The organism is Streptomyces sp. SJL17-4, from assembly GCF_036826855.1.
In the GTDB taxonomy this organism is placed as follows: domain Bacteria; phylum Actinomycetota; class Actinomycetes; order Streptomycetales; family Streptomycetaceae; genus Streptomyces.
In genome coordinates this window covers 4,065,113-4,119,985 of the sequence record NZ_CP104578.1, presented here as the reverse complement: position 1 = coordinate 4,119,985, position 54,873 = coordinate 4,065,113, and the positions used below count along the sequence as shown (strand labels likewise).

Annotated in this window: 58 protein-coding genes (2 of these 58 only partly in view); 29 read left to right on the top strand and 29 right to left on the bottom strand. The window is 71.0% G+C overall.

Annotation, left to right across the window (positions count from 1 at the left end; genetic code table 11):
• The 3 genes in view from N5875_RS18380 to N5875_RS18370 are tightly spaced (at most 12 nt apart) and all read right to left on the bottom strand, a layout consistent with a single transcriptional unit that may run on beyond the window.
• A protein-coding gene (locus N5875_RS18380) for a sensor histidine kinase (RefSeq protein ID WP_338494937.1) crosses the window boundary here: on the bottom strand, window positions 1–1,118 show its 5' portion. The gene continues 127 nt to the left of window position 1, outside the view; only the first 1,118 of its 1,245 coding nucleotides appear in the window; its start codon is at window positions 1,116–1,118; the stop codon falls past the left edge of the window.
• A 12-nt stretch (window positions 1,119–1,130) separates the two neighbouring features.
• The gene (locus N5875_RS18375; RefSeq protein WP_318208443.1) at window positions 1,131–1,949 is read right to left on the bottom strand and encodes an ABC transporter permease; all 819 of its coding nucleotides are present in this window, start codon (window positions 1,947–1,949) and stop codon (window positions 1,131–1,133) included.
• On the bottom strand, window positions 1,946–2,848 hold the full coding sequence (locus tag N5875_RS18370) for an ABC transporter ATP-binding protein (protein WP_338494933.1): 903 nt from the start codon (window positions 2,846–2,848) through the stop codon (window positions 1,946–1,948). Before N5875_RS18370 ends, N5875_RS18375 begins: the two co-directional genes overlap by 4 nt.
• 136 nt (window positions 2,849–2,984) lie before the next feature.
• Here N5875_RS18370 and N5875_RS18365 point away from each other — a divergent pair, with 136 nt between their 5' ends.
• Window positions 2,985–3,542, top strand: a complete 558-nt coding sequence (locus tag N5875_RS18365; RefSeq protein ID WP_318208445.1) for a GNAT family N-acetyltransferase — start codon at window positions 2,985–2,987, stop codon at window positions 3,540–3,542.
• A 72-nt stretch (window positions 3,543–3,614) separates the two neighbouring features.
• On the opposite strand, the gene N5875_RS18360 is transcribed toward N5875_RS18365, so the two are convergent.
• A complete protein-coding gene (locus tag N5875_RS18360; RefSeq protein ID WP_318208446.1) occupies window positions 3,615–3,971 on the bottom strand; it encodes an HGxxPAAW family protein in 357 nt (118 codons plus the stop codon).
• A gap of 98 nt (window positions 3,972–4,069) precedes the next feature.
• On the opposite strand from N5875_RS18360, the gene N5875_RS18355 reads away from it, so the two are divergent.
• A complete protein-coding gene (locus tag N5875_RS18355) occupies window positions 4,070–4,549 on the top strand; it encodes a MarR family transcriptional regulator (RefSeq protein WP_318208447.1) in 480 nt (159 codons plus the stop codon).
• A 27-nt stretch (window positions 4,550–4,576) separates the two neighbouring features.
• Here the strand turns inward: N5875_RS18355 and N5875_RS18350 are convergent, their stop codons facing one another.
• The 6 genes from N5875_RS18350 to N5875_RS18325 all read right to left on the bottom strand — a co-directional run bounded on the left by N5875_RS18350 (window position 4,577) and on the right by N5875_RS18325 (window position 11,683).
• Window positions 4,577–6,130: a type IV secretory system conjugative DNA transfer family protein gene (locus N5875_RS18350; protein ID WP_318208448.1), complete on the bottom strand. Its 1,554-nt coding sequence runs from the start codon at window positions 6,128–6,130 to the stop codon at window positions 4,577–4,579.
• Window positions 6,131–7,531, bottom strand: a complete 1,401-nt coding sequence (locus N5875_RS18345; RefSeq protein ID WP_318208449.1) for an ATP-binding protein — start codon at window positions 7,529–7,531, stop codon at window positions 6,131–6,133.
• Window positions 7,532–7,551: 20 nt separating this feature from the next.
• Window positions 7,552–9,105, bottom strand: coding sequence for an SCO6880 family protein (locus N5875_RS18340; RefSeq protein WP_250771588.1), 1,554 nt, complete (start codon window positions 9,103–9,105; stop codon window positions 7,552–7,554).
• Window positions 9,102–10,418: a hypothetical protein gene (locus N5875_RS18335; protein WP_338494923.1), complete on the bottom strand. Its 1,317-nt coding sequence runs from the start codon at window positions 10,416–10,418 to the stop codon at window positions 9,102–9,104. The genes N5875_RS18340 and N5875_RS18335 overlap by 4 nt, the downstream gene beginning before the upstream one ends.
• A complete protein-coding gene (locus N5875_RS18330; protein WP_338494921.1) occupies window positions 10,408–11,247 on the bottom strand; it encodes a hypothetical protein in 840 nt (279 codons plus the stop codon). Before N5875_RS18330 ends, N5875_RS18335 begins: the two co-directional genes overlap by 11 nt.
• Before the next feature lie 127 nt (window positions 11,248–11,374).
• Window positions 11,375–11,683, bottom strand: a complete 309-nt coding sequence (locus N5875_RS18325) for a hypothetical protein (protein ID WP_017242359.1) — start codon at window positions 11,681–11,683, stop codon at window positions 11,375–11,377.
• Window positions 11,684–12,001: 318 nt separating this feature from the next.
• Between N5875_RS18325 and N5875_RS18320 the strand changes: the two genes are divergently transcribed.
• From N5875_RS18320 to N5875_RS18305, 4 genes are all read left to right on the top strand, one after another.
• On the top strand, window positions 12,002–13,036 hold the full coding sequence (locus N5875_RS18320; RefSeq protein ID WP_338494917.1) for a bifunctional lytic transglycosylase/C40 family peptidase: 1,035 nt from the start codon (window positions 12,002–12,004) through the stop codon (window positions 13,034–13,036).
• Between the two features lie 231 nt (window positions 13,037–13,267).
• Window positions 13,268–13,990, top strand: a complete 723-nt coding sequence (locus N5875_RS18315; RefSeq protein WP_318208453.1) for a phosphatase PAP2 family protein — start codon at window positions 13,268–13,270, stop codon at window positions 13,988–13,990.
• Between the two features lie 293 nt (window positions 13,991–14,283).
• On the top strand, window positions 14,284–15,129 hold the full coding sequence (locus tag N5875_RS18310) for a hypothetical protein (protein ID WP_338494914.1): 846 nt from the start codon (window positions 14,284–14,286) through the stop codon (window positions 15,127–15,129).
• Between the two features lie 127 nt (window positions 15,130–15,256).
• Complete coding sequence (locus tag N5875_RS18305; protein ID WP_318208455.1) at window positions 15,257–15,445, top strand: hypothetical protein; 189 nt, start codon at window positions 15,257–15,259, stop codon at window positions 15,443–15,445.
• 60 nt (window positions 15,446–15,505) lie between these two features.
• Here the strand turns inward: N5875_RS18305 and N5875_RS18300 are convergent, their stop codons facing one another.
• Window positions 15,506–15,862, bottom strand: a complete 357-nt coding sequence (locus tag N5875_RS18300; RefSeq protein WP_148003210.1) for a metal-sensitive transcriptional regulator — start codon at window positions 15,860–15,862, stop codon at window positions 15,506–15,508.
• A 193-nt stretch (window positions 15,863–16,055) separates the two neighbouring features.
• On the opposite strand from N5875_RS18300, the gene N5875_RS18295 reads away from it, so the two are divergent.
• Together N5875_RS18295 and N5875_RS18290 are read left to right on the top strand one after the other, a co-directional pair.
• The gene (locus tag N5875_RS18295) at window positions 16,056–16,676 is read left to right on the top strand and encodes a DUF47 family protein (protein ID WP_015035093.1); all 621 of its coding nucleotides are present in this window, start codon (window positions 16,056–16,058) and stop codon (window positions 16,674–16,676) included.
• A 6-nt stretch (window positions 16,677–16,682) separates the two neighbouring features.
• Window positions 16,683–17,681, top strand: coding sequence for an inorganic phosphate transporter (locus N5875_RS18290; protein WP_318208457.1), 999 nt, complete (start codon window positions 16,683–16,685; stop codon window positions 17,679–17,681).
• 206 nt (window positions 17,682–17,887) lie between these two features.
• Here the strand turns inward: N5875_RS18290 and pstB are convergent, their stop codons facing one another.
• The 4 genes from pstB to pstS form a co-directional block, all read right to left on the bottom strand.
• Window positions 17,888–18,664: a phosphate ABC transporter ATP-binding protein PstB gene (gene pstB / locus N5875_RS18285; protein WP_030323320.1), complete on the bottom strand. Its 777-nt coding sequence runs from the start codon at window positions 18,662–18,664 to the stop codon at window positions 17,888–17,890.
• Window positions 18,665–18,692: 28 nt separating this feature from the next.
• Window positions 18,693–19,766: a phosphate ABC transporter permease PstA gene (pstA, locus tag N5875_RS18280; protein ID WP_318208458.1), complete on the bottom strand. Its 1,074-nt coding sequence runs from the start codon at window positions 19,764–19,766 to the stop codon at window positions 18,693–18,695.
• The gene (gene pstC / locus N5875_RS18275; RefSeq protein WP_318208459.1) at window positions 19,763–20,737 is read right to left on the bottom strand and encodes a phosphate ABC transporter permease subunit PstC; all 975 of its coding nucleotides are present in this window, start codon (window positions 20,735–20,737) and stop codon (window positions 19,763–19,765) included. Before pstC ends, pstA begins: the two co-directional genes overlap by 4 nt.
• A 106-nt stretch (window positions 20,738–20,843) precedes the next feature.
• On the bottom strand, window positions 20,844–21,986 hold the full coding sequence (gene pstS / locus N5875_RS18270; protein ID WP_338494904.1) for a phosphate ABC transporter substrate-binding protein PstS: 1,143 nt from the start codon (window positions 21,984–21,986) through the stop codon (window positions 20,844–20,846).
• 534 nt (window positions 21,987–22,520) lie between these two features.
• Between pstS and N5875_RS18265 the strand changes: the two genes are divergently transcribed.
• Window positions 22,521–22,820 carry a hypothetical protein gene (locus tag N5875_RS18265; RefSeq protein ID WP_338494901.1) on the top strand — a complete coding sequence of 100 codons (300 nt, stop codon included), beginning with the start codon at window positions 22,521–22,523 and terminating at the stop codon, window positions 22,818–22,820.
• Here N5875_RS18265 and N5875_RS18260 read toward each other — a convergent pair.
• From N5875_RS18260 to mshD, 7 genes are all read right to left on the bottom strand, one after another.
• On the bottom strand, window positions 22,771–23,223 hold the full coding sequence (locus N5875_RS18260) for an NUDIX hydrolase (RefSeq protein WP_318208462.1): 453 nt from the start codon (window positions 23,221–23,223) through the stop codon (window positions 22,771–22,773). The genes N5875_RS18265 and N5875_RS18260 overlap by 50 nt on opposite strands.
• On the bottom strand, window positions 23,220–24,257 hold the full coding sequence (locus N5875_RS18255; protein WP_338494898.1) for a CHAD domain-containing protein: 1,038 nt from the start codon (window positions 24,255–24,257) through the stop codon (window positions 23,220–23,222). The genes N5875_RS18260 and N5875_RS18255 overlap by 4 nt, the downstream gene beginning before the upstream one ends.
• Window positions 24,244–26,523: an RNA degradosome polyphosphate kinase gene (locus N5875_RS18250; RefSeq protein ID WP_338499194.1), complete on the bottom strand. Its 2,280-nt coding sequence runs from the start codon at window positions 26,521–26,523 to the stop codon at window positions 24,244–24,246. Before N5875_RS18250 ends, N5875_RS18255 begins: the two co-directional genes overlap by 14 nt.
• 261 nt (window positions 26,524–26,784) lie before the next feature.
• On the bottom strand, window positions 26,785–27,732 hold the full coding sequence (locus N5875_RS18245) for an ABC transporter permease (RefSeq protein WP_338494896.1): 948 nt from the start codon (window positions 27,730–27,732) through the stop codon (window positions 26,785–26,787).
• Complete coding sequence (locus tag N5875_RS18240) at window positions 27,729–28,571, bottom strand: ABC transporter ATP-binding protein (RefSeq protein WP_318208465.1); 843 nt, start codon at window positions 28,569–28,571, stop codon at window positions 27,729–27,731. The genes N5875_RS18245 and N5875_RS18240 overlap by 4 nt, the downstream gene beginning before the upstream one ends.
• Window positions 28,568–28,954, bottom strand: coding sequence for a GntR family transcriptional regulator (locus tag N5875_RS18235; protein ID WP_055601792.1), 387 nt, complete (start codon window positions 28,952–28,954; stop codon window positions 28,568–28,570). Before N5875_RS18235 ends, N5875_RS18240 begins: the two co-directional genes overlap by 4 nt.
• Before the next feature lie 89 nt (window positions 28,955–29,043).
• Window positions 29,044–29,970, bottom strand: a complete 927-nt coding sequence (gene mshD, locus N5875_RS18230) for a mycothiol synthase (RefSeq protein ID WP_318208466.1) — start codon at window positions 29,968–29,970, stop codon at window positions 29,044–29,046.
• Window positions 29,971–30,134: 164 nt separating this feature from the next.
• Between mshD and N5875_RS18225 the strand changes: the two genes are divergently transcribed.
• Complete coding sequence (locus tag N5875_RS18225) at window positions 30,135–31,949, top strand: bifunctional metallophosphatase/5'-nucleotidase (protein WP_338494893.1); 1,815 nt, start codon at window positions 30,135–30,137, stop codon at window positions 31,947–31,949.
• Window positions 31,950–32,063: 114 nt separating this feature from the next.
• A complete protein-coding gene (locus N5875_RS18220) occupies window positions 32,064–32,915 on the top strand; it encodes a phosphatidylinositol-specific phospholipase C (RefSeq protein WP_318208468.1) in 852 nt (283 codons plus the stop codon).
• Here N5875_RS18220 and N5875_RS18215 read toward each other — a convergent pair.
• From N5875_RS18215 to N5875_RS18195, 5 genes are all read right to left on the bottom strand, one after another.
• Window positions 32,895–34,307 (bottom strand): HAMP domain-containing sensor histidine kinase, encoded by a 1,413-nt coding sequence (locus tag N5875_RS18215; RefSeq protein WP_318208469.1) that lies wholly within the window; start codon window positions 34,305–34,307, stop codon window positions 32,895–32,897. The two genes, N5875_RS18220 and N5875_RS18215, sit on opposite strands and share 21 nt — an antisense overlap.
• On the bottom strand, window positions 34,304–35,032 hold the full coding sequence (locus tag N5875_RS18210) for a response regulator transcription factor (protein WP_318208470.1): 729 nt from the start codon (window positions 35,030–35,032) through the stop codon (window positions 34,304–34,306). The genes N5875_RS18215 and N5875_RS18210 overlap by 4 nt, the downstream gene beginning before the upstream one ends.
• Before the next feature lie 32 nt (window positions 35,033–35,064).
• Window positions 35,065–36,243 (bottom strand): trypsin-like peptidase domain-containing protein, encoded by a 1,179-nt coding sequence (locus N5875_RS18205; protein ID WP_338494889.1) that lies wholly within the window; start codon window positions 36,241–36,243, stop codon window positions 35,065–35,067.
• 133 nt (window positions 36,244–36,376) lie between these two features.
• The gene (locus tag N5875_RS18200; protein ID WP_319311254.1) at window positions 36,377–37,405 is read right to left on the bottom strand and encodes a LacI family DNA-binding transcriptional regulator; all 1,029 of its coding nucleotides are present in this window, start codon (window positions 37,403–37,405) and stop codon (window positions 36,377–36,379) included.
• Between the two features lie 24 nt (window positions 37,406–37,429).
• Complete coding sequence (locus N5875_RS18195) at window positions 37,430–38,260, bottom strand: response regulator transcription factor (RefSeq protein ID WP_318208473.1); 831 nt, start codon at window positions 38,258–38,260, stop codon at window positions 37,430–37,432.
• A 226-nt stretch (window positions 38,261–38,486) separates the two neighbouring features.
• On the opposite strand from N5875_RS18195, the gene N5875_RS18190 reads away from it, so the two are divergent.
• The 7 genes from N5875_RS18190 (at window position 38,487) to N5875_RS18160 (ending at window position 43,736) form a co-directional block, all read left to right on the top strand.
• Entirely contained in the window at window positions 38,487–39,317 is an 831-nt protein-coding gene (locus tag N5875_RS18190) for an alpha/beta fold hydrolase (RefSeq protein ID WP_318208474.1), read from the top strand.
• A gap of 45 nt (window positions 39,318–39,362) precedes the next feature.
• Window positions 39,363–39,617, top strand: a complete 255-nt coding sequence (locus tag N5875_RS18185; RefSeq protein ID WP_030323286.1) for a MoaD/ThiS family protein — start codon at window positions 39,363–39,365, stop codon at window positions 39,615–39,617.
• Window positions 39,618–39,627: 10 nt separating this feature from the next.
• Window positions 39,628–40,845 carry a hypothetical protein gene (locus tag N5875_RS18180; RefSeq protein ID WP_338494883.1) on the top strand — a complete coding sequence of 406 codons (1,218 nt, stop codon included), beginning with the start codon at window positions 39,628–39,630 and terminating at the stop codon, window positions 40,843–40,845.
• 160 nt (window positions 40,846–41,005) lie between these two features.
• Window positions 41,006–41,692 (top strand): DUF2993 domain-containing protein, encoded by a 687-nt coding sequence (locus tag N5875_RS18175; RefSeq protein WP_318208476.1) that lies wholly within the window; start codon window positions 41,006–41,008, stop codon window positions 41,690–41,692.
• 504 nt (window positions 41,693–42,196) lie between these two features.
• Window positions 42,197–43,042, top strand: a complete 846-nt coding sequence (locus N5875_RS18170; protein ID WP_306330090.1) for a sulfurtransferase — start codon at window positions 42,197–42,199, stop codon at window positions 43,040–43,042.
• A 49-nt stretch (window positions 43,043–43,091) separates the two neighbouring features.
• Window positions 43,092–43,379: a DUF1416 domain-containing protein gene (locus N5875_RS18165; protein ID WP_015035121.1), complete on the top strand. Its 288-nt coding sequence runs from the start codon at window positions 43,092–43,094 to the stop codon at window positions 43,377–43,379.
• Between the two features lie 96 nt (window positions 43,380–43,475).
• Window positions 43,476–43,736: a DUF3099 domain-containing protein gene (locus N5875_RS18160; protein ID WP_318208477.1), complete on the top strand. Its 261-nt coding sequence runs from the start codon at window positions 43,476–43,478 to the stop codon at window positions 43,734–43,736.
• Window positions 43,737–43,750: 14 nt separating this feature from the next.
• Here the strand turns inward: N5875_RS18160 and N5875_RS18155 are convergent, their stop codons facing one another.
• The gene (locus N5875_RS18155; protein ID WP_055600546.1) at window positions 43,751–44,116 is read right to left on the bottom strand and encodes a DsrE family protein; all 366 of its coding nucleotides are present in this window, start codon (window positions 44,114–44,116) and stop codon (window positions 43,751–43,753) included.
• A gap of 199 nt (window positions 44,117–44,315) precedes the next feature.
• On the opposite strand from N5875_RS18155, the gene N5875_RS18150 reads away from it, so the two are divergent.
• The 9 genes from N5875_RS18150 (at window position 44,316) to N5875_RS18110 (ending at window position 52,471) form a co-directional block, all read left to right on the top strand.
• Window positions 44,316–45,086 (top strand): hypothetical protein, encoded by a 771-nt coding sequence (locus N5875_RS18150; RefSeq protein WP_338494877.1) that lies wholly within the window; start codon window positions 44,316–44,318, stop codon window positions 45,084–45,086.
• A 17-nt stretch (window positions 45,087–45,103) separates the two neighbouring features.
• Window positions 45,104–45,895 (top strand): hypothetical protein, encoded by a 792-nt coding sequence (locus N5875_RS18145; RefSeq protein WP_338494875.1) that lies wholly within the window; start codon window positions 45,104–45,106, stop codon window positions 45,893–45,895.
• Window positions 45,892–46,752 (top strand): hypothetical protein, encoded by an 861-nt coding sequence (locus tag N5875_RS18140; protein WP_338494872.1) that lies wholly within the window; start codon window positions 45,892–45,894, stop codon window positions 46,750–46,752. The genes N5875_RS18145 and N5875_RS18140 overlap by 4 nt, the downstream gene beginning before the upstream one ends.
• A gap of 253 nt (window positions 46,753–47,005) precedes the next feature.
• Window positions 47,006–47,578 (top strand): FABP family protein, encoded by a 573-nt coding sequence (locus N5875_RS18135; RefSeq protein WP_318208481.1) that lies wholly within the window; start codon window positions 47,006–47,008, stop codon window positions 47,576–47,578.
• Window positions 47,579–47,962: 384 nt separating this feature from the next.
• Entirely contained in the window at window positions 47,963–48,622 is a 660-nt protein-coding gene (locus N5875_RS18130; protein WP_318208482.1) for a hypothetical protein, read from the top strand.
• A gap of 13 nt (window positions 48,623–48,635) precedes the next feature.
• Entirely contained in the window at window positions 48,636–50,294 is a 1,659-nt protein-coding gene (locus N5875_RS18125; RefSeq protein ID WP_318208483.1) for an N-6 DNA methylase, read from the top strand.
• Window positions 50,291–50,944, top strand: coding sequence for a restriction endonuclease subunit S (locus N5875_RS18120; RefSeq protein ID WP_338494869.1), 654 nt, complete (start codon window positions 50,291–50,293; stop codon window positions 50,942–50,944). Before N5875_RS18125 ends, N5875_RS18120 begins: the two co-directional genes overlap by 4 nt.
• A gap of 47 nt (window positions 50,945–50,991) precedes the next feature.
• Entirely contained in the window at window positions 50,992–51,474 is a 483-nt protein-coding gene (locus N5875_RS18115; RefSeq protein WP_318208485.1) for a transcriptional repressor, read from the top strand.
• 31 nt (window positions 51,475–51,505) lie between these two features.
• Window positions 51,506–52,471 carry a folate-binding protein gene (locus N5875_RS18110; RefSeq protein ID WP_338494866.1) on the top strand — a complete coding sequence of 322 codons (966 nt, stop codon included), beginning with the start codon at window positions 51,506–51,508 and terminating at the stop codon, window positions 52,469–52,471.
• Window positions 52,472–52,488: 17 nt separating this feature from the next.
• Here N5875_RS18110 and dtd read toward each other — a convergent pair whose 3' ends face one another.
• Window positions 52,489–52,914, bottom strand: coding sequence for a D-aminoacyl-tRNA deacylase (gene dtd, locus N5875_RS18105; RefSeq protein ID WP_030323272.1), 426 nt, complete (start codon window positions 52,912–52,914; stop codon window positions 52,489–52,491).
• A gap of 139 nt (window positions 52,915–53,053) precedes the next feature.
• On the opposite strand from dtd, the gene N5875_RS18100 reads away from it, so the two are divergent.
• Entirely contained in the window at window positions 53,054–53,674 is a 621-nt protein-coding gene (locus N5875_RS18100; RefSeq protein WP_318208487.1) for an ABC transporter substrate-binding protein, read from the top strand.
• A gap of 139 nt (window positions 53,675–53,813) precedes the next feature.
• A protein-coding gene (locus N5875_RS18095) for a GNAT family N-acetyltransferase (RefSeq protein WP_318208488.1) crosses the window boundary here: on the top strand, window positions 53,814–54,873 show its 5' portion. It continues 185 nt past the right edge of the window; 1,060 of the gene's 1,245 nt are visible here — the first part of the coding sequence; it begins with the start codon at window positions 53,814–53,816; the stop codon falls past the right edge of the window.

Sequence of the window (54,873 nt, the reverse complement as noted above, 5' to 3'; positions counted from 1 at the left end):
TGGCCAGGGGACGGTGTCGGGGCGGCGCCCGTGTCCGTGATCTCCGCCCTCACCTCTTCGGGGGTGTACGTCAGGGTCACCGTCGCCGTCGCGCCCTGGCCCGCGTGCTTGAGGGTGTTCGTCAGGGCTTCCTGGACGACCCGGTAGACCGTCAGCTGGGCGCCGGGCGTGAGGGGTTGCGCGGTGGGGGAGTCGCGGAGTTCGAGCCGTACGGGCAGGCCTGCCTTCCGTACCCCGGTGATCAGGGTGTCGAGGTCGGCCAGGGTGGGCTGGGGGTCTCGGGCCGCCGCCTGCTCGTCGTCGCGCAGGACGCCGAGCAGGCGGCGGAGTTCGGCGAGGGCCTCGCGGCTCGTCGTACCGATGGCGTCGAGGGCCTGGGTCGCGCGCTCGGGATGTCTGGCCGCCGCGTACCGGCCGCCGTCCGCGAGGCCCGTGATGACCGAGAGGTTGTGGCCGATGATGTCGTGCATCTCGCGGGCGATCCTGGTCCGTTCGGCCGCCGCGGCGAGCCGGACCTCCTGGTCGCGTTCGATCTCCAGACGGCGGGCCCGGTCGACGAGGGCCGCCGTGTGGTCCTTGCGGGAGCGGACGGCGATGCCGAGGAGGGCGACGAGCGCGTACGCCCACAGGGTGGGGACGACGTGCTGGTCCCAACTCCCCCGGGGGAAACGGAGCGCGCCCGTCAGGAGGGGCGGGAGGAGGAGCGCGAAGGACCAGAGGAGTGCGCGGGGCGGGCGGGCGAGGGCGATGTGGAAGAGCGGGATCAGCTGGAGATAACCCGCCTGGAGGAAGGCGCCGGAGGCGGCGCTGACGAGCGCCGCGCAGGCCATCACGGCGAGGGCGGCCGTGGGCTGTCGGCGGCGCCCGTACAGCGGCAGGGCGAGGGCCAGGCTGAGGGTGACCACGAGCCAGGTCGGGACGGTCGGGTCGGGCGCGGTGTTCCGCCAGCCGCCGGACGCGTCCACGAGCGCCGCTCCCGTCCAGAACAGCGTGAGCGTGCTGTCCCACAGCCAGGGCCGGCGCGAGTCGACGGCACGCGCGCGTGCGAGCAGTTTCTGGGCGGAGCGGCTGAGGCCCGTCGTGGTGCCGGCCGCTTCCCGTGCCGTCTCCGTGGTCACTTGATCATCTCCTCATACGTCCCGGCGCTTGAGCAACAGTGCGGGGAGCGTGAGTGTCGCGAGCGCCCAGAGGAGCAGGGCGAGCAGGGCTGCGCCGGGGGAGGCCGCGCCCGGGAGCGGGGTGGCCGAGCCGAGGGCGCCGGCGGCCTGAGTGGGGAAGTACCGGACGGCCGTCTCCATCGCCTCGTACGGGAGCATCCCGAGGACCTCGGGCAGGATCATCACGCCGCCGACGAAGGCGCCGATCGCGCCGGGTACGGAGCGGAGGGTCGCGCCGAGGCCGAGGGCGATCAGGCCGAGGAGCGTGATGCCGGCGGCGTTGCCCGCGAGGGCGGCGAGGACGCCGTCGTCGGTGAGGGAGGCGGCCTGGTCGGTGTCGGAGAGGAAGACCTGTGCGGTGAGGAAGGTCAGCAGGTTGGTGACGAACGTGAGGGTGAGGACCACGCCGGTGTAGACGGCGGCTTTCGCCGCCAGGACGGGGAGTCGGCCGGGGACGGCGGTGAGGGAGGCGCGGATCATGCCCGTCGCGTATTCGCCGGCCGTGACCAGGATGCCGAGGACGGCGAGGGCGATGGCGCCGAGCTGGCTGCCGTAGAGGGTGAGGATGACGGTGTCGACGTCGGAGTCGCCGCCGTCGGAGGTGTAGGTGGCGCCCATGAGGATGCCGACGCCGAGGACGAGCGCGGTGGCGGTGAGGACGGTGGTCCAGGTCGAGCGGACGGTCCACAGTTTGTGCCACTCGGAGTGGAGTACGCGCGCGTGGGTGAGGCGCGGGGTGACGGTGGGGGTGTCGGACGGGGTGCCGGTCCGGGTGAGGGTCGGGGTGGTCATGCGGGGGCTCCCTGGTATTCGACGGAGTCGTGGGTGAGGGCCATGAACGCCTGCTCCAGCGAGGCGGCCTGAGGGGTCAGTTCATGGAGGGGGAGGCCGTGGGCGGCGGCCGTGCGGCCGATCTCCGGTGCGTCCGGGCCGGTGACGAGGAGGGTGTCGGGGGCCTCCAGGGTGATGGCGGCGCCGGGGAGCAGGTTCCGCAGCCGGTCGGCCTCCGGGGTGACGACCTTGACCGAGGCGCCGCCGGAGGTGCGGACGAGCTCGTCGACCGTGGTGTCGGCGAGGAGCCGGCCCTTGCCGATGACGATCAGGTGGTCGGCGGTGAGGGCCATCTCGCTCATCAGGTGGGAGGAGACGAGGACGGTACGGCCTTCGGTGGCAAGGGACTTGAGGAGGGTGCGGATCCAGAGCACGCCCTCGGGGTCGAGGCCGTTGACCGGTTCGTCGAGGACGACGGTGGCCGGCTCGCCGAGGAGCGCGGCGGCGATGCCGAGGCGCTGGCCCATGCCGAGGGAGAAGCCCTTCACGCGCTTGTCGGCGACATGGGTGAGGCCGGTGACGGCGAGGACCCGGTCGACGCGGGACCGCGGGATGCCGTGGGTGAGGGCGAGGGCGGTGAGGTGGTGGCGGGCCGTGCGGCCGGGGTGCACGGAGCGGGCTTCGAGGAGGGCGCCGACGCGGGTGAGCGGGGCGCCGTGCCGGGCGTACGGGCGGCCGTCGACGGTGGCGTGGCCGCGGGTGGGGGCGTCGAGGCCGAGGATCATGCGGAGGGTGGTGGACTTTCCGGCGCCGTTGGGGCCGAGGAAGCCGGTGACGGCGCCCGGCCGGACGGTGAAGCTGAGGTCCTGGACGACGGTGGTGTCCCCGTACCGCTTGGTGAGGTTCTCTGCTCGGATCATGTCGTCGACGTTAGGGAGCGGGCCGCGGGCGTTCGTCCGACCTGGGACGGGAGATGGGGCGTGGGCGTAGTACCGGGGTACGAGGGGAAGCGAAAAGCCCTTGTCAGGGGTGTGTGGGCGTCGGAGGATCGGGCCCATGGACTTTTCGATACGTGCCATCCGCGCCGACGAGTGGGAGCAGACCCGCGAGATCCGTCTCGCTGCCCTGCGGGACCCGGTCGCGCATCTCGCGTTCCTCGACACGTACGAGGCGGCCGTGCAGCGCCCGGACTCCTTCTGGCAGGAGCGCGCCGAGGGGGGGTCCGACAGCGGCGAGGGGAACGCGCGGCAGTTCGTGGCCGAGGCCCCGGACGGGAGTTGGGCGGGCACGATCTCGGTCCTGGTGGAGCGGCCGGCGGACGAGGTGCGCTTCGGTGAGCCGGCGAAGGTCGTCCAGACGCACATCGTGGGTGTCTACGTGCGGCCCGAGGCGCGGGGGACGGGTGTGATCGACGCGCTGTTCCGTGCGGGCGTCGAGTGGTCCTGGTCGCTGGCGGAGCCGGTCGAGCGGGTGCGGCTCTACGTCCATGAGGACAACGCGCGGGCCGCCGCGTTCTACCGTCGCTTCGGTTTCGTGGCGACGGGGGAGCGGGTGGGCGTTCCGGGGCACGACACGGCGATGGAGGACGAGTACGAGATCCGGCGGGCTTCGTAGGCGTCGGTGGCGGGGTGTTGATGGCTGGGCGTGGGTGCCTGGGCGGTCGCCGGGACCTGGTCGTGGCCGGGATCAGGGGTGGCTGGGGGCCGGTTCGGGGTGCGGTCGGGTCCGGGCGGTGACCGTGACGCGGCGGCCCGCGAGGCGGCAGCCGAGGCAGTCGGGGTGGCCGTGGCGGGCGGTGGCGTCGCGGACCCGCCAGTCCCACTGGTCGGCCGGCCGGGGGCCGGAGGGCTTGCCCCAGCCCGCCAGGTGGAGGGTCCAGGTCGTGACGGCGGCGAGAAGGGTCAGTGCCGCGCCGAGCCACAGGGCCCAGGGGAGGTCCAGGCAGATTCCGGCTCCCGCGACGGTGGAGCCCAGTCCGGCGAGGGTGGTTCCGGTCCATCCGGCCAGGGTGTGGCCGAGGTCGACGTCGCCGTGGGCGCTCATGGTTGCTCCGGTGGGGGTGTCAGGGCAGGCAGGATGAAGGCATCGATGGGACGATTTATCTCACGAGCTAAGTAACTTAGATACTAAGGAGTCTCTGCGTGGAGGGCAAGAGCCGTCCCCCGGCCACCGTCGGCGAGGCGATCCACCGGATGGACGCGTACGTGGCCCTGGGCCTCATCGGCCAGCAGGAGGTCGCGCAGGCGCTCGGCCTCAACGTGACCGACCTGACCTGTCTCGGGCATGTGCTCGGCGCGGGCGAGGAGCCGCTGTCCGCCGGGGACCTGGCGGAGCGCGCCAACCTCACCACGGGAGCCGTGACCGGGGTGCTCAACCGTCTGGAGAAGGCCGGCTACGCCCGTCGAGCCCCTGACCCGGCCGACCGGCGGCGGGTGCGCGTGGTCGCCGACCCGGAGGCGGCCGCCCGGGTCGTCGCGCTGTACCAGCCGTTCTACGCCCGCCTGGAGGAGGTCTTCGCCCGGTACACCCCGGAAGAGACCGCCGTGATCGCCGACTGGTTCAGCCATGCCGCCGATGCGGCCCGTGCCCATCTGCACTCCCTGCGCGGCCGCGCCCTCTGACCCGGGAGCGGACCGAGGCAGGGTCCCTCAGTGGCTCAGGGAGGTCTCCGGCCATCTGGTGCGGGCCTGTTCCGGCGAGCGCATCAGGGCCAGGGTCGGGAGGCCCTGGGTGTGGCCGGTGGCGAGGAGCTCCGGGAGCTGGGGGAGCGGGGCCACGGCGGCGACGTCGTCCAGGACGAGGGTCATTGGTGGGTCGAGCCGACCGTCGGATGACCGTGCGGCCATGCGGCGGCCGTGCTCGACCACGCTTGCGGCGAGCGCCGTCAGGAGCGGCATCGCGCCGGGGTGGGTGCGGGGATCCTCGATGGGCTCCCCCACCACGTAGAGGGTGCCCCCTTCGGGGAGGAAAGATGCCAGCGCCAGCGAATCAGTTCGATTCGGGGTGCAGGCCTCCCGGATGTGGATCGACGAGAGCGACGCCAGCGCACGGGCCGTCAGTTCCTGTGCCATGCGGCGGCTTTCCGGGTGCGCGGTGAGTGCCGATTCGAGCAGGCCCGCGTGGCCGGAGGCCGCCTTCGGGTGGCTGCGGAGGATCCGTACGGGCTCGTGGGCGCCCGTGCCCTGCGCCCAGCGGTGGACCTGGCGGAACGGGCGTCCGTCCACGGCGGCCGCGTGCAGCCAGCAGCGCAGGAGCGTTTCGGCGGTGTCGGCGGTGGCCGCGTCCAGCCGGGAGTGCGGGCGTACGGGCGCCAGCAGGGCGATCGCCCGCTCCGTGGCCACGGCCGGGTCCTCGCAGTGCTCGGACGGCGACCAGTGGAGTCGAGCGGGGGTGTCGCACAGGTGGCCGGGGTCGTGGACGAGGACCGGGCCGAGTTTGCCGCGCGCGTCCTTGGTCGCGGCCCAGAGGGCAGGGTCCGAGGTGATGACGAGGACCGGGCCCTCGGCGTCCTGGACGGCCTGGACGGCGGCGGGGTGGCGGGCGTCCGGGGGGCCGTAGAACGTCCGGGGGGTGCCTGCGGGGGCCGGCGGTGCCGGGGGCGCTGTCGGGAGCGGGGCCGTGGGCGGCTCCGGTGCGTGGGTCGTGAGGGGGCTGCGGGGAGCCGGGGGAGCCGGAGCGGCCTTGTGTACGGGTTCCTCGTGTACGGGCTTCTCGTACGCGGGCTTCTCGTGCGTGGGCCTCTCGCGTATGGGCTGCTCGTCGGCGGGCTCGTCGTACGCGGGCTTCTCGTGCGCCGGCTCGCGGGTGTCCCGTACCGGCTCCTGGCCCCTTCCGTACACCCCCGCCTTCTTGTTGGCGCGCACCGCTCGCCAGCGGGCCAGGGTGCCCAGGGCGAAGATCGCGAGGACGAGGAGGATCATCGCCTCGCCGATCAGCAGGCCCCAGAACAGGCCGTATCCGGAGAGCTGGCCCGGCGGGGTGGCCGGCCAGGCCGCCGCGAGGTCCGCCGGGGCCGTGGCCAGGGAGCGCAGGGCCGAGGGTGTGCCCGTGTAGGCGACACCCTCCGGCCAGGCGCCGTGGGAGAGCAGACCGGCCAGGCCCGTCGCCGTCCACACCAGGACCGTGAGGCAGAGGAGGAGGCCGAACAGGCTGAGCAGCAGCCCGTCGGAGACCCCTCCCCCGCCCTTCCGTGCCGTTTCCATCTACGCCACCGTCGACTGCGAAGTGCCGTTCATCTGCTGCTCGATGAGGATCGCCCGCTGCTCCGTCTCCCATTCGAGGTCCGGGTCTCCGAGGGAGGCCGAGGCTTCCGTCATGGCGCGGTCGGTGTAGACCAGCGGGCGTTCTCGTTCGGTGATGAGGTGTTTGACCACCTGCACATTGCCGTTGACGTCCCAGACCGCGATGCCGGGGGTCAGGGTCGGGATGATCTCGACCGCCCAGCGGGGCAGGCCGAGGACCCGGCCCGTGCTGCGTGCCTCGTCGGCCTTCTGGGCGTAGATGGTCCGGGTGGAGGCCATCTTGAGGATCGCCGCGGCCTCCTTCGCCGCCGCTCCGTCGACGACGTCGGAGAGGTGGTGGACGACGGCGACGAAGGACAGGCCGAGGCGACGGCCGAACTTGAGCAGCCGCTGGAACAGCTGCGCCACGAACGGGCTGTTGATGATGTGCCAGGCCTCCTCGACGAGGAAGATGCGCTTCTTCCGGTCGGGGCGGATCCAGGTGTGCTCCAGCCAGACGCCGACGATCGCCATGAGGATCGGCATGGCGATGGAGTTGCGGTCGATGTGGGAGAGGTCGAAGACGATCAGGGGCGCGTCGAGGTCGATGCCGACGGTCGTCGGGCCGTCGAACATGCCGCGCAGGTCGCCGTCGACGAGGCGGTCGAGGACGAGGGCGACGTCCAGGCCCCAGGCCCGTACATCGTCTATGTCGACGTTCATCGCCTCGGCGGATTCCGCCTCGGGGTGGCGGAGCCGCTCCACGATGTCGGTGAGGATCGGCTGGCGGTGGGTGGTGTGCTCGACGACGTGGGCGTGGGCGACCTTGAGCGCGAAGCCGGAGCGCTCGTCGAGGCCGTGGCCCATCGCCACCTCGATGATCGTACGGAGCAGGGCCAGCTGCCCGGTCGTGGTGATCGACGGGTCGAGCGGGTTGAGGCGGATCCCGGAGTCGTTGGCGACCATGGGGTCCAGGCGGATGGGGGTTATCCCCAGCTCCTGCGCGATGAGGTTCCATTCGCCGACGCCGTCCTCGCCCTGGGCGTCGAGGACGACGACCTGCCGGTCGCGGAAGCGGAGCTGGCGGAGCACGTACGTCTTCTCAAGGGCCGACTTGCCGTTGCCGGACTCGCCGAGGACCAGCCAGTGCGGGGCGGGGAGCTGCTGCCCGTACAGCTGGAAGGGGTCGTAGATGTAGCCCTTGCCGCTGTAGACCTCGCGGCCGATGATCACGCCGGAGTCGCCCAGGCCGGGGGCGGCGGTCGGCAGGTAGACGGCCTGGGCCTGCCCGGTGGAGGTGCGGACGGGCAGGCGGGTCGTCTCCACCTTGCCGAAGACGAAGGAGGTGAAGGCGTCGGTGAGGACGGACAGCGGATCTCGCATGGGTCTGTGCCCCTTCGGCCTTAGCGGCGGATGCCGGTCGCGAACGGCAAGGTGTTCACAAAGGCCCGGTGGTGCTCGCGGTCGCACCACTCCAGCTTCAGATACGACTTGCCGGCGGAGGCCCTGATCGTGCGCTTGTCCCGGGCCAGGGCCTCGGGTGAACGCGACGACACCGTGATGTACCCGACGAGGTTCACTCCGGCCGCGCCACTGGCGAGATCTTCACCCCGCTGGTCGAGCCGGCCGTGGGCGGCGATGTCGCGCGGGTCGACCGTGCGGTTCATCTTGGCGGCGCGGCTGGCGTCGGCCTCGTCGTTGGTCTTCTCGGTGAGCATCCGCTCGATGGCGACCTCGGTGGGCTCCAGGTCCATGGTCACGGCGACCGTACGGATCACGTCCGGGGTGTGGACGAGCAGCGGGGCGAGGAAGTTGACGCCGACGGGGGTCATGGGCCACTCCTTCACCCAGGCGGTGGCGTGGCACCAGGGGGCGCGGGTGGAGGACTCGCGGGTCTTGGCCTGGAGGTACGTCGGCTCCATCGCGTCCAGTTCGGCGGGCCAAGCGTTTCGTTTCGTCATGGCCTGGATGTGGTCGATGGGGTGGTCCGGGTCGTACATGGAGTGCACGAGGGAGGCGAGCCGGGACTGGCCGAGGGGCTGGCGTACGCGGATGTCGGCCTCGGCGAGGCGGGCGCAGATGTCGGTGAGCTCGCGGGCCATGACGACGGCGAGGCCGGCGTCGCGGTCGAGCTTGCGGGCGCCGGAGGCGTGCTTGGCGGCGCGGGCCATGGCGTTGGCCTCGGCGGCGAGTTCGCGGGTGTAGTGCATGCAGGCGACGAGGTAGGCGCGGTGCTGCTCGCTGGAGGTGGAGACCATCGACTGGAGCTGGTCGTACGACTCCATGAGCCACGCGGGCGCGTGGGGGTCGCCGCGCTGGCCGACGTCCTTGGCGTGGGCGTCGGGGTCGGCGGGGAGGGTGCGGGCCAGCATCTGGAGGCGGGTCACGAAGCCGTCGCCGTTGGCGACGTGCTTGAGGAGGGTGCCGAAGCGGTCGACCAGGGCCTCCTGGTCCTCGCTGTCGCGCAGGCCGACGCCGGGGCCCTCGATCTCGATGGCGGCGGTGACGGTGCGGCGGTCGGCGTGCAGGAGGACGGCGATCTCGTCGGGTCCGAAGGGGGCGGCGAGCCAGCCGACGCGGCCGATGCCGGGCGGCGGGCCGACCTCGACCTCGCGGCCGTCGAGGCGGGTGCCGGCCTCGGCGACGACGGAGCGGTAGGCGGTGCCGCGCTTGAGCATCCGCTTGTAGCTGCGGTTGATCTCGAACCACTTGTAGAACGTGCGGTGCTTGTACGGGAGGTACACGGCGGCGATCGCGAGCATCGGGAGGCCGGCGAGGAGCGCGATCCGCAGGGGGAGGAGGGGGACGAGGAGTCCGCTCATCATGCCGAGGAAGGCGCCGACGATGATCAGGGCGATCTCGCCGGTCTCGCGGTTCTTGCCGACGATCGCGTTCGGCCGGGCGCGGCCCACGAGATACGTACGGCGGGGCGCGACCGGCTGGGACTGGGTCGTCAACGCCCTGCACCTCCAGAGTTCTTGCGGCTACTGTGCGGGGTTCCCGCGGTGGGACTGCTGCTGCGGGGTGGGGGCGGGGGAGTCGCGCCGCCGCCGCCGCTTCCGCCGCGGCTGCTGTGGGCGGCCATGCCACCGGACATGGGGTTGGCGGGGCGGGCGGGCTGGGAGCCCTGGCCGCCGCCGTCGCCGCGGGAACTGTGGGTCTTGATTCCCTGGGAGACGAGGGAGGCGGGGGAGGAGATGACGGCCGCGGCCGCGTTCTCGCCGGCGCGGTGGAGGCGGTTGTTGCGGGAGGCGGCGATCTCGTCGCCGAAGCCGGGGACGAAGCGGTAGATCATCGCGGAGGCGAAGATCGCGAGCAGGATGATCGCGAGGCCGGAGACGACGGCGGAGAACGAGTCGGGTCCGGTGCCGGAGGAAAGGGCGCCGGCGAGGCCGAGGACGATGACGATGACCGGCTTGACCAGGATGATCGCGATCATGATGCCGGCCCAGCGGCGGACGTGGCCCCACATGTTCTTGTCGACGAGGCCGGAGTAGACGACGACGCCGAGGAGGGCGCCGACGTACAGCATGACGGCGCGGAGGAACAGCTCCAGGTAGAGCACGCCGGCGGCGATGACGGTCACCAGGGAGACGATGATCAGCATGATGGGGCCGCCACCGATGCTGTCGCCCTTCTGGAGGGCCTCCTTGAAGCTGCCGAAGAAGACGTCGGTCTGCCGGCCGGTGCCGGAGGCGATGACCTCGGTGACGGCGTCGGTGGCGTTGACGACGGTGTAGAGGATCAGGGGGGTGAAGGCGGAGGCGAGGACCGTCAGCCAGAGGAAGCCGATGGCTTCGGAGAGCGCGGTGGTGAGGGGGACGCCGCGGATGGCGCGCTTGGCGACGGCGAGGAGCCAGAGGAGGAGGGTGAGGACGGTGGAGGCGGCGAAGACGATGGCGTACCGGCCGAGGAACTCCGTGTTGGTGAAGTCGACGTCGGCGGTTTCTTTGACCGCCTTGGAGAGGTAGTCGACGGTGGCGATGGCGGCGTCGGCGAAGCCGCGGGCCAGAGAGTTGAGGGGATCGAGCGCGTCGGCGGGGTTGGTGACGGGGGACTGGTTGCTCCCGCCGCCGGAAAGACCGCTTTCGCAGTGCCTCCGGGCCTGTCCTGTGAGGAGATCGCAGCCCTTGTTGCCAGCGCTAGGGCTCGGCGTGGGTGTGGGCGTGGGTGCGGCGAGGACACGGCCGGCGAACAGTACGACGGCAGCCTGGGCCGTGCCGAGCACGGCGGCGACCCTGGTGGTGCGGCGGAGGGGCCTACCGGGCATAAGTGAAGCCTCCGAACTGACCGACGGCATCCGCCATGTCCTGGGCGCTGGAGGCCCTCTGGTCACGTCCGACGGGGACGGGGCCGTCCTTCTGGGTGGACTTGGTGACCTTCCAGTCGCCGCCGACCCACCGCAGCTCGAAAGTGTCGGTGTACCAGGACTCGGAGACCGGGTTCTTCGAGTTTTCGCCCGCGAGTCCGAACAGGGACAAGTACCAGACCGACACCGTCGCCCGGTCCGCGGTGTGACTCTCGACCTTGGAGCCCACCGGAATGACCCGGGAGATGAACGTCATTCCCTGCGGCGCCGTGCCGTCCGCCTGGAGGCCGAGGCTTGTCAGGAGATCCTTGGCGCTGTCGGCCTTGTCGAGGTCGGCCTGTCGGGCTGCCGCCGCGCCGGGCGCGTAGACCGCCGAGACGATCTCGTTGCGTCCCTCGGCGCTGAACATCTCCGCCGAACCGAGCGCCACCGCGTAATTCGTCGCCGCGCTCTGCGCCCCCTGCTCGTCCTGGGCGTAGCCCGTGGGGATCTGGCCGTTCTTGCCGGTGACCGGGCGGATGCCCGTGGCCGCCGTGGGGGCCGTCTTGGCGGGGGTGTCGGCGGAGGGGCCCGCCGCGTCCGCCGGGTCGCCGCCGCCGCGGTTGGCGAAGGCGATGGCCGCGACGAGGACGACCACCACGCCGACGACCGTGATGAGGGAGCGGGAGCTGCGGACGGGGCGGCGGGCGCCGCCGTACACGTCGCCGCTGTTGCCCTCGGGCAGGCGGGTCCGGGTCTGGCCCGAGCCGCCCACGCCGCCGAAGCTGTCGTGCTCGTCACCGGGACTCATGCCGGGAACGCCCCCTCACTGGTTCGCGGTACGGGCAGTACGGGCAGTGCTGAAACATGGCTGGTCTTGCTCGTCTTGCTGGACATCTGGGTAACGCATTCTCAGTGGGGTGGTGTCCGACGGGGGGTCAGACCGCCATCCCGTACACGATGGTGAACAACGTCCCCAGGGATCCGATGATGAAGACGCCGGTCAGACCGGCCACGATCAGGCCCTTGCCCTGTTCGGCGCTGAACGTGTCGCGGAGGGCGGTCGCGCCGATGCGCTGCTTGGCCGCTCCCCAGATGGCGATGCCGAGGCAGAGCAGGATGGCCACGGCCATCACGACCTCGATCATGATCTTGGCCTCGGCGCCCAGGCTCCCGAAAGGCCCCCAGTTCGGGGCGATTCCACCGATGATGGTGGTGATGTCGCCCTTCTCGGCCGCCAGGTACATGTAACTCACCGCCCCTGTATGGGTAGTTAGTCGCCCCTGCCGGACGGCATGGGTCATCGCCCTATCTTCGCTGATGAAACCGCTCGCGTGTGACGGCTTGACGGCTCTCTTTACCCGATCCCCGCACATCTGACCGACTTGACCGTCTTGACCTGCGGTGGTCTGGCCGGTTTCTATGCAAAGAAGCGTATGGTCACTCTGTGTATCACGGAGAGTGACTCCGGGCAATGATTGTCGTTGTTGCACTCTTGGGGCGGTGTCGGCGGCCCACCGCCTAGACTCGTTCCCGGGGGCGTACTGCCATGGGCCGAGGGGTGGTTGACGGTGCGTAGGGCCGGCAAGGCGTGGCTGGTGGCCGGTGGGGCCTTCGGGGTCTGTCTGAGCTTCGTCGCACTGCTCGTCGTCGGTACGTACTCGGCGGCGGCGGGTCTCGCCGGCGGCGCGGGCGGCAGGGCGAACGGCACCGTGGCGCTCGCCAAGGGCGCGGTCCCGGCGCTCTACCAGGGGCTCGTGCAGCAGTGGGGGAACCTCTGCCCCGCCATCAACCCGGCTCTGCTCGCGGCCCAGCTCTACCAGGAGAGCGGCTGGAACCCGCGGGCCGTCTCCCCGGCCGACGCGCGGGGCATCGCCCAGTTCATCCCCGGCACCTGGGCCGGTCACGGGGTCGACGGCGACGGGGACGGCGACCGGGACATCTGGGACCCCAAGGACGCGATCCCCTCGGCCGCCTCGTACGACTGCGAGCTCGCCGGCTATGTGAGGAACGTGCCCGGGGACCCGGCGAGCAACATGCTGGCCGCGTACAACGCGGGCGCGTACCGGGTCATCAAGCACGGTGGGGTGCCGCCCATCAGCGAGACCCAGAACTACGTGCGCATCATCAAGTCCCTGGAGAAGAGCTTCGCCCAGCCCCAGGGCCGGGTCGATCCCTCCCGGCAGGCGGCCGGCGCGATCCACTACGCGCAGGGGAAGCTCGGCACCCCGTACCTCTGGGGCGGTACGGGCACGGCCGCGCAGGACGGCCGGTTCGACTGCTCGGGGCTCACCCAGGCCGCGTACGAGAGCGTCGGCATCCAGCTGCCGCGCGTGGCCAACGACCAGTACAACGCCGGGCCGCACCCCTCGCGGGAGGAGCTGCTCCCCGGGGACCTGGTCTTCTTCTCCGACGACCTGACCAACTCGCGGGCCATCCGGCACGTCGGCATCTACGTCGGCGGCGGGTACATGATCGACGCGCCGCGCACCGGGGCGGTGATCCGTTTCGACCGGATCGACACCCCGGACTACTTCGGTGCGACCCGGGTCACCGCGGAGGGCGCGGCGGCGCTGCCCACCCATCTCCCGCAGACCTGAGCGGAGCAGACGGACCGTCGGCCGGCGAGCGCCTTCCGGTCGTACCGGACATGGCCGGAACTCTCCGTCATGCACAGGCCCTGAGCTGCGGTGAACCGTCACTCTTCGATAACGTCATCATGATCCACCGGAGGGATCGGAACGTGCGCCTCAGGCGGTTCGTTCCTTGGTCCGACCGCTCTGACCACGGGGGTTGGAAAACACAGACACGAGAGCAAGGGGCCTCAGCAGATGGCTGGACTCGCATCGGACGGTTCGAACCCCGATGTCAGCCTGCTCTACGACATCAACGGGCTGGCCAAGGCCGCCCCGCCGTGGTTCGACCGCGTCATGGAGTTCGTCGGCGAGTACGGGATCATGCTCGCGATGCTCCTCGTCGTGCTGTGGTGCTGGTGGAGCGTGCGCCGTCGCGGCACCCTCGCCGACTCCGTCTCGGCCGTCGCCGGGCTCGTCTGGGCCCCGCTGGCCGCCGGTGTCGCCCTTCTGGTGAACATCCCCATCCGCGGCTTCGTCGAGCGCCCCCGGCCCTTCAAGGACCACCAGGGGCTCGAGGTCCTCGTCGCCGGGAAGACCGACTTCTCCTTCGTCAGCGATCACGCCACGCTGGCGATGGCCCTCGCCGTCGGTGTCTTCGTCGCCCACCGCAGGTTCGGGCTCGTCGCGATCGGCCTCGCCCTCGCCGAGGGCTTCGCGCGGGTCTACATGGGCGTCCACTACCCGACCGACGTGATCGGCGGCTTCGCCCTCGGTACGGCGGTGGCGCTGCTCCTCGCCCCGCTCGCCCTCGCGCTGCTCACCCCGGTGATCTCCGCCGTCGCCCGCTCCGGCCGCTGCGCGGCTCTGGTCCGCTCCCGCCGCGCCGAGCCGGCCCGGCACCCGGAGGCGGTCGGCATCCCCGAGCCCCGCGTCGGCGGCCCGGCCCCCGGCACCGGCCGCAACGACCTCGCGGCCTAGGCTTCCGCCTCCGCGGCGGTGCGGGCGTGGTTCGCCGCGTCCGTGCGGGCGCGGTCGCGCGATCTTCGGGCCGGTCCCGTCCAGCCGCAGCTGCAGCGTGCCAGCGCGAAAGAGCCGCGCTCCGACATCGTGGTGGTGTGGGGGGAGGGCTGCGCGTGCACCTCACCACGGTACTGCGCGTGACGGCACGCCCCGACCGTCGTTATGCGGATCGGGTGTCCCCAGGGCCCGCGGGACCCGGGGAAGGGCGGGTCCCGGGCAAACAGCGGTGAGGCGTTGGGGGTTGGCAGACGATGGTGGTGCAGCTGCGGTACGGGCGTCCGGGGACGCGCGGGAGCGGGGTGTTCGCCGTCACCGCCGTCCTGGTCGGCTCCCTTGTCGGGACCGCGGCGGTCACGGGCTGCGCCGCCCCCGAGGACCCCAGGCCGAAGGTCGACCCCACCCTCGCCGTACGGAACGCCCCCGACGCGCTGACGAAGGCCGGCACCTCCAAGGCGAGCACCTCCATGGAGATGGCCGCCGGCGGGACGCGGGTCACCATCCGGGGCGAGGGCGGCTACGACTTCCGGCGCCGTACCGGCCGGCTCCAGGTGGTGCTGCCGAAGGACGCGGCCGGGGCGAGTGAGCACCGGCCGATCACCGAGCTGCTCACCCCCGGCGCCCTCTACATGAAGAACCGGGGGGCCGGGGTGCCCGCCGACAAGTGGGTGCGGGTCGACACCACCACCCTCGACGACGGGAACCTCGTCACGGGCGGGGCCACCGATCCGGCCGCCGCGGCGGAGCTGCTGCGGGGCGCCCGGCAGGTCACGTACGTCGGAGAGGTCGATCTGGCAGGGGTGAAGGTCAGCCACTACCGGGGGGTCGCGGACATCGCGCACGCCGCCCGGGTCGCCGCGCCGCAGCTCCGGGGAGCGCTCGCCGCGGCGGCGAAAGGGTTCGCCGACGACACCGTGCCCTTCGACGCGTACCTCGACGGGGAAGGGCGGCTGCGGAAGGTCCGCCATCAGTTCAGCTTCAGCAACCAGGGCCGTACGGTCGCGGTCGCGTCGACGACCCTGCTGTACGGCTTCGGGGTCCCCGTCCAGGTGACGCTGCCGGACCGGCGGGACATCTACGCCGGGAAGATCAAGGCCTGAACGGACCGACCTGGCCCGGTGCCGACGTGGACCATCGGCAAATGGTCCGGACGTGTCATGCGCGGTGCGTGGCGCCGTCCCTACGCTGGGAGACCGCTGGGAGACCGACGCCGGCAGGAAGAGGTGGATGCGCGTGGCCCCGCCCGGTACAGCAACCGTGACCGCAGACCCGGACTGCGTCGCCCTTGCCGAGATCGAACTGTGCGGCGAGCTGATCATCGCCGCGTCGGCCGCGGACGGGGAGCGGCTCAGCGCCGACCGGATCGACCAGGTGCTGAGGGTGGCGGCGGTGGAGCGGGCCGTGGAGGACCTCTGACGGGACGGCCCGGCTCGCCACCGGGTAGGGGAGGAGCGGGAGGGAGGCCTCAGCCGCGCCTCAGGTCCGCATCATGCGGGCGATGGCCTTCGTGGCCTCCTCGACCTTGGCGTCGATGCCCTCGCCGCCCTTGGCCGCCGCATCCGCGACGCAGTGCCGCAGGTGCTCCTCGAGGAGCTGGAGGGCGAACGACTGGAGTGCCTTCGTCGAGGCGGAGACCTGGGTGAGTATGTCGATGCAGTAGACGTCCTCGTCGACCATCCGCTGGAGTCCGCGGATCTGGCCCTCGATCCGTCGGAGTCGCTTGAGGTGCTCGTCCTTCTGCTTGTGGTAGCCGTGCACGCCGTGCTCGTGGTCGGCCGGCCCGACGGCCTCGACGGCCTCGGGGGTGACCTGGTCCGCCTCGGTGGTCGTCATGGCGTCCTCCCGTTGTCCATTAAGGGGGTGTATACCCCTCGTGGGTATATGGTACCGATCCGCCGCCGATCCGGACGGGGGCCCGTGCTGTTCACTGTGCCTGATGGGCGACACTGAGAGACGCCGGTTAGCCGTGGCCGGATGATGCGCCTAGCATCAGCCTGACCGAAACCCAGCACCCCGAGGACCTCACGTGCGATTTCGTCTGACCCCCAGGGAGACGAGCTTCTACGACATGTTCGCCGCGTCCGCGGACAACATCGTCACGGGCTCGAAACTCCTGATGGAACTGCTCGGAGCGGAACCTTCCGCCCGGGCCGAGATCGCGGAGCGGATGCGGGCAGCGGAGCACGCCGGCGACGACGCGACCCATGCCATCTTCCACCAGCTGAACTCCTCGTTCATCACGCCGTTCGACCGTGAGGACATCTACAACCTCGCGTCCTCCCTCGACGACATCATGGACTTCATGGAGGAGGCCGTCGACCTGGTCGTCCTCTACAACGTCGAGGAGCTCCCCAAGGGAGTCGAGCAGCAGATCGAGGTGCTGGCGCGGGCGGCGGAGCTGACCGCCGAGGCGATGCCGAACCTGCGGACGATGGCCAACCTGACCGAGTACTGGATCGAGGTCAACCGGCTGGAGAACCAGGCGGACCAGATCCACCGCAAGCTGCTCGCGACGCTCTTCAACGGCAAGTACGACGCCATCGAGGTGCTGAAGCTGAAGCAGATCGTCGACGTGCTGGAAGAGGCGGCCGACGCGTTCGAGCACGTGGCCAACACGGTGGAGACCATCGCGGTCAAGGAGTCCTGAGGCTCTGTGGACACCTTTGCTCTGATCGTGACCATCGGTGTCGCGCTCGGCTTCACCTACACGAACGGCTTTCACGACTCGGCCAACGCCATCGCCACCTCGGTGTCGACGCGGGCGCTGACCCCCAGGGCGGCGCTGGCCATGGCCGCCGTCATGAACCTCGCCGGTGCCTTCATGGGCAGCGGGGTCGCCAAGACGGTCAGCGAGGGCCTGATCGAGACGCCGCACGGCGACAAGGGGATGGGCATCCTCTTCGCCGCGCTGGTCGGCGCGATCATCTGGAACCTGGTGACCTGGTACTTCGGTCTGCCGTCCTCCTCCTCCCACGCGCTGTTCGGCGGCATGGTGGGTGCGGCGCTCGCCGGCGGTACGGAGGTCATCTGGGGTGGCGTCCTCGACAAGGTCGTCATCCCCATGTTCATCTCGCCGGTGGTCGGCCTCGTGGCCGGTTACCTGGTGATGTGCGCGATCCTGTGGATGTTCCGCAAGGCCAACCCGCACAAGGCCAAGCGCGGCTTCCGCATCGCGCAGACCGTGTCGGCGGCCGGCATGGCGCTCGGCCACGGTCTGCAGGACGCGCAGAAGACGATGGGCATCGTGGTGATGGCCCTCGTCATCGCCGATGTGCAGGACGCCGGCGACGACATCCCGGTGTGGGTGAAGATCGCGTGCGCCGTGATGCTCTCGCTGGGCACGTACGCGGGTGGCTGGCGCATCATGCGCACGCTCGGCCGGAAGATCATCGAGCTGGACCCGCCGCAGGGTTTCGCGGCGGAGACCACGGGCGCGTCGATCATGTTCGGCTCGGCGTTCCTCTTCCACGCGCCGATCTCGACGACGCACGTCATCACCTCCGCGATCATGGGCGTGGGCGCGACGAAGCGGGTCAACGCGGTGCGGTGGGGTGTCGCCAAGAACATCATCCTCGGCTGGTTCATCACGATGCCGGCGGCGGCGCTGGTCGCTGCGGGCAGCTTCTACGTGGTGCAGCTCTTCTTCGGCTGAGGCCGAGCGGCTCCCCTGGCATTGCTGGGGGTCCGGGGGTTATCCCCCGGGCAGGCACAGCGTGGTGCAGTTCTTCTTCGGCTGAGGCCGGTGGTCTTCGGCTGAGGCCGGCACGTGGCTGGAAATGGTCGGGCCCGGCTCCCCTGTGGGGGAGCCGGGCCCTTCGTCTGACGGTGGCACCGCCATGCAGCACCGTAGACGAGTCTTTATCCGAAGCGGCCGGAGATGTAGTCCTCGGTCGCCTGGACGCTCGGGTTGGAGAAGATGCGCTCGGTGTCGTCCAGCTCGATCAGCTTGCCGGGCTGGCCGACGGCCGCCAGGTTGAAGAAGGCCGTACGGTCCGAGACGCGGGCGGCCTGCTGCATGTTGTGCGTCACGATGACGATCGTGAAGCGCTCCTTCAGCTCACCGATGAGGTCCTCGATCGCCAGCGTCGAGATCGGGTCGAGGGCCGAGCAGGGCTCGTCCATCAGCAGGACGTCGGGCTCGACCGCGATGGCGCGGGCGATGCACAGACGCTGCTGCTGACCGCCGGAGAGGCCGGAGCCCGGCTTGTTCAGGCGGTCCTTGACCTCGTTCCAGAGGTTGGCGCCCTTGAGGGACTTCTCGACGATGTCGTTGAGCTGTGACTTCTTGTACTTGCCGTTGAGCCGCAGGCCCGCCGCCACGTTGTCGAAGATCGACATGGTGGGGAAGGGGTTCGGACGCTGGAAGACCATGCCGACCGTGCGGCGCACGGCGACCGGGTCGACGTTCGAGCCGTACAGGTTCTCGTCGTCCAGCATCACCTTGCCCTCGACGCGACCGCCGGGGGTGACCTCGTGCATGCGGTTCAGGGTGCGCAGGAAGGTGGACTTGCCGCAGCCGGACGGGCCGATGAAGGCCGTCACGGAGCGGGGCTCGACGGTCATGGAGATGTCGTCGATCGCCTTGTGGGCGCCGTAGTAGGCGGAGAGGCCGCTGACGTCGATTCGCTTGGCCATGTGAATCACTACTTCCAATGATGCCGCGTCAGCGGCCGGTCTTGGGGGCCTTCCAGCGGGCGATGCCGCGGGCCACCAGGTTGAGGATCATGACGAAGGCGATCAGGACGAGCGCTGCGGCCCATGCGCGGGACACGGCTGCGTCGGTGCCGACCGCGTACTGCTCGTACACGTAGAGCGGCAGGGAGGACTGAGCGCCTTCGAAGGGGTTCGGGTTGATGAGCTTCGTACCGAACACGAGGAGCAGGACCGGGGCCGTCTCACCGGTGATACGGGCGACCGCGAGCATGACGCCCGTGGTGATGCCGCCGATCGCGGTGGGGAGGACCACCTTCAGGATGGTGCGCCACTTGGGGATGCCGAGGGCGAGGGAGGCCTCGCGGAGCTCGTTCGGGACGAGCTTGAGCATCTCCTCGGTGGAGCGGACCACGACCGGCATCATCAGGATGGCGAGGGCCATCGCGCCGGCGAAACCGGAGGGGCCGAAGCCCAGCATCAGGTTCCAGGTGGCGAGGATGAAGAGGCCGGCGACGATCGACGGGATGCCCGTCATGACGTCGACGAAGAAGGTGACGGCCTGGGCGAGCTTGCCGCCGCCGTACTCGACGAGGTAGACGGCGGTGAGGAGGCCGATCGGGGCGGCGATCACGGTCGCGATGGCGACCTGCTCGATGGTGCCGAGCAGCGCGTGGTAGACACCGCCGCCGGCCTCGGCGTCGAGGACGCCGTTCATCGAGTGGGTCAGGAAGTACATGTCGAGTACTTCCATGCCCTTGCTGATCGTGACCCAGGCGAGGGAGAGCAGCGGGACGACGGCGAGGACGAAGCAGACCCAGACGAGGCTGGTGGCGACGCGGTCCTTGGCCTGGCGGCTGCCCTCGACCTTGGTGGTCACCGCGTACGTGGTGAGGACGAAGAGCAGCGCGGCGATCATGCCCCACTGGACCTTGCTGTGCCAGCCGGCGCCGAGGCCGATGCCGATGCCCGCGGCGATGGAGCCGGCGGCGATGGCGGCCGGGGTCCAGCGGGGGAGGCGGGCGTGGGAGAGCGAGCCGGGGCGGGAGGCCACGGTGACCGGACGTTCCTGAATGGCGTGGCTCATGCCGCTGCCCCCGAGTACTCCTTGCGGCGGCCGATGATCCAGCGGGCGGCGCCGTTGACCAGCAGGGTGATGGCGAAGAGGACGAGACCGGACGCGATCAGGGCGTCCCGGCCGAACTCGTTGGCCTCGTTGAACTTGGCGGCGATGTTCTGCGCGAACGTGCCGCCACCCGGGTCGAGAATGTGGCCCGAGATGAGGAAGCTGGGGGAGAGGACCACGGCGACGGCCATGGTCTCGCCGAGTGCGCGGCCGAGGCCCAGCATGGAGGCGGAGATGATGCCGGAGCGGCCGAAGGGCAGCACCGACATGCGGATGACCTCCCAGCGCGTGGCGCCGAGGGCGAGGGCGGCTTCCTCGTGCATCTTCGGGGCCTGGAGGAAGACCTCACGGGTGACGTTGGTGATGATCGGCAGGATCATGATCGCCAGCAGGATGCCCACGGTGAAGAGGTTGCGGGCGGGGCCGTCGTTGGCCTTGTCGAAGATGTACGTCCAGGCGAAGTACTCGTTCAGCCACTTGTTGAGGCCGTCGAGGTACGGGACGAGGAAGATCGCGCCCCAGAGGCCGTAGATGATGCTGGGCACGGCTGCGAGCAGGTCGACGACGTACGCGAGCGGCTTGGCCAGCTTGCGCGGCGCGTAGTGCGAGATGAAGAGGGCGATCCCGATCGCGACCGGCACGGCGATGGCCATGGCGATGATCGACGAGACGACCGTGCCGAAGGCGAGGACGGCGATGCCGAAGACCGGCGGGTTGCCCGCCGGGTTCCACTCGAAGGTGGTGAAGAAGTTCGTGCTGTCCTTCGAGATCGCGAGGACGGCGCGGTAGGTGAGGAAGCCGGCGATCGCGGCCATGATCACGAGGAGGGTGATGCCGGATCCTCGGGACAGACCGCTGAAGATGCGGTCCCCGGGGCGGGAGGCGCTCTTGGCGCTCCGGCTCCTCTTTATGTCTGGTGTGGTGGTAGCCATCTGCTTCTCCGGTCTGCGGGGCCCCTACGGATGTACGGGCTCCTGGCGGCGGTGCACCGGATGCCGGGTCCGGCCCCCGGAGTGGGGGGCCGGACCCGGCCGGGGGTCAGGACAGGGTGGGGACGATCGCGCGGACCTTCGCGGCGATCTCGGCCGGCAGCGGGGCGTAGCCGGCGTCGGCGAGGACCTTCTGGCCCTCCTCGCTCACGGTGTAGTTGAGGAACGCCTTCAGGGTCGGCAGGGTCTCCGCCTTGTTGCCCTTGTCGCAGGCGATCTCGTAGGTGACGAGGACGATCGGGTAGGCACCCTCGGCCTTCGTCGCGTAGTCGAGGGAGAGGGCGACGTCGCTGCCCGTGCCCTTGACCTTGGCGGCGGCGATCGCCTTGGACGCGTTCTCCGAGGAGGCGGCGACCGGGGCGGCGGCACCGGTGTTGATGCTGACGGTGGAGATCTTGTTCGCGGTGGCGTACGACAGCTCGAAGTAGCCGATGGAGCCCTCGGCGTCCTTCACCGCGGTGGCGACACCGGAGGAGCCGTTGGCGGCCTGGCCACCCTGGGCGGGCCACGACTTCGACTTCGGGTCGTGCTTCCAGTCGGCGGCGGCCGCGGTGGAGAGGTACTTGCCCAGGTTCTGGGTGGTGCCCGACTCGTCCGAGCGGTGGAAGGCCTGGATCGTGCTGTCGGGGAGCTTGGCGCCCGGGTTCAGCTTGGCGATCGCCGGGTCGTTCCACTTGGTGATCTTGTTGTCGAAGATCTTGGCGATGGTGGAGGCGTCGAGGACCAGGTTGTCCACGCCGTCCAGCTTGTAACCGATGGCGATGGGGCCACCGACCATCGGCAGGTTGACGCCCTTGCCGGTCTTGCAGATCTTCGCCGACTCGGCGACCTCTTCGTCCTTCAGGGCGGAGTCGGAGCCCGCGAAGGCGACCTGGCCCTGGTTGAACTTGGTGATGCCGCCGCCGGAGCCGATGGCCTGGTAGTTGATCTCGACACCGTCGCACGCGGCCTGGAAGTTCTTGACCCAGAGGTCCATCGCGTTCTTCTGCGCGCTGGAGCCGGCGGCGAGGAGCTGGCCCTTGGCGCCTTCACAGGCGATGTTCGAGGCGGCGGCGGAGGTCGTCTTGCCGCCTTCCTTGGCCGGCGTCTCCGTGTTGTTGTCCGAGCCACACGCCGAGAGGACGAGCGCACCGGAGACAACGAGGGCACCGATCGCGGAGGCGCGAAGCCCGTTCTTGCGCGAAAGCTTCACTTTCGGGTGTTCCTTCCAGAAGCCGCCTTGCCGCGGACCGAGTGTCCTGAACGTTCTACGGCGGCGTGTGTCGGGTGGTGGTGCATCGCTGTGCTCCGTGCACCGTGTAAGGCCGAAATTAGGCAGAACAGGTGAAGCCGCCGACGGGGGAGGGTGAACGGAAAGTGAACCGTGCCGGAAGGCCGGGTGTGCTGCGGAGTGGTCGCATGCCGTGCCCTTCCGGTGCTATCGGTCTTGACCTGGCGCCAACCGCGGTTCAGGAGGGTGCCCATGCTCGATACACGTGATCCGGAAAGGCCGTCCAAGACGTTCTCCCGCTGTGCCGTCGCCCCGGAGCTCCGGGCGTGGCTCGACGACGGCGGGACCGTGGAGGGCCGGCTGCGTGGGCGCACGCTATCGCTTGCCCCGTGACTTCGTAGCCTTCCGGGATGCCCTGGCCATGGCTGATGGCGGGGTCTTCGTCGAAGGGGCCGTGACCGTGCCGAGCTGCGCCAAGCGCGGCGGGGGATCGAGTCGTCGCTCGTCGGTGGTGAGGTGGCCTGGGACGATGTCCGGGATCTGCTGGTGCGGCTCGGGCGGCACATCGACAGTCTGGAGGCGGAGCGGCGGGAGTACGCCGAGGAGCAGGCGAAGGCGAACCTGCTGCGCGGATGGAACGGGGAGAAATGGGACCGCATGACAGTGCGCGAGAAGCGCGCGGTGATCACGGGAGTCCTCGCGTCGGTCCTTGTCCTGCCCGTTCCGGGCGGGGTCAGCGACAAGGCGCCGTTCGACCCGGCCCTGCTCAGCCCCGAGTGGCGCCGGGCGACGACTTCCGGGTGTCGGGCAGTCTGAGGAACACATCGATCAGGTCCTTGTCCCTGTCCTGGGTGAGGCAGGTACGCGCGGCTTCAGGAGCGAGCCACAGCAGACGCGTCACTTCCCGGTTCGGCTCGAACGAGCCGCCCGTGGCCTCGGCCGCCCAGTAGCGGACCTCCTTGGGGCGGCCCTCTATCGGGTAGCGGACGGTGGGCAGCTCGACGCCCAGCACGCACGTCATGCCGGTCTCTTCCCGGACTTCGCGGAGCGCTGCCGCCCGCGCCTCCTCTCCGGACTTCAGCTTTCCCTTCGGGTGGGACCAGTCGGACCACTTCGGCCGGAAGACGACGGCGATCTCGACGCCGCCGCCGGAACGCGCCGGGCGCCAGAGGACGCAGCCGGCGGCGAGGATCGGAGGCTCGGAGGCGGGGGCGGTCATGGGACGGGCGCCGTCGTTCTCCGCCAGGCGCGTTGGAAGGCGAAGCGGGAGGCCTCGACCTCGTGGCGTTGGTCGGCGTGGAGGACGCCCAGGGCGTACGCGGTCGCCGGGGCGATCCGTGGGGTGCGGGCCGCCGCGGCGGCGGCCGACGCGGCCTCGGCGGCGTCCCGGTGCCGGTCCAGGGCCCGGGCGGCCTCGAACAGGACGGCGTCGGGCTCGCCCCCGGTGTGCAGGGCCTCGGTGGCGTACCGGTGCAGCCGGAGCAGGAGCCGCGTCTGGTGCCAGGGGGTGTCCTGGGTCTCCCCGGCGGCCAGCGCGAGAGCGTCCGCGTTGTACGGGTGGGCCGCCCGCGTCAGCGGCAGGGCGGCCACCGCGTCCAGGAGGCGCCGCTCGGCGACCTCGGCGGGGCCGTCCAGGACCTCGACGGCCGGGGCGCTGCCCGCGGGGCCGAGCGGAACCTCGGAGGCCAGGAGTGCGACGGCGTCGGCGACCGCGTGGAAGCGGGCCGAGCCCAGCGCCTGGAGCGAGGCCGAGTGGGCGCGCGTCCGGGCCAGCGTCAGCTGCCGCTCCAGGAGGGCGCCGGCCCTGGCGGCGCCCACGGTGAGGCCGGCCGCCTCACTGCCGCGGGCGGCAGGCACCGGGCCGCCGCCGTGGGGGCCGTTCAGACCGCCGGAGCCGGTCAGGCCGCCCGCGCCACCCGTACCGCTCGACAGGCGGGACAGCGCGTCCACCAGGCGGACCAGCCGCGAGGTGCAGGCGTGCTCCAGGGCGAGGGTGCCCGAGAGCCAGGCCAGCTCGGTGCGCAGCTGGTCCGCCCAGGCCGTGTCGAGCAGCGGCCGGAACGTGTGGAGAGTCCCGCTGATGCGGCGGGCGGCGCCGCGCAGCGTGCGGGCCGCCTCCTCCGATCCGGCCGTGTCCGAGCCGCTCTCGCCGTGCAGCCGGAGGCCGCGGAGGAAGTCCGCGGCCCGGGCGTGCAGGTACGGGGCCAGGACCTCGCCCGCCGAGACGTCCTGCGAGTGGTCAGGGTTGTGCACGCCGGCGCCTCCGCGCGTCGATGAGCATCTCCTGGACGTGCCGGAGCGGTCGGCCCTCGGGGTCGGTCGCGTGCCGCGTCCAGTTCCCGTCGGGGCCGAGGTGCCAGGAGGAGGTGGTGTCGGACATCCCGGTCTCCAGGAGCCGGGTGAGCGCTGCCCGGTGCGCCGGGTCCGAGACCCGCACGAGGGCCTCGATCCGGCGGTCCAGGTTGCGGTGCATCATGTCGGCGCTGCCGAACCACACCTCGGGTTCGCCGCCGTTGCCGAAGGCGAAGATCCGGGAGTGCTCCAGGAAGCGGCCGAGGATCGAACGGACCCGGATGTTCTCCGAGAGGCCGGTGACCCCGGGGCGCACGGCGCAGATGCCGCGGACCCAGATGTCGACCGGGACGCCGGCCCGTGAGGCCTGGTAGCAGGCGTCGATGACCGCCTCGTCGACGAGGGAGTTGACCTTGATCCGTACGTACGCCGGGCGTCCCGCACGGTGGTGGGCGATCTCCTTGGTGATCCGGGAGACGAGCCCGTCGCGCAGCGACTTCGGGGCCGTGAGCAGACGCCGGTACGTCTCGCGGCGGGAGTAGCCGGAGAGCCGGTTGAACAGGTCCGAGAGGTCCGCGCCGACCTGCGGGTCGGCCGTCAGCAGGCCCAGGTCCTCGTACAGGCGGGCCGTCTTCGGGTGGTAGTTGCCGGTGCCGACGTGGGAGTAGCGGCGCAGCAGTTCGCCCTCCTGCCGTACGACGAGCGACAGCTTGCAGTGGGTCTTGAGGCCGACGAGGCCGTACACGACGTGGCAGCCGGCCTCCTCCAGCTTGCGCGCCCACTTGATGTTGGCCTGCTCGTCGAAGCGGGCCTTGATCTCGACGAGGACGAGGACCTGCTTGCCGGACTCGGCGGCGTCGATGAGGGCGTCCACTATCGGCGAGTCGCCGGAGGTCCGGTACAGCGTCTGCTTGATCGCGAGGACGTCCGGGTCGGCCGCCGCCTGCTCGAGGAAGGCCTGCACGGACGTCGAGAACGAGTCGTACGGGTGGTGGAGCAGGACGTCCCGCTCGCGCAGCGCCGCGAAGATGTCCGGCGCGGACGCCGACTCGACCTCGGCGAGGTCGCGGTGGGTGCCGGCCACGTACGTGGGGTACTTCAGCTCCGGCCGGTCCTGTCCGGAGATCCCGAAGAGGCCCGTGAGGTCGAGCGGACCGGGCAGCGGGTAGACCTCGGCGTCGGAGACCTTCAGCTCGCGGACCAGCAGGTCGAGGACGTACGGGTCGATGGACTCCTCGACCTCCAGGCGCACCGGCGGGCCGAAGCGGCGGCGCATGAGCTCCTTCTCCAGGGCCTGGAGCAGGTTCTCGGCGTCGTCCTCCTCGACCTCCAGGTCCTCGTTCCTGGTCACCCGGAACATGTGGTGCGCGAGCACCTCCATGCCGGGGAAGAGCTCCTCCAGGTGTGCCGCGATGACGTCCTCGAGAGGCACGTAGCGCTGCGGGGAGGCCTCCAGGAAGCGGGACAGCAGCGGCGGCACCTTCACGCGCGCGAAGTGCCGGTGGCCGCTGACCGGATTGCGTACGACCACGGCGAGGTTGAGCGAGAGTCCCGAGATGTACGGGAAGGGGTGTGCCGGGTCCACGGCCAGCGGCGTGAGGACCGGGAAGATCTGCTGGCGGAACAGGGTGAAGAGCCGCGCCTGCTCCTTCTCGGTGAGCTCGGGCCAGCGGATGAGGTGGATGCCCTCGTCGGCCAGGGCGGGGGCCACGTCCTGCTGGAAGCAGGCCGCGTGCCGGGCCATGAGCTCGCGCGAGCGGGTCCAGATCAGGTCCAGGACCTCGCGGGGCTGGAGGCCGGAGGCGGAACGGGTGGCGACGCCGGTGGCGATGCGGCGCTTGAGGCCGGCGACCCGGACCATGAAGAACTCGTCGAGGTTCGACGCGAAGATCGCGAGGAAGTTCGCCCGTTCGAGGAGCGGGGTGGTGGGGTCCTCGGCCAGTTCGAGCACGCGCTCGTTGAAGGCGAGCCAGCTGCGCTCCCGGTCGAGGAAGCGCCCCTGCGGCAGCTCGTCGCCGAGTGCGCCGTCGTCCTTGTAGGTGTCCGGGTCGGAGTCGATGTCCGCGTCGATGTCGGTCACGACGGCACCGTTGACCACCTGCGCGCGGCGCGTGGCTATGGAGTCGGTGGGCTGCGCGGCGGATTGCGGGGCGGACGCCGGGACGGACTGCGTGGCGGACTGCGTGGCGGAGGACTGGACCGGGACCTCGGCGGGCTGCTGGCTCATGGCCCCATTCTTCCGCGCGAAGGCGTGGTCGGGCGCGTCGGAGCGGGCCGTGGGGGAGGGAAGTCTCCCCTTGGGGAGGGCCGCCCTGCCGGGCGGGGTCACGGAGCGCTTCATTGCGTGAGCGTCGCAAGCGCGTCTGAATGGCCGGTAACGACGACATGTCGTACGGGAATCGGGGGCGGGGCCGTGTGCGGGCCCCGCCCCTTGATCGTTTGAATGTTTTACGGGTGGCGGTGGATCTTTACGGGTGGCGGTGCGTCTCTACGGGTGCCTGGCGCGCAGGACGCGGAAGGCGGCGAAGAGCGCGAGGGCGGCCAGGGCGAGGACGATGCCGGTCTCGATGAGCTGGGTGGGCCAGAAGTGGGACTCGGGGTGGTAGTCGAGGTACTCGGTGGTGACCTTCACATCGGTGCGGCAGGCTGTCGGAGGCGCGTCCGATGCGCAGAACCAGCCGGGCATGCGCTGTCCCGTGTCGGAGAGCAGGCCCTGCCCCATGATCAGTCCGTGCTCGGGCATCATCAGCGCGGAGGCGTCGCGCACGGCCGGACCGGTGAGCGTCCGTACCGACAGGAAGTCCCAGCGGAAGGCGCCGAGGGTGAGCAGGACCAGGCCCACGATCCCTCCGGTCACGGCCATGGCCACGAGGGTGCGGCGGACGAGCTGGCCGACGAGGGCGCCGACGGCCACGGCGAGCAGGACGTAGCCGGTGAGGACGGGGCCGGTGATCTCGTACGGGCCGCGGTCGGCCCAGTGGAACTGACTGCTGCCGTCGACGCGGGCCCAGCCGATCCAGTAGATCGCCGTCAGCAGCCAGACGGTCGCCAGGGCCGCCGCCCCCGCGGTGAGCAGTTTCGAGCCGAGCCAGCGGGTCGGGCTGATCGACTGGGTGAGGGCGAGCTTGTACGTGCCGGACTCCAGCTCGCGGGCGACCAGCGGCCCGGCCACGAACGCGCCGATCAGCAGCGGGAGCAGGACCAGGATGCCGGAGGCGTACTCCATGACGAAGCGGAGCCATCCGTAGCCGGCGTTGTCGTGGGCGACGTACCGCATTCCGTCCTCGTAGTACCGGTCGGAGGTCTGGGCGTCCCAGATCCGCAGGCCGCCGATCACCGCCAGGGACACGGCCACCGCCGCGGCCGCCAGCCACAGGGGGCGTCGGTACTGGCGGACCGTCACCCAGTAGGGGCCCTTCAGGACGAGGGTGCTCATGCGGGGGCTCCTTCGGTGGCGCGGAGGTGGGCGAGGAGGAGGTCCTCCAGGGAGGGCTCCGTCGTCTCCCAGGGGCCTTCGACGGGGCCCTCGCGGCGGATCAGGGCGGTGAGTTGACGGCCCGTCGTGCGGGACTCGACGACCGTGTGCGGGGCGAGGTCGGCGACCGGGCCTCTGAGCAGGGCGTGGGCGGCGAGGAGTTCGTCGACGGGTCCGTCGAGGCGGATCCGGCCGCCGTGCAGCAGCAGGAGGTGGTCGCAGGCGCCCTCCAGCTCGGTGAGGATGTGGGAGGACATGACGACGGTGGTGCCGTGTTCGGCGGCGTCGGCCATGAGCAGGCCCATCAGCTGGTGCCGGGCGAGCGGGTCGAGGTCGGCCATCGGCTCGTCGAGGAGCAGCAGTTCGGGCCGCTTGCCGAGGGCGAGCGCGAGGGCGACGCGGGTGCGCTGGCCGCCGGAGAGGGTCCGTACGACGGCCTGGGGGTCGAGCGTGTCGGCCATGACGCGCCGGGCGGCGTCGTCGTTCCAGCGGCCCGGGTTGAGTTCGCGGCCCATGCGCAGGGTGTCGGCGACGGTGAGCCGGGGATGGAGAGGCTTGTCCTGGGCGACGTACGCGAGGTGTTCGCGGGCCGGGGCCGTGATCGTGCCCTCGGTGGGGCGGAGGAGCCCTGCGGCGAGGGCGAGGAGGGTGGACTTGCCGGCGCCGTTGGGGCCCACGAGGGCGCAGACGCGGCCGGTGGGGAGGGCGAAGTCGCACTCCCGCAGGGCCCAGCCGCGGCCCCTGCCTCCGTATTTCTTGCCCAGGAGATCGGCCTCCAGCGCGATGCCGTCTCTCGTCATGCGTCGTCCCCCTCGAAGTGTTCCTTCAGTACGGATGTGAAGAGCGCTGCCACGTCCTCGCGGTCCAGGCCCGCGGTGCGGGCCCGGCGGGCCCAGTCGGCGAGTTCGCCGCGCAGGGGCGAGTCGGCCGGGCCCGTGCCGAGCGTGGCGCGGACGAAGGTGCCGAGGCCGCGGCGGGCCTCGACGAGGCCTTCGCGTTCGAGCTCGCGGTAGGCCTTGAGGACCGTGTTGGGGTTGATGGCCGTCGCTTCGACGACCTCGCGTGCGGTGGGCAGTCGGTCGCCGGGCTCCAGGAGGCCCATCCGGAGGGCCTGCTTCGTCTGCTGGACGATCTGGAGGTAGGTGGCGACGCCACTGCGCCGGTCGATGCGGTACTCGACCACGATCCCTTCCACCACCCTTTCACTAATCAAGTAGTGAAAGGGTGGTGCAAAGAAGGGGGCGGTGTCAACCGCCCCCTTCCCGAGGAGACTTACGACTCCGTGCGGTACATCAGGTCCACCTCGTGCGTGACGAAGCCCAGCCGCTCGTACACCGTCACCGCCGCCGTGTTGTCGGCGTCCACGTACAGCATCGCCGTCGGCAGGCCCTGCCCCGCCAGATGCCGCAGGCCGATCGCGGTGAGCGCCTTGCCCAGGCCGCCGCCCTGGGCCTCGGGCAGGATGCCGACGACGTACACCTCGCCGAGCTGTTCCTCGGCGTGGGTCTTCGTCCAGTGGAAGCCGATGAGCCGGCCGTCCTTCTCGGCGAGGAAGAAGCCCTTCGGGTCGAACCAGGGCTCCGCGATCCGGTCGTCCAGGTCCCGCTGGACGAGCGAGCCCTGCTCGGGGTGGTGGGCGAAGGCGGCGGAGTTGACGGCCAGCCAGGCCGCGTCGTCCTGGCCGGGGACGAAGGTGCGGACGGTGACGCCCTCGGGGAACACCGGCTCCGGGATGTCGAGCGGGGTCAGGGAGCGGCGGAGCTGGCGCAGTTCACGGAAGAGCGTCAGGCCGAGGACCTGGGCGAGGTGCCGGGCGGCGGACTTTCCGCCGTGCGCCCAGACGCGCAGCCGCTTGCCGGAGGCGTTGAGCAGGGCGGTGCCGAGCGCCCGGCCGTGGCCGCGACCGCGGTGGCCGGGGTGGACCACGAGCTCGGCGGCCGGGGCCTCGATGGGGTCGGTCTCCTCCAGCTGGGCGTAGCCGTAGAGGTGGCTGCCGACGGTGAGGAGGAAGTGCCGGACGCCCTCGCGGCCGCCGTGCCGGAGGTAGAGCCGGCCCTGCTCGGAGACGGCGTGCACGCCGTCGGCCTGGTCCGCGGCCTCCAGCAGGTCCAGTACGTCCTGGATCTGCTCGGGGGTGAGCTCGTCGTAGGTGTGGATCTGCCGTCCGGGTTCGAGGGCCGGTGCCGCGTCGGAAGTCATGGACCCGAGCCTACGGGGACGCGCGGCCGCCCCGGGGAAAGGCGACGGCAACTGTCTCGTAACCCGCTACCCCCTGTTGCGCTACGCGCGTTGACTCTAGGCTTCGCTGGCACGTCAGCAGTCGAGAGGCGCACCGGACACACGGGCGCGGGGACAGGGGAACGATGGCAGCGACACCGAAGAAGAAGAGGACAGCCGGGCGGATACTCGCCGTCGGCGCGGGGCTCGCCACCGTCGGCGCACTCGTCGCCGCGCTGCCCGCGGGCGCCTCGCAGGACGCGCAGGACGCGCAGGCGGGGCACGGCTCGAACGGCAAGGGCTGGGGTCGCATGGTCGACGTGCAGCTCCTGTCCTTCAACGACCTCCACGGCCACCTGGAGCCGCCGTCCGGCTCCTCGGGCCGGCTCACGCGCCTCAAGGAGGACGGCACCACCGAGCTCGTCCAGAACGTCGGCGGTGCCGAGTACCTCGCCACGCATCTGCGGCAGGCCCGTGAGGGCCACCGGTACTCCATCACGGCCGCCGCGGGCGACATGATCGGCGCGTCGCCGCTGCTCTCCGGGCTGTTCCACGACGAGCCGACCATCGAGGCGCTGAACAAGCTGAAGCTCGACGTGAGCTCGGTCGGCAACCACGAGTTCGACGAGGGCGCCCGCGAGCTGAGCCGCATACAGAACGGCGGCTGTCACCCGACCGAGGGGTGCTTCGAGGAGGGCAAGCGCTTCAAGGGGGCGAAGTTCCCGTACCTCACGGCCAACGTGACGGATGAGAAGAGCGACAAGCCGCTGCTCGACCCGTACTTCATCTGGGAGCGTGACGGAGTCAAGATCGGCTTCATCGGCGTGACCCTGGAGGGCACGGCGAACATCGTCTCCGCCGAGGGCATCAAGGGCCTGAAGTTCGGCGACGAGGTCGAGTCGATCAACAAGTACGCCAAGGTGCTGGAGCGCAAGGGCGTCAAGTCGATCGTCGCGCTGCTCCACGAGGGCGGCCTGCCCGCCTCGGGCGCGTACAACTACGACTGCGACACCCCGGGTGCCGGCGCCGGCATCTCCGGTCCGATCGTCGACATCGCGAAGAACGTGACCCCGCAGGTCGACGCCCTGGTCACCGGGCACACCCACCAGGCGTACGCGTGCACGATCCCGGACCCGTCGGGCAAGCCGCGCACGGTCACCTCGGCGGCCTCCTTCGGCAGGCTCTACACCGACACGACGCTCACCTACGACCGTCGTACGAAGGACATCGTCCGCACCGCCGTCTCCTCCGCTAATCACGTCGTCACCCGTGATGTGGAGGCGGCCGGTGACATCACCACCCTGATCGACCGCTGGAAGGCCCTGGCCGCGCCGATCGCGAACCGTCCCGTCGGGTACATCGGCGAGAGCGTCGAGAATCCCATCGACGCGATCGAGAAGCCGATGGGCAACATGATCGCCGACGCGCAGCTCGCGGGCCTCTCCCCGGCCGACAAGGGCGGCGCGCAGCTCGCGCTGATGAACCCGGGCGGCGTCCGTGCGCCGCTGACCAAGAGGGAGGGCGGTGTGGTGACCTACGGCGACGCGTACACCGTCCAGCCGTTCACCAACATGATGACGGTGGTCGACCTGACCGGCGCCCAGCTCGTCACCGCGCTCCAGCAGCAGGTCAGTGGCGCCAACCTGGCAGCCCCGAAGGTCCTCCAGGTGTCGAAGAACTTCGCCTACACCCTGGACATGACGAAGGCGGGTGCCGACCGGATCGTGGTCGACTCGGTGCGGCTGAACGGCGAGCCCATCGACCCGTCGAAGAGCTACCGGGTCGCGATGAACGAGTTCCTCACGGGCGGCGGCGACGGCTTCCCGGTCCTGGCCACCGGTACGAACAAGCTCGTCGGCGCCTCGGACCTCGACATCTTCACCGCCTACCTGACGGCCAACTCGTCGGCCGCCGAGCCGCTCCGGGCCCCGGCGATCGGCCGCATCACGGTCGTGAAGTAACCCGGTATCTCCCAGGAGGGGGCGCCGGACCGTTCGACGGTCCGGCGCCCCCTCTCCGTTTTCCGGTACGCGGCACCATGGCGCATCCTGACGCGTACACGTCATACTCCGCGCATGGACCGTAGAAGCTTTCTCGCGGGAGCCGCGGCAGCTGGTGCCGTCCTCCTGGTCGGTGCCCCCTCCGCGCGGGCGGCCACGACCCAGGACTGGATGGCCGGCCACGGCGACCCCACCCCGCTCCAGAAGCTCACCATCCCCGGCACCCACGACTCCGGCGCCCGCTTCGGCGGCCCCTGGTCCGAGTGCCAGAACACCACGATCGCGCAGCAGCTCGCCTCCGGCATCAGGTTCCTCGACATACGCTGCCGGGTCACCGGCGGCTCCTTCGCCATCCACCACGGCGCCTCGTACCAGAACATGATGTTCGGCGACGTCCTCATCGCCTGCCGCGACTTCCTGGCCGCCCACCCCTCCGAGACCGTCCTGATGAGGGTCAAGCAGGAGTACTCCTCGGACTCCGACGCCACCTTCCGCGCCGTCTTCGACGACTACCTGAACAACCGCGGCTGGCGCTCGCTGTTCCGCATCGGCGACACCGTCCCCTCGCTGGGCGAGGCCCGCGGCAAGGTCGTCCTCATCGCCGACAACGGCGGCCTGCCCGGCCTCAAGTGGTGGGACGGCGGGGCCATCGCGCTCCAGGACGACTGGAACGCCCTCCCGAACGCCAAGTACCCCAAGATCGAGGCCCACTTCCGCAAGGCCGTCGAGCAGCCCGGCAAGCTGTACATCAACTTCGTCAGCACCTCCGCGTCCCTGCCCCCGCGGTGGAACTCCGACAACCTCAACCCGCGCGTGCACACCTTCCTGGACGGCACGGCGAACACCTGGAAGGGCCTCGGCATCACCGTCATGGACTACCCGAACACCCGCTCGGGCCTCGTCGAGTCACTCATCCGCCACAACTGACGGCGGCGGGGTCGGCGCGCCCGGCAGGCGGAGGGTCGCCACCGTGCCGCCGCCCTCCGCCGGGGTCAGGGCGATCGTGCCGCCCGCGTGGTGGACCGTGCGCGCCACGATCGACAGGCCCAGGCCCGAGCCCGGGAGGCTGCGGGCCGACGGGGAGCGCCAGAAGCGGTCGAAGACGTGCGGGAGCTCGTCCGGTGCGATGCCGGAACCCTGGTCCCGGACCGTCAGCTCGCCGCGCATCAGGGTCACCTCGACCGTGCCCCGGGGCGGCGAGAACTTCACCGCGTTGTCCAGGACGTTCACCAGGGCCCGCTCCAGGCCGGCCGGTTCCGCCCGTACGTACCAGGGCGCCAGGTCCGTCACGAAGGTCAGCTCGGGGCCGCGCAGCCGCGCCCGGTCCAGGGCCGCCCGCAGGATCGTGTGGAGCGGGACCACTTCGAGGGGACCCTGCTGCACCGCGTCCGGCCGGGCCAGCTCCTGGAGGTCGCCGATGAGCGCCGCCAGCTCCGTCATCTGCGCCTTCACCGAGGCCATCAGAGCACGCCGGTCGTCCGGCGGGATCGCCCGGCCGGTCGACTCGCTGCGCGCGAGCAGCTCGACGTTCGTACGGAGCGAGGTCAGCGGCGTACGGAGCTCGTGTCCGGCGTCCGCGATCAGCTGCGCCTGCCGGTCGCGGGACGTCGCGAGCGCCGCCGTCATCGCGTTGAACGAGCGTGACAGACGGGCGATCTCGTCCTCGCCCTCGACCGGGATCCGCACGGTCAGGTCCTCGGTCGCGGCCACGTGCTCGACCGCTCCGGTCAGCCGGTTCACCGGCTCCAGGCCGGTCCGCGCCACCCACAGGCCGGCCGCGCCCGCCCCGACGACGCCGATCCCGGAGACCAGGAGCAGCACCCAGCGCAGGGTCGACATCGAGTTGTCGATCTCGTGCAGCGGACGGGCGACCGAGACCGCGACCGACTGGTTGGCGATCGACGCGGGATACGAGTAGACCCGCACCTCCGTGCCGTTCTCGGCGTTCGTCGTGTGCAGGGCGAACGGCTGCTCGCCCCGCGCCACCGCGAGATCCCCCGCCCGGGCGGGGATCGGGGAGGTGCCGAGCGTGCAGAGGTCGCCGGAGACGGTGACGATCTGCAGGGTCTGCGCGGGCCCGGCCGGCACCGGGCGGTTCTGGGCGTCCGGGGCGCAGGAGCGCAGCAGCATCCGCGCCTCCTCGTCCGTCAGCCGGGTGGCGCGCAGCGAGGAGTCCAGCTCCGCCTCCAACTGCGCCCGGGTCACGAACCAGCAGGCCAGCGACACCGCCGCCACCGCCACGGCGACCGCCGTCGCCGTAAGCAGTGCAAGCCGGGACCGCAGCGGCCGCGACCGGAACCAGGTGAGGGGACTTCTCACTCCCCGCCCCCTCCGCGCAGCGCGTATCCCACGCCCCGCACCGTGTGCACGAGGCGCGGCTCGCCGCCCGCCTCCGTCTTGCGCCGCAGGTACATCACGTACACGTCCAGTGAGTTCGAGCTCGGCTCGAAGTCGAAGCCCCATACGGCCTTGAGGATCTGCTCCCGGGTCAGCACCTGCCGCGGGTGCGCCAGGAACATCTCCAGGAGAGTGAACTCCGTCCGCGTCAGCTCCACCGCCCGCCCGCCCCGGGTCACCTCGCGCGTGGCGAGGTCCATCCGCAGGTCCTCGAAGGCCAGCACATCGGCGTCGGCCGGGGCGGAGGCCGAGGCCGCTGCGTACGAGCTGCGCCGCAGCAGCGCCCTGATCCGGGCGAACAGCTCGTCCAGCTCGAACGGCTTCACGAGGTAGTCGTCGGCGCCCGCGTCGAGCCCGGTGACCCGGTCGCCGACCGTGTCGCGCGCGGTGAGCATCAGGATCGGCACGGTCGAGCCGGACGCCCTGATCCGGCGGGCCGCCGTCAGCCCGTCCATGCGGGGCATCTGGACGTCGAGGACGACGAGATCGGGGGCGTACGACTCCATCCGGGCGAGCGCGTCGAGTCCGTCCACGGCGTCCTGCGTCCCGTACCCCTCGAAGGCGAGACTGCGGCGCAGGGCCTCCCGTACGGCCGGCTCGTCGTCGACGATGAGGATGCGTTCGGGCTCGTGTCGCTGGGCGGTCATGGGCTCAGCGTCGCACGCCGCCCGGTCGCCGGTCAGCTGTCGCCGCCCGCGCGCAGGCTGTCCAGGTCGGCCTTCACTGTGTCGACCGGGATGGCGAATCCGAGACCGACGCTGCCGGCCGTCGAACCGTTCGAAGAACTGGGCGAATACATGGCGGAATTGATTCCGATGATCTCGCCGTTCATATTGATCAACGCGCCGCCGGAATTCCCCGGATTGAGCGAGGCGTCGGTCTGCAGCGCCTTGTACGTGGTCTTCGACGAGCCGGTGTCGCCGTTGAACTGCTGTCCGCCGAACTCGAACGGCCAGCCCTGCCGCGGGTCGTACTGCTGGCCCTGGCCCTGGCCCTGTCCCTGTCCCTGTCCCTGGCCCTGTCCCTGCCGCTGGCTGTCGTCGTCCTTGGCGACGGTCACGTCCCGGTCGAGCGCGGAGACGATGCCGCTGGTGACGGTCCCGGTCAGACCCTCGGGGGAGCCGATCGCGACGACCTGGTCGCCGACCCGCACCTTGGACGAGTCGCCGAGGGTGGCGGTCTTGAGGCCGGAGGCGCCCCGGAGCTTGATGAGGGCGAGGTCCTTGTCGGGGTCGGTGCCGACGACCTCGGCCTCGTAGGACGTGCCGTCGTTCAGCCGCACGGTGATCTCGGAGGCGCCGGAGATCACGTGGTTGTTGGTGACGATCTCGCCGTCGGAGGTGATGATCACGCCCGAGCCGGTGGACTTGCCGCTGTTCGAGTTCGCGGAGATCTCGACGATGGACGGGGAGACGGCCTCGGCGACGCCGGCGACCGTGCCCGTGCTGCTCGCGGAGACGTTGGTGCCGTTCACGTTCGAGGAGGCGGCGGCGACGGGGGTGTCCGAGGTGACCTGCTGGACCAGCGTCGCCGTACCGCCGCCGATCGCGGCGGCCGCGATGGCCACGGCGGCCATGAGACCGACCCCGCGCTTGGCGCGACGACGGGAGCCGGGGCCTCCGGCGGGGGCGGCGGCCGGGGCGCCCATGGCGGTGACGGGCGGGACCGGCGGGACCGGCGGACCCGAGGGCGGCACCTGCCCACCGGACGGCCAGATGGTGGTGCCGGGCTCGGTGACGATCGGCTGGGTGGCGGTCTGCCCGGCGCCCACCGGCTGCTGGGCCGGGGCGTAGGGCGGCCTCGGCGGGTGCGGCGGGTAGTAGGGCTGCTGCGGCTGCTGCTCCTGGAAGTCCGTCATGCAAATGACTCTCGGAGCCGTACATGAGAGCCGTCTGAGGACCGGCTGAGAAGCCCGACAGAAGCCTGTATGCCCGATATAAAGAACCCTCCCGCAGGGGAGGGCTCTCAGGGCTTCCGAAGGGGTGAGCCGCTCAGCCGCCGTCGCAGCCGCAGGAGCGGCGGACCACCAGGGCCGACGGGAAGAGCTTTACGCGCTCGCGGCGCGAGCCCGCCACCCGGAGCGAGTCGTCCAGGACCAGGTCCACCGCCGCACGGGCCATCGCCGGGCGGTCCGAGGAGATCGTGGTCAGCGGCGGATCGGTGAGCGCCGCCTCCTTCACGTCGTCGAAGCCCGCGACCGCCAGCTCCGTCGGCACCTCGATGCGCAGCTCGCGCGCCGCCCGCAGGACGCCGAAGGCCTGGTCGTCGGTGGAGCAGAAGATGGCCGGCGGCCTGTCCGGGCCCGCGAGCAGCTTGAGGGCCACCTGGTAGGCGTCGTAGCGGTTGTACGGGGCCTGGAAGAGCCGGCCCTCGATCGAGCGGCCCGCCTCCAGCATGGCCCGCCGCCAGCCCTCCTCGTGGTCGGCGACCGGGTCGCCGACGGCCGGGGTGTTCGGGATGCCGCCCATGCAGGCCACGTACGGATGGCCGTGCTCCAGGAGGTGCCGGGTGGCGAGCTGGGCGCCGCCGATGTCGTCGGTGACGACGGCCACGTCGTCGAGGGCCTCGGGCCGCTCGTGCAGCAGCACCACGCGCGCGTCCCAGGCCTCGATCTCGCTCGCGGCCCGCTCGCTCATGCCCTGGCTGACCAGGATCAGACCGGAGACCCGCATGCCGAGGAAGGCCCGCAGATAGTGGACCTCGCGCTCGTCGCGGTAGTCGGAGTTGCCGACCAGGACCATTTTCCCGCGCTCGGCGGCGGCCTGCTCGACCGCGTGCGCCATCTCCGCGAAGAACGGCTGCCGAGCGTCCGGCACGATCATGCCTATGAGGTCCGTGCGCCGGGACGCCATGGCCTGGGCGACCCGGTCGGGGCGGTAGCCCAGTTCCTTGATCGCGGCGAGGACACGCTCGCGCGTGGCCGGGGCGACCGGCCGGGGTCCGTTGTTGATGACGTAGCTCACGACCGCGGTCGAAGTACCTGCCAGTCGAGCTACGTCATCCCGCGTCACCTTGGCCACGCGCGGCAGTCTACGCGTGGTGACCTACCTACCGGCAGGTCGCACTGTGGCATCTGCCACGTTCCTGTCCGCCGGAGGGGTGACATCCCCCGTGGCGTCCTTGACGCGGGCGGTCGCACGCGCCTCCTCCTGCGCACGGGCCTCCTCGGCCTTGGCACGCGCCTCCTCCGCCGCCCGCTCTACCTTCTCGGGGGTGACGAAGCGGTAGCCGACGTTACGGACGGTACCGATGAGCGACTCGTGCTCGGGGCCGAGCTTGGCCCGCAGCCGCCGTACGTGGACGTCGACCGTCCGGGTGCCGCCGAAGTAGTCGTACCCCCACACCTCCTGCAGGAGCTGCGCGCGCGTGAAGACGCGGCCCGGGTGCTGGGCCAGGTACTTGAGGAGCTCGAACTCCTTGAAGGTCAGGTCCAGGACCCGGCCCTTGAGCTTGGCGCTGTACGTCGCCTCGTCGACCGACAGGTCGCCGTTGCGGATCTCCATGGGGGAGTCGTCCGCGACGATCTGCTGGCGGCCCATCGCGAGCCGCAGCCGCGCCTCGACCTCGGCCGGTCCCGCGGTGTCGAGGAGGACGTCGTCGATGCCCCAGTCGGCGGTGACGGCCGCGAGACCGCCCTCGGTGACGACGAGGATCAGCGGACAGCCCGGCCCGGTGGAGCGGAGCAGCTGGCAGAGCGAACGGACCTGCGGGAGGTCGCGCCGCCCGTCGACGAGGATCACGTCCGCGCCGGGGGTGTCCACGAGGGCGGGGCCCTCGGCCGGGGCCACCCGGACGTTGTGCAGGAGCAGACCGAGGGCGGGCAGCACCTCGGTGGAAGGCTGGAGAGCGTTGGTCAGGAGCAGCAAGGCGCTCATCGCGCACCACCTGCCGTCCCTGCCGTCGGTCGGTCGTGCTTCGGTCGCTCGCTCATAACGTCGGTTCCTCCTCGGTCCCTGCGAGGACGTGCACTGCTTCGTACGGATCACTGCCGGCTCTCGCGCCCTGAGAGCTTTTGTTCATCCGTCCGTAACAACGGTCGGAAAACGCAAAAGGACCCGGGGGCTGCGTCGCCCGGATCCTCTGCCAAGGAGAATAGCCCACATGAGTTCAGAGGGAGAGGGCGGATTTCATATGGTGGATGTCTCCCTGATCACTTCCGGCTCCCGGCGAGCAATGTTGCGTACGGATGACGATGTCCGGATCGAGGCGGTTTACGAACCCTCTCAGGCAAGTGTCACCGATACGGCGGTCACCGGTACGGCGGCGACGGCGGTCGTCCTCGCCCACGGGTTCACCGGGTCGGCCGACCGGCCCGCCGTCCGGCGCGCCGCGCGTGCCTTCGCCGAGCGGGGCGCGGCCGTCGTGACCTTCTCCTTCCGGGGCCACGGCGGCTCCGGCGGCCTCTCCACCCTCGGCGACCGGGAGGTCCTCGACCTGGCCGCCGCCGTCCGCTGGGCGCGTGAGCTCGGCCACGCGCGCGTGGCGACGGTCGGCTTCTCCATGGGCGGCTCCGTGGTCCTGCGCCACGCGGCCCTCCACCGGGAGACCGACGGACGCGCCGACGCGGTGGCCGCCGTCTCCGCGCCCGCCCGCTGGTACTACCGGGGGACGGCCCCGATGCGGCGTCTCCACTGGGTGGTCACCCGGCCGGCGGGCCGCCTCGTCGGGCGGTACGGGCTCCGCACCCGGATCGACCGGCGCGCCTGGGACCCCGTACCCCTCTCTCCCGTGGAGGCGGTGCCGCTGATCGCGCCGACCCCGCTGCTGATCGTGCACGGCGACCGGGACGCGTACTTCCCGCTCGACCACCCGCGGATGCTGGCCGGGGCGGGTGAGGCGGAACTGTGGCTGGAGCGGGGGATGGGCCACGCCGAGAACGGGGCGGACGAGGAGCTGCTCGGCCGGCTCGGGGACTGGCTCACGCGCGCATAGCCCATCATGGGGGGCGGCGCGCACACGAACGAAGGGAGCGCCGCTATGGCAGCGGGAACCATCCGCTACTGGGCCGCGGCCAAGGCCGCCGCCGGTGTCGCGGAGGAGCCGTACACCGCCGAGCACCTCGCGGAGGCCCTCGACGCGGCCCGCGCGAAGCACCCGGGCGAGCTCGTCCAGGTCCTCAAGCGGTGCTCGTTCCTGGTCGACGGCGACCCCGTCGGGACCCGGAGCCATGAGACGGTACGGCTTGCCGAGGGCGGCACGGTCGAGGTGCTTCCGCCGTTCGCAGGAGGGTGAACCCCACAGCATGAGCAATGACCAGTACTACGGCGGTCAGCAGTACGACCCGTACGCGAACGCGAACGCGAACGGGAACGGGAGCGGGAACGGGGCCGGGCACCAGGAGCAGCAGGGCCCCGACGTCACCCAGACGTGGGAGGGCCAGACCTGGGACACCCAGTTCCAGCCGGCCGTCACGTACGAGCAGGTCCAGGCCGACCGGGCGCAGGCCGCGCAGACCCAGCAGGCCGCCTACCAGCAGCAGCCGCACCAGCCTCAGCAGCAGCCGTACGAGGCGTACGCGGCGGGCCAGGGCTCTTACGAGTCGTACGGGAACGGGACCCCCGCCGCGTACTACGCGGAGCCGCAGCACCAGTCTCAGCCGATGGAGGTCGCGGCCCCCGTGGCGGAGCCCGTTCCGGCGTCCCCCGCCTCCTCCGGTGAGTCGGGGCCTGGCTGGTCCTCGCCCACCACCTCCGGGAACACCCGGATCACCGACGCCCAGCGCGCCCGTGCCGAGGGCCGCTCGCCGATCATCGAGCCCGGGATGCAGCCCGCCGCGCTGACCGCCGTCCTCGGGCTGTTGCTCGCCGGTGGCGCCGCCCTCGGCACGTACGGGCTCCTCGTCCCGCTCGTGCTGCTCCAGGGCCTCACCGCCGCCGGCTGGTTCCGGCTCAACGGCATGTGGCCCGCCCGTCAGGGCATCGCCCTCGCCTTCGCCGGCGGCCTCGCCGCCGACGCGGCCCTGCTCGTCACCGGCCGGGAGAACGCGGCCGCCGCGATCTTCGGCACGCTCGGCGTCTGGGTGCTGCTCTGCCTGGTCCTCCAGCTGCGCAGTCACGCCGACCCGGACGAGCGCATGTACGGCCTGATGGCCACCATCGCCTCCGCGGCGCTCACCGTCGTCGCCACCGGACACCTGGGCGCCGAACCGGACGCGGTCGTCGTCGGCGGGGTCGCCGTCGCCGCGGCCGTCCTCGCCCGGGCGCTCCCGCTGCCCGGCCCCGTCTCGCTGATCGTGGCGCTGCTCGCCTCGGCGGGCGCGGGGATCGCGGCCGGCGGTCTGACGGACCTGGGCTCCTCCGGTGCGCTGCTCGGCCTCGGCGCCGGGGTCTGCGCGCTGGTCGGCCTGCGGGTGGCGAGCTACGACTACCCGTCCCGTTTCGTGCACATGACGGCCGGTGTCGCGCTGCCGCTGACGGCCGCCGCACCCGCCGTCTACCTGCTGGGCAGGGCCCTGGTCTGACCGCGTACGCGTCCCCGAGAGGGCCCTGAGCGGACCCTGAGAGGACCCGTGGCGGACCCTGATCCGACCCGGGCACGGGAACCAACCGGCCCCCCGACACGTCGATCTTCGTGTCGGGGGGCCGGAACTTATCCATTTCCATCGGGGGGACGCACAGCCCATGCGAGCACTGCGGATTCTGTTGATCGTGGCCGTCGTGCTGGGCGGGGTCCTGGTGGGGATCGACCGGCTGGCCGTGTCGTACGCCGAGGACGAGGCGGCCAGCCGGGTGAAGCTCGCCTCCGTCGACAGCGACGCCATAGAGGTCGACATCAAGGGCTTCCCGTTCCTCACCCAGGTCGCGGACAAGCACTTCGACGAGGTCGACGTGAAGGCGACCGGCGTCAAGGCACAGGCGGGCAGCAAGCGCATCCGGGTCGGCGAGCTGACCGTGGCGCTGCGGGACGTGACCGTGACCGGCGACTGGGCGGGCGCGAAGGCGGGCTCCGCGAGCGGGACGGCCCTCATCTCGTACGCGGACCTCACCGCCGCCTCCGACCAGGAGGCCACCGTGGCCTACGGCGGCAACGGCAAGGTGAAGGTGACCGGCGGCGTGAACGTGATGGGCCGCACCCTGACCCGTACGGTCCTCTCGACAGTGACCGTGGTGAACGGCGACACGATCCGGGTCCGTGCCGACGAGGTGCCCGGCGAGGGCATCCCGGGCATCGAGGACCTGGTCCGCGCACGGACCGACTTCGAGCGTCCGATCGGCGTGATCGCCGGGATGAAGGTGGAGAAGGTCGAGCCGAGGCCGGACGGGCTGGCCGTCACCGTGACCGGCAAGGACGTCGTCCTGGCGGGCTGACGGCACCGGAAGGCCGCCCGGGCGGCCCCGGGGAAACCTCTGGACGCCGCCGGAAGCCGCCCGGACGGGCCGGCGCGTACCCGTTGGTCACATGCTGAGACACCGCCGTCCGACCAGCAGAATCAGAACCGGACGCCCCGCTGCGGAGGCGCCCGGAGCTCTCTCGTACGGTGATCGCGTCTCGCATCTCGGACGATCGCGTCTCAAAATACGACACACCGGTGACACGGCCGCCTGTCCGTCCCTACGATCGAGGGCATGAAGCGACAGGCGGATCTCACGAAGCGGCGGGCAGTAGACCTGTGCCGCGTCGCCGCCATGCTCTGTCGCTCCGTCTGAGCGGGACTCACCACTCCCGTATTCCTCAGGCCCTCCGACAAGGTCAGGGCCGCCCTGTGTAGAGCCCGTACGCACGTCCGTTCCGCACGTCCCTCATGCCCGCGACGACGCGTACACAGCCACACCCGCACCACACCGCCGCACACTGCCCCGGAGGAGAACAGCATGGCTCGCAGCGACGTCCTGGTCGACGCGGACTGGGTCGAGGCCAACCTCGACAACCCGCAGGTCGCCATCGTCGAGGTCGACGAGGACACCTCGGCCTACGAGAAGAACCACATCCGCAACGCCATCCGTATCGACTGGACCCAGGACCTCCAGGACCCGGTCCGCCGCGACTTCATCGACCAGGAGGGCTTCGAGAAGCTCCTCTCGGCGAAGGGCATCGCGAACGACACCACGGTCGTCCTCTACGGCGGCAACAACAACTGGTTCGCCTCCTACGCCTACTGGTACTTCAAGCTCTACGGCCACCAGGACGTGAAGCTCCTCGACGGCGGCCGCAAGAAGTGGGAGCTCGACTCCCGCGACCTGGTCGACGGCTCGGCCGTGCCGGCCCGCCCGGCCACGGAGTACAAGGCCCAGGCCCAGGACTCCTCGATCCGCGCGTTCCGCGACGACGTCGTCGCCGCGATCGGCGCCCAGAACCTGGTCGACGTCCGCTCGCCCGACGAGTTCTCCGGCAAGCTGCTCGCCCCGGCGCACCTCCCGCAGGAGCAGTCGCAGCGCCCCGGCCACGTGCCGAGCGCCCGCAACATCCCGTGGTCGAAGAACGCCAACGACGACGGCACGTTCAAGTCGGACGACGAGCTCAAGGCCCTCTACGAGGACGAGCAGGTCGACCTGGCGAAGGACACCATCGCCTACTGCCGCATCGGTGAGCGCTCCGCGCTGACCTGGTTCGTGCTGCACGAGCTGCTCGGCGTCGAGAACGTCAAGAACTACGACGGCTCGTGGACCGAGTACGGCTCCCTCGTCGGCGTGCCGATCGAGCTCGGCGCCAACAAGTAACCCCGGACCCTCCCTCCTCCGGACCCCTCGACCGTAAGGACAGAACGACATGTGTGGAGCGCAGCCCGGCGGCCCCGACGCCTCGACGATCAAGCCCGGTGAGACCACCATCCAGGGCTTCGTGACCAAGGACGGCCAGCCCGTCACCGGTTACGTCCGCCTCCTGGACTCGACCGGCGAGTTCACGGCCGAGGTCCCGACCTCCGCCACCGGCCAGTTCCGTTTCTACGCGGCCGAGGGCACCTGGACCGTCCGCGCCCTGGTCCCCGGCGGCACCGCCGACCGTCAGGTCGTGGCGCAGCACGGTGGCCTCGCGGAGGTCGCCATCGCGGTCTGATCCGCGACACCGAACCGGCCGAAGGGCCGTGCCTCCTGGGGGGTTGGACGCCATTCCAGGACTTGAGGCACGGCCCTTCGGTCGTACCCTGAAGGTGTGTACGCACGACGTCGGCACGTCTATTTCTGGATGATGGGCGGCTGCCTGCTGCTCTTCGTGGGCGCCTGGGCCGTCGTGCGCCTCTTCTCGATGCCGGTGGCCATCGGCATGTGCGTGGTCGCCATGGTCATCCCCCCGGTCGCCGCGATGATCGCGAACCGTCGGGGCCCGGAGGATCGCTGGTGGGACGACCCCTCGGGCGACCCGAAGTCGGACGAGTGGTGGGACGAACTGGACGGCAAGAAGCGCCGCGAATAGTTCGTACGTTCGTATCAGTAGACGAGTGCCTGCGTCTCGTCCGCCATCGCCTCCTGGACGAAGAGCTGGGCGCCGGCGATGCGGAAGCCCTCCAGGAGGTCCTTCTCCTCGATGTCGCGGCGGGCCGCGCACTGCGTGCACACCGTGATGCGGCCACCGCCCGCCACGATCCCGTCGATCAGGTCCGGCAGCGGTGCGGCGTGCGGGAGCTCGAACTCGGCGGCGCGGCCCGGGAGGGCGAACCACGAGGACTCACCGGTCAGCCAGAGCGATACCTCGACGCCGCTGGCGGCGGCCACGGCGGCCACGGTGAAGGCCTGGGAACAGCGTTCGGGGGCCTCGGCCCCCGCGGTCACCTTGATCACGAGCTTCTTCGGCATATGCCGAACTGTAATGTGCGGCAGCGCAACCCCCGGTGTCCCCCACGTGTCTGCTGGGTGCGCGGATGACGGAATCCGCGCTTCAGGTCTCGTGGGGGGACTTTTGAGCAACGTAGAAAGTATCCAAAATCCGGAAACGGCACCGCCACCGGAGCCGAATCCCGGAGCGGAAACCGCACCTCCGGTCGCGGAGCCGGCCGTGGAGCCGGTCCCGCTGGTCACGCCGGTCGAGCCGGTCGCCGTACGGCCGCGCCGCCGTGTCCTCCGTACCGTCGGGCTGATCGCCGTCGCCGCCGTCATCGGCCTCGTCGGCGGCACCGCCGTCGGCTACGGCATCCAGGCCGACCGCGAACCGACCGCGCTGCCGCCGCTGAACCAGCCGGACCTCGCCCACCCCAAGCCGCTCCCCAAGGGCCAGACGGCGAAGCCGCTCCCGGCCTCGGAGGACCTCCGGACGAAGGCGGAGGGCGACCTGCGGAAGCTGCTGCTGCCGAAGCCCGCCGGAGCGAAGAAGGCCGAGTTCGCCGACGCGGACGGCTGGATGCGGGTGTCCTCGTTCGCCTCGCAGTTCACCAGGCCGGGCAGCGCTCTCGACTTCCAGCTGGACCTGGGCATCCGGCGGATCGCGGTCACGTCCTGGGTGACGGGCAAGTACAAGGAGACCGAGATCCGGCTGGTCCAGTACCGCTCCGACGACGTCCTCGGAGCGCAGGACTTCGTCGAGGACCAGCAGGCCTACATGCCGGACGAGGATTTCGCCGACGACGAGGGCACGGAGCTCAAGGGCTCCGCCAACGGCCGCTACTACGTCTTCCCGGTACAGAAGAAGGCCGGCTACCTCGACCTGTACGAGGCCAGGGCCTACTTCTACCGCGGTGACATCGCGGTGGAGATCTTCGTCGTCGACACCAAGAAGATCTCCGAGAAAGACATCCGTTCGCTGGCCGAGCGACAGCTGGGGCGCCTGTGAGTGAGGACCGGAACGACATGACCGAACCCGTGGCCGAGCCCGTGAAGCGGGGTGCCCGGCGGGTCCTGCTCGGAGTCGTCCTGCCCTCCGTGCTCGTCCTCGGCCTGATCGGCGGCGGCGCCGCGTACACCGCCGTCACCGTGGGCTCCGCCGACCGCACCGCACCGACGGAGGTGTGGGGCCCGACGCCGGAGCCCGCCCGGAGCGAGGACCCGGCCGCCGCGCTCGCGCGCGGCAAGGCCGGAACGCCGCTGAGCAAGCTCCTCCTGCCGCTGCCGGACGGGTACGCGTTCGGCCCCGACGAGGAGCTGTACGGGAACGACGGCGAGCTCGGCGCCGCAGCGGCCACCGCGCTGATGAAGCAGGCGGGCGAGGGGCTCTCCGGGAAGAAGCGCCGCGCGTTCGAGAAGGAGGTCGACAAGCTCGGCATCCAGGGCATCGGCGTCCGCTCCTTCGCCGACCTGAACAACGACGTCGTCGTCACCGTCGAGCTCGCGCGGATGAAGGACAAGAAGCAGATCAAGAACACCTACCGGCTGCGCAAGGAGGTCATGGACATCCTGGAGTTCCCGAAGGGCCCCAAGGTGAAGGACCGCCGGAACGCCGTCTGCTACCTCGCGCCCGAGAACGATTCGCTGGACAAGAAGAAGCGGGCGGCCGCGCTGGAGGAGCTGTTCTGCTTCGCGTACGACTCCGAGGTCTTCGTCAGCGTGAAGGCGGCGGGCGCCAAGCCGTTCGACAAGGCGAGCGTGGCGGACCTGGTGAAGAAGCAGCTCGAACACATCGAGTCCCCGGGGGAGTACGTATGACCGAGCAGATCCAGACGCAGGCCGAGACGCCGATCCCGGCCCCGGCCGAAACGCTGATCCCGGCCCCCGACCTCGCGCCGGAGAAGCCGGAGAAGCCGAAGAAGTCCCGTCGGCCGCTCCTCTGGGGCATCGCCCGCTGGACCGCCGCCGTGCTCGTCCTCGGCGGTGTCGGCGCCGGTACGGCCATGGGGATCACCGCCATGGAGCGCACCGACGTACCGGGGCTCGCGACCGAGTCCGACGGCCGCTGGGACTACCCGAGGCTCGCCCGTCCGGCGCTGCCCGAGGGCGTCATGCGTCCGTACACCGAGGGCAACGACGGCGAGATCCACCACGCCGATCTCCGGCAGCTGCTCCTGCCCGCCCCGGCGGGCGCCACGGTCGACCCGAAGCTGAAGGGCGGCTGGGTCGGCTTCGACTCGTACCTCGCGCTGCTGGCGGAGAAGGACCGGGGCGAGGTGAAGGAGTTCATGGCGGAGTCGACGCTCCGGCACGTCGCGGCCCGCGGCTGGACGATGCCGGACGGCACGGCCACCCGGATCCACCTGCTGCGGTTCTCCTCGGTGGCGTTCGCGGAGGCCTTCAAGGACGAGATCGTGGGCGAGGTGACGGACGGCGGCCGCCTGCCTCTCGGTGTCGAGGAGGCGGAGTTCGACGCCGCCACCCAGGACGTCGTCGTGCCGTACCTCTCCCTCTACACCTACAAGGAGACGGAGCCGTACGGCCCGGAGCAGACCCGCTGGACCTACATCCAGGCCGGTGACACCCTCGCGGTCGTCACCCAGACCCGGAAGGGCGGGGCACTGACCGTCCCGTTCCAGCAGACCGTGGCACTCCAGGCACAGCTGCTCGGCTAGTCGCCGCGCCGGTCACAGCGCGCGAGACCCACCTCACCGAGTGGGCCGGGCCCCCGCCCACTAAGCTGGGGTCCGGCCCGTTCCGCCTTCACCGCTCAGTCGAGGAGCACCCTGTGATCATCTTCTTCGAAATCCTCCTGGTCCTGGTCGCCGTCGGCGTGATCGCCTTCGCCGGTCTGGCCGTGAAGAAGCTGTACCAGGGCCAGCGCTAATCCTTCTCGCCAACCACTTCTAGAGAACGCCAGAGCTGCTCATGATCGAGATCCCGTCCGACCTCAACCCGGGCCTCGTCCCCCTCGCGTTCCTGCTCGGTACGTGGGAGGGTGCGGGCGTCGCCGACTTCCCCGGCGCCGAGAAGTGCAACTTCGGTCAGTCCGTGACGTTCAGCCACGACGGCCGGGACTTCCTCGAGTACACGTCCCACTCCTGGGTCCTGGACAACGAGGGCAAGAAGGTCCGTCCGCTGGAGAGCGAGAGCGGCTACTGGCGCATCGACAAGGACCGCAAGGTCGAGATCGTCATGGTCCGCGACCAGGGCATCGTGGAGATCTGGTACGGCGAGCTCGCCGACCAGAAGCCGCAGATCGACCTGGCCACGGACGCCGTCGCCCGCACCGCGGCCTCGGGCCCGTACTCCGGTGGCAAGCGCCTCTACGGCTACGTCAAGAGCGACCTCATGTGGGTGGGCGAGAAGGCGACCCCCGAGGTCCCGCTGCGGCCGTACATGTCGGCGCACCTGAAGAAGGTCGTGACGCCGGAAGAGGTCGCGGAGATGGCCCGCAACCTCGGCGACCTGCCGGACGACGGCATCGCCTTCTTCCGCTAGGCCGACGATCGCCGGAGCGGCGATCCACCTTGTTCCGCGCCCACCGACCAGCAGGTCGGTGGGCGCGGTTTGTTAAGCCCTCCAGCAGACCTTGCCTCCGGCTAAGGGTTAACAAAGCCCAGATGACTGCAATCCACTTGCGATGCCCTGTCGTGTGGGCTACCTTCGTGCAGCAGGGACCCGGTAACGGAGAAACCCCCGGCCGCATGAGGCGTGGCCGGGGGTTTCGAAAGCCGTGCTCCAGGTGGCATGCCAAGGCAGAGGCGATCCTGAAGCGTTCCCGAAGAGCATAACGCCTGGGGGACCTGAAGGCCACTGGCCGTTCATCCACGCATCGCATCGCATGGCATCGCAGCGCATCGCATCACACCGGCAGGGGGAGAAGTGGAACACGAGTTGCCCGCATGGATGCCCGAGGTCTTCTCGGAGGCCCGGCTCCGCGCGTACACGGAGTTCACCAAGGGGGACCACGTGGCGGCAGTGCGTCTCTACTGGTGGAACGTGGAAGCTTCGGCCGCTCTCTTCGGTCCGTTCCACTGCCTGGAGGTCGCCCTGCGCAACGGCGTCCACCGCCGGCTGTCCGACTTCCACGGCCGACCGGACTGGTGGGCCGTGGCGCGGCTGGGGACCGGTGGTCTGCGGAAGGTCGACGAGGCCCGCCGCGTCTGCCGGGACCGGGGGAAGGCCGGCACGCCCGACGAGATCGTCGCGGAGCTGTCCTTCGGCTTCTGGCGGCAGCTCCTGACGAGGCGGAACGACCGGGACTTCTGGGTCCCGTCCGTGCACAAGGCCTTCCCCGGATACAAGGGGAGCAGGGGTGCGCTCGACGACAGCGTCCATTCGCTGGTGTTGCTGCGGAACCGCATCATGCACCACGAGCCGATCCACCACCGTGACCTGCGCGCGGACCACCACAAGCTCTATCGGGTCATGGGCTATGTGAACGAGGACCTCGCCAGGGAGATCCGGTCGATGGATCGCTTCCCGGCGATCCTGGCGGACCGGACCCGGGTGCTGCGCGGTCACCGGCCGCCCCGGTTCTGAGAGGGTTGCTCTCGTGCGTGCATCCGCTGAAGGACTGGTCACCCGGTCGGACATCGCCCGCCTTGTCGGGGTGAACCGTCCGGCTGTCACCAACTGGGCCCGTCGCCACGACGACTTCCCGCAGCCCGTGGACTCCGTACGGACCGGGACGGGGACGGCGGACACGTTCCGTGTCGCCGAGGTGGCGGCGTGGCTCGCCACCAGGCGGATCCCGGTCGGTGGGCTTCGGGCGGGTGAGCCGGAGGGGACGACCTACGGGGACCGGTTCCTCGCCTCCCTCGGGATCGGTGAGCGAACCAGCCCGCAGACCGTTCTCACCCACATGCTCGACAGGCTCCGGGGAGAGAGCACGACGGAGCGCGCCCTCGACCTGCTGATCGCCGTCACCTACGCCCTCGCCGTGCGGCCCCCAGACGAAGAGCAGCGGTCCTTCGGTGCGTGGTGGAGCGTGCTGCGGACCCTTGCCGAGGGGGGCATCGACGCGGATCAGTTCGCCGGCTCCCCCGATGAGCGGCGGTGGCAGGAACGTTCCGCGGACTTCGCGGTCCACGTGCTGGCCGAGGAGAACTGGGACCGTGCCACGGCGCTGGAGGCGTTCGGGTGGCTCGTCGAACAGCGCAGTGGAACCGAGGGGCGGCGCGGCAGCGAGCTGGTCACGCCGAACGCCGTCCGTCGCCTGATGGCGGAACTGCTGCCCCACGGCGACGGGAGCGGCGGGGGCCATGGGGCCGACGGCCAGACGATTCTGGACCCCTTCTGCCGTACAGGCGAGATCCTGGATGCCTGCGCCGCTGTCGTACGGGCCCGGGAGCCGGGGGCGGCGCTCTCCCTGCGCGGTCTGAGCGGCGGGTCGGGCGACGCGACCCTGGCCCGCATGCGACTGAACCTCCGCGACGTGGCCCACAGGGTGGACATCGCCGGATTCGGGTGGCCGGAGCCCGGGCAGCGCTACACGGCCGTCGTGGGCAACCCGCCGTTCAACCAGCGCTCGGAGGAGCTGTACCGGTACGAGGGGTACTTTCCCTACGGCACGCCTCCCCGGCACAACGGGAACTTCGCCTGGCTCCAGCTCGCCGTCTCCGCTCTCGCGCCAGGGGGCAGGGCGGTCGTGCTGATGCCGAACATCGCCGCGCAGTCGGCCAACCCGGCCGAGCGGGCCATCCGCGCGGCGATGGTCGAGAGTGGCACGGTGGAAGCGCTGGTCGCCCTGCCGCCGCAGCTGTTCGGCAGGGCCACGAGCATCCCTGTGACCTTGTGGCTGCTGCGGAGTCCCACGGGGGTTCCCGGGGACGTGCTCTTCGTCGATGCGGCATCTCTCGGCACCATGACCGACCGCGTCCGGCGGGTCCTGTCAGCGGCCGACGTCGCCTCCGTCGTGGAGGTCTGCGACCGATGGCGGTCGGCCCGGGCACGCGGAGAGGAGTTCTCCGGACGGAACGGGTTCAGTGCCTCGGTGTCCCCCGAGGCCCTGGCTGCCGGGGACTGGTTGCTCAGCCCCGTGCTGCACGTTGCCGCAGGTCCGAGCTCGGGGGATGCGACCGGCACGGCGGCCGCGCGGATCTCCGGCCTGATCGACGACCTCGCGCACCGGGACGAGCGGGCGCGCGAGGCGGACGTACGAGCGCGGGAGATCCTGTCCGAACTCGAGAAGGACGGCGGGTGGAGAGCATGAGCCCTGCGCAGCAGGCGAGCCGTTCGCGGGAGGACCGCACAGTACCTCTGGGCGAGGTCTGCGACATCCAGAGTGGGATGCCGGCGCTGAAACCCGACGAGTACGCGGCCGAAGGGCTGCCCGTCATCCAGCCCGCCGACCTCGTCGGTCACCGGCTGACGGCGTCACCATCGCGGCACGTTTCCGTCGAGGACGCGGACCGGCTTGCCAGGTACGCCGTCGCCGTCGGCGACCTCCTCATGACCCGGTCCGGGACGGTCGGCCGGGTCGCGCTGACGACCCCGGACGAGCAGGGATGGCTGAGCGGCCCGTCGCTGATCCGGCTGCGGGTGCACGCGGCCGGTCCCGCCGACCCGGAGTACCTGCTCGCCTTCCTCGCCTCGTCCGCCGCGCAGCGATGGATCCTCCGGGCCACCGCTGGATCGACCATCCAGCACCTTTCCATGCGCATGCTCGCCGAGCTCCCCGTCCGTCTGCCGGGGCTCCCCGAACAACAGCGGGTGGGAAGGATGCTCAGGGCATTGGACGAGAAGATCCGGGCGCACGAGGACGTGGTGCGGGCGACCCGAGCTCTCCGGGATGCCCTGGTGGACACGATGACGTCGGACGACGCTCCGGACGCGCACGACGCCGGAGCCGGCGACCGGTGAGCGAACGGGAGGCCCGATTCGGAACCGTCGCTCCTACACTGGGGGGCGTGGTGAGCACCGACTGGAAAAGCGACCTGCGGCAGCGCGGCTACCGGCTGACGCCGCAGCGTCAGCTTGTCCTGGAGGCGGTCGACGCGCTGGAGCACGCGACGCCCGACGACATCCTCGTCGAGGTCCGCAGGACCGCTTCCGGGGTGAACATCTCCACCGTCTACCGGACCCTGGAGCTCCTGGAGGAGCTCGGTCTGGTGAGCCACGCCCATCTGGGGCACGGGGCTCCGACGTACCACCTCGCCGACCGGCACCACCATCTGCACCTGGTCTGCCGGGACTGCTCCGAGGTCATCGAGGCGGACGTCTCGGTGGCCGCCGAGTTCACCGGGAAACTCCGCCAGACCTTCGGCTTCGAGACCGACATGAAGCACTTCGCGATCTTCGGCCGGTGCGCGGACTGCGGGAGGAAGGCCGCGGAGGCCGCGGATGCCGGGGACGGGCCCGCCCCGTCGACCGGCGGCGACCGCGCCCCGTAGGACCTCCGCGCCGAGTCGTAGGCTTTCTTCCATGAAGAGCCCTCTGCTGTCCCTGCCCGGCGCCGTCGCCGCCGAAGGCCGCGACGAAGGTGTCGCCGCGCACTACGGTGACCTGTTCCGCGAGCAGCGCGCCCTCGCCGACGGACGCGGTTTCGTCGACCTCTCGCACCGCGGTGTCGTCGCCGTCACCGGTGACGACCGGCTGAGCTGGCTGCACCTGCTCGTCACCCAGCACATGACCGACCTGGCGCCCGGACAGGCCACCGAGGCGCTGATCCTCTCCGCGAACGGGCACATCGAGCACGCCCTGTATCTCGTCGACGACGGCGAGACGGTGTGGGCGCACGTCGAGCCGGGGACGCGGGAGGAGCTCGTCGCGTACCTGGAGTCGATGAAGTTCTTCTACCGGGTCGAGGTCGCCGACCGTACGGACGACATCGCCGTCGTCCACCTCCCGGCCGGTTCCATCGCCGAGGTCCCCGAGGGAGTCGTCGTACGGGAGACCCCGCACGGCCGCGACCTGTTCCTGCCGCGCGCCGGCCTGGAGGCCTTCGCCGGCTCGCACGGACCGGCCGCCGGCGTCCTCGCGTACGAGGCGCTGCGCGTGGAGGCCCACCGGCCCCGGCTCGGCTTCGAGACCGACCACCGGACCATTCCGCACGAGGTCGGCCTCATCGGCAGCGCCGTCCACCTCCAGAAGGGCTGCTACCGGGGCCAGGAGACCGTCGCCCGGGTGCAGAACCTGGGCAAGCCGCCGCGCCGCCTGGTCTTCCTGCACCTGGACGGCAGCGAGGTGCTGCTGCCCGGGCACGGCACCCCGCTCCGGCTCGCCGCCGACGGCGAGGAGGGCCGCCAGCTCGGCTTCGTGACCAGCTCCGTCCGCCACCACGAGCTGGGCCCGATCGCCCTGGCCCTGGTGAAGCGGAACGTGCCGGTGGACGCCCCGCTGATCGCCGGGACGACGGCCGCCGCGCAGGAGACCGTCGTCGAGCCGTAGAAGGCCCGAGCCGGAGGTCAGACCTCCAGCAGCACCGTGAACGGGCCGTGATTCGTGAGCGAGACGCGCATGTCCGCTCCGAACCGGCCCGTCTCCACGTGCGCGCCCAGTTCGCGCAGCCGGGCCACGACCTCGTCCACGAGCGGCTCGGCCACCGGGCCGGGCGCGGCCGCGTTCCAGGTGGGGCGGCGGCCCTTGCGGGCGTCCCCGTAGAGCGTGAACTGGGAGATGACGAGCAGCGGCGCGTTCACGTCCGAGCACGACTTCTCGTCGTCCAGTACCCGGACGGACCAGAGCTTTCTGGCCAATTGGGCGGCCTTCTCGGGGGTGTCGTCATGGGTCACCCCGACCAGCACGCACAAGCCCTCGCCGGTGATCTCGCCGACGGTCTCCCCTGCGACGACGACACTCGCGCCGTCCACCCTCTGCACCACTGCACGCATACGCCCCAACCTACCGAGTTGCCACGAGTCCGACGGATGAGGGGCCGAACGGGTGCAGAGCGCCTGCACGGGCCCATGCATGAGTGGCACGATGCGTGTCAGGCGGTGCGGCTCCGCACCGGTCGAGGGGACGATTCTCATGAGTGCACCTGGCACCGGGCCGACGCCGTCCGGCCCCGTACCGCTGATCCGCGCCGGAACGAGGGGCGGTGGCCCGGGCAAAGCCCCGGCCACGCGCCCACCCGTACAGAGGACCGCCGAACCCGCCCTGCCGGACCGGGCCCAGCCCGAGCTCGGTGCGCTCCGGCTGCCCGAGCTGCGCGCGCTGCGCCGGGACGCGCAGAGCGACGAGGCCGACCTGAGCTACGTACGCCGGATGCTCCAGGGCCGGATCGACATCCTGCGGGCCGAGCTGGCGCGGCGGACCGACCCGGAGGCCCCGGTCCTCGACCGGCTCTCCGAGATCCTCGCCGACGTGCCCTCGCGGCACCGCACCTCGGCCCGGCACGTGACGCTGTCGACGCCGCGCAGCGAGGAGTACCGGCGGCTCGCGTCCGAGATGCTGTCGGAGGTCGAGCTGTCGGACCTGACGGCCCGTACGGACGACGAGCTGCACGCGGGGATGGGGCGGCTCGCCGGGTACGAGCAGCAGATCTCCCGGCGCCGGCAGCACCTCCAGCGGACCGCCGACGACTGCAGCGCCGAGATCGCCCGCCGCTACCGGGAGGGCGAGGCGCAGGTCGACGACCTGCTGGCGTGAGCCGCGGGGGCGGAGGGCCGCGTGAGCCGCAGTGGCCGAGGGGGCCGTGGGGGCCGGGGCGCGTGGGCCGTGGGGGCCGCGCAGGACGGTGGGGAAAACTCGGGTGCGGGTGCGCCGGGGCCCTGCGTAGGGTCGAGGGATGACTGTCGACGTACGCGCGGTGACGGAGTCCGAGTTCCCCGACTGGCAGCGCGCCCTGCGCACCGGTTTCCTCAATGCGCCCGTCGTGTCCGAGGCGGAGGTCGCCGACCGGCTGCCGCACGTCGACCTCGCCCGGACGCTCGGCGCCTACGACCGCGGCCGGACCGTCGCGACCTTCCGGTCCTTCCGGCAGGAGGTCAGCACGGTCGGCGGCGGCAGCCTCACCGCCGACGCGATCACCCAGGTCACGGTCTCCCCGACGCACCGCAGGCGCGGACTGCTCAGCCGGATGATGGCCGCCGACCTGGCCGCCGCGAAGGAGCGGGGCGACGCCATCGCCACCCTGATCGCCGCCGAGTACCCGATCTACGGGCGGTACGGCTTCGGCGCGGCCAGCTGGTGCGGCGAGTGGAGCGTGGACGTCCGCCGGGCCGGGCTCGACCCGCGCCGCTCGGGCCGCCCCGAGGACGGCGGCCGGATCGATCTGACCGACGCCGACGAGATCCGCAAGATCGGCCCCGAGGTGTACGGCCGGCTCGCCGGTGTCCGCGCCGGGGTCACCGACCGCACCGCGCGCGGCTGGGACGTCGGCACCGGTCTCGGCGTGCACAGCGAGCCGTGGCGGGAGCCCTACTACGCGGTGTACCGGTCGGAGTCCGGCGAGGTCGAGGGCTACGTGGCGTACACCGCGGACGACAAGTGGGACGACGCCAAGCAGCCGATGAACACGGCGACCGTACGGGACCTGATCGCCGTCACCCCGGCCGCCGAGCGCGCCCTGTGGCACTACCTCTGCTCCGTCGACTGGATCAGCACGGTCCGCTCCGGCTACCGGGCGCCCGACGACCCGCTGCCGCTGCTCCTGCCGGACCCGCGCGCCGCGAAGCTGCTGACGTACGCGGACATGCTGTGGGTCCGGGTCCTCGACGTCGTCCGGGTCCTGGAGAGCCGTACGTACCCGGTGGCGGACGGTCTGGTACTCGACCTCCGAGACGGGGACGGCTTCGCCGGTGGGCGCTACCGGCTCGACGCCTCCCCGGAGGGCGTGTCCTGCGCCC

Excerpts from the sequence above, each read along its gene's own strand:
- N5875_RS18350 (WP_318208448.1), bottom strand. The coding sequence starts at position 6,130 with ATGGAAACGGCACGGAAGGGCGGGGGAGGGGTCTCCGACGGGCTGCTG.
- N5875_RS18120 (WP_338494869.1), top strand. The coding sequence starts at position 50,291 with ATGAGCCCTGCGCAGCAGGCGAGCCGTTCGCGGGAGGACCGCACAGTA.
- N5875_RS18140 (WP_338494872.1), top strand. The coding sequence starts at position 45,892 with ATGACCGAGCAGATCCAGACGCAGGCCGAGACGCCGATCCCGGCCCCG.
- N5875_RS18260 (WP_318208462.1), bottom strand. The coding sequence starts at position 23,223 with ATGACCGCCCCCGCCTCCGAGCCTCCGATCCTCGCCGCCGGCTGCGTC.
- pstA (WP_318208458.1), bottom strand. The coding sequence starts at position 19,766 with ATGAGCCACGCCATTCAGGAACGTCCGGTCACCGTGGCCTCCCGCCCC.
- N5875_RS18335 (WP_338494923.1), bottom strand. The coding sequence starts at position 10,418 with ATGCCCGGTAGGCCCCTCCGCCGCACCACCAGGGTCGCCGCCGTGCTC.
- pstC (WP_318208459.1), bottom strand. The coding sequence starts at position 20,737 with ATGGCTACCACCACACCAGACATAAAGAGGAGCCGGAGCGCCAAGAGC.
- N5875_RS18240 (WP_318208465.1), bottom strand. The coding sequence starts at position 28,571 with ATGACGAGAGACGGCATCGCGCTGGAGGCCGATCTCCTGGGCAAGAAA.
- N5875_RS18360 (WP_318208446.1), bottom strand. The coding sequence starts at position 3,971 with ATGAGCGCCCACGGCGACGTCGACCTCGGCCACACCCTGGCCGGATGG.
- N5875_RS18330 (WP_338494921.1), bottom strand. The coding sequence starts at position 11,247 with ATGAGTCCCGGTGACGAGCACGACAGCTTCGGCGGCGTGGGCGGCTCG.
- N5875_RS18370 (WP_338494933.1), bottom strand. The coding sequence starts at position 2,848 with ATGATCCGAGCAGAGAACCTCACCAAGCGGTACGGGGACACCACCGTC.
- N5875_RS18195 (WP_318208473.1), bottom strand. The coding sequence starts at position 38,260 with ATGAGCGCCTTGCTGCTCCTGACCAACGCTCTCCAGCCTTCCACCGAG.
- N5875_RS18300 (WP_148003210.1), bottom strand. The coding sequence starts at position 15,862 with ATGACGACCACCGAGGCGGACCAGGTCACCCCCGAGGCCGTCGAGGCC.
- N5875_RS18245 (WP_338494896.1), bottom strand. The coding sequence starts at position 27,732 with ATGAGCACCCTCGTCCTGAAGGGCCCCTACTGGGTGACGGTCCGCCAG.
- N5875_RS18170 (WP_306330090.1), top strand. The coding sequence starts at position 42,197 with ATGGCTCGCAGCGACGTCCTGGTCGACGCGGACTGGGTCGAGGCCAAC.
- N5875_RS18100 (WP_318208487.1), top strand. The coding sequence starts at position 53,054 with ATGAGTGCACCTGGCACCGGGCCGACGCCGTCCGGCCCCGTACCGCTG.
- N5875_RS18375 (WP_318208443.1), bottom strand. The coding sequence starts at position 1,949 with ATGACCACCCCGACCCTCACCCGGACCGGCACCCCGTCCGACACCCCC.
- N5875_RS18165 (WP_015035121.1), top strand. The coding sequence starts at position 43,092 with ATGTGTGGAGCGCAGCCCGGCGGCCCCGACGCCTCGACGATCAAGCCC.
- N5875_RS18180 (WP_338494883.1), top strand. The coding sequence starts at position 39,628 with ATGAGCAATGACCAGTACTACGGCGGTCAGCAGTACGACCCGTACGCG.
- N5875_RS18185 (WP_030323286.1), top strand. The coding sequence starts at position 39,363 with ATGGCAGCGGGAACCATCCGCTACTGGGCCGCGGCCAAGGCCGCCGCC.
- N5875_RS18310 (WP_338494914.1), top strand. The coding sequence starts at position 14,284 with ATGGTGGTGCAGCTGCGGTACGGGCGTCCGGGGACGCGCGGGAGCGGG.
- N5875_RS18145 (WP_338494875.1), top strand. The coding sequence starts at position 45,104 with ATGACCGAACCCGTGGCCGAGCCCGTGAAGCGGGGTGCCCGGCGGGTC.
- N5875_RS18225 (WP_338494893.1), top strand. The coding sequence starts at position 30,135 with ATGGCAGCGACACCGAAGAAGAAGAGGACAGCCGGGCGGATACTCGCC.
- N5875_RS18175 (WP_318208476.1), top strand. The coding sequence starts at position 41,006 with ATGCGAGCACTGCGGATTCTGTTGATCGTGGCCGTCGTGCTGGGCGGG.
- N5875_RS18365 (WP_318208445.1), top strand. The coding sequence starts at position 2,985 with ATGGACTTTTCGATACGTGCCATCCGCGCCGACGAGTGGGAGCAGACC.
- N5875_RS18250 (WP_338499194.1), bottom strand. The coding sequence starts at position 26,523 with ATGAGCCAGCAGCCCGCCGAGGTCCCGGTCCAGTCCTCCGCCACGCAG.
- N5875_RS18345 (WP_318208449.1), bottom strand. The coding sequence starts at position 7,531 with ATGCGAGATCCGCTGTCCGTCCTCACCGACGCCTTCACCTCCTTCGTC.
- N5875_RS18220 (WP_318208468.1), top strand. The coding sequence starts at position 32,064 with ATGGACCGTAGAAGCTTTCTCGCGGGAGCCGCGGCAGCTGGTGCCGTC.
- N5875_RS18315 (WP_318208453.1), top strand. The coding sequence starts at position 13,268 with ATGGCTGGACTCGCATCGGACGGTTCGAACCCCGATGTCAGCCTGCTC.
- N5875_RS18205 (WP_338494889.1), bottom strand. The coding sequence starts at position 36,243 with ATGACGGACTTCCAGGAGCAGCAGCCGCAGCAGCCCTACTACCCGCCG.
- N5875_RS18155 (WP_055600546.1), bottom strand. The coding sequence starts at position 44,116 with ATGCCGAAGAAGCTCGTGATCAAGGTGACCGCGGGGGCCGAGGCCCCC.
- N5875_RS18325 (WP_017242359.1), bottom strand. The coding sequence starts at position 11,683 with ATGTACCTGGCGGCCGAGAAGGGCGACATCACCACCATCATCGGTGGA.
- dtd (WP_030323272.1), bottom strand. The coding sequence starts at position 52,914 with ATGCGTGCAGTGGTGCAGAGGGTGGACGGCGCGAGTGTCGTCGTCGCA.
- N5875_RS18110 (WP_338494866.1), top strand. The coding sequence starts at position 51,506 with ATGAAGAGCCCTCTGCTGTCCCTGCCCGGCGCCGTCGCCGCCGAAGGC.
- mshD (WP_318208466.1), bottom strand. The coding sequence starts at position 29,970 with ATGACTTCCGACGCGGCACCGGCCCTCGAACCCGGACGGCAGATCCAC.
- N5875_RS18305 (WP_318208455.1), top strand. The coding sequence starts at position 15,257 with ATGCGCGTGGCCCCGCCCGGTACAGCAACCGTGACCGCAGACCCGGAC.
- N5875_RS18190 (WP_318208474.1), top strand. The coding sequence starts at position 38,487 with ATGAGTTCAGAGGGAGAGGGCGGATTTCATATGGTGGATGTCTCCCTG.
- pstB (WP_030323320.1), bottom strand. The coding sequence starts at position 18,664 with ATGGCCAAGCGAATCGACGTCAGCGGCCTCTCCGCCTACTACGGCGCC.
- N5875_RS18210 (WP_318208470.1), bottom strand. The coding sequence starts at position 35,032 with ATGACCGCCCAGCGACACGAGCCCGAACGCATCCTCATCGTCGACGAC.
- N5875_RS18135 (WP_318208481.1), top strand. The coding sequence starts at position 47,006 with ATGATCGAGATCCCGTCCGACCTCAACCCGGGCCTCGTCCCCCTCGCG.